This window comes from Streptomyces sp. BE20 (assembly GCF_036322525.1).
Lineage (GTDB): Bacteria > Actinomycetota > Actinomycetes > Streptomycetales > Streptomycetaceae > Kitasatospora.
On the sequence record NZ_JAQYWW010001218.1, the window covers coordinates 1 to 57,671 of the forward strand.

The 57,671-nt window shown below is 72.5% G+C and carries 48 protein-coding genes and 4 tRNA genes (1 of these 52 running past the window's edge); 41 read left to right on the plus strand and 11 right to left on the minus strand.

Annotated features, from left to right (window positions below; translation table 11 throughout):
• Positions 1 to 198: 198 nt before the first annotated feature.
• Positions 199 to 1,605: an amino acid permease gene (locus tag PUR61_RS41350; protein ID WP_443034600.1), complete on the minus strand. Its 1,407-nt coding sequence runs from the start codon at positions 1,603 to 1,605 to the stop codon at positions 199 to 201.
• Between the two features lie 277 nt (positions 1,606 to 1,882).
• Between PUR61_RS41350 and PUR61_RS41355 the strand changes: the two genes are divergently transcribed.
• The 4 genes from PUR61_RS41355 to PUR61_RS41370 all read left to right on the plus strand — a co-directional run bounded on the left by PUR61_RS41355 (position 1,883) and on the right by PUR61_RS41370 (position 5,387).
• Positions 1,883 to 2,497, plus strand: coding sequence for a biotin transporter BioY (locus tag PUR61_RS41355; RefSeq protein WP_329885114.1), 615 nt, complete (start codon positions 1,883 to 1,885; stop codon positions 2,495 to 2,497).
• Between the two features lie 135 nt (positions 2,498 to 2,632).
• Positions 2,633 to 3,124 (plus strand): ribose-5-phosphate isomerase, encoded by a 492-nt coding sequence (locus PUR61_RS41360; RefSeq protein ID WP_329885115.1) that lies wholly within the window; start codon positions 2,633 to 2,635, stop codon positions 3,122 to 3,124.
• 323 nt (positions 3,125 to 3,447) lie between these two features.
• On the plus strand, positions 3,448 to 4,677 hold the full coding sequence (locus PUR61_RS41365; protein WP_329885116.1) for a PP2C family protein-serine/threonine phosphatase: 1,230 nt from the start codon (positions 3,448 to 3,450) through the stop codon (positions 4,675 to 4,677).
• 515 nt (positions 4,678 to 5,192) lie between these two features.
• Entirely contained in the window at positions 5,193 to 5,387 is a 195-nt protein-coding gene (locus PUR61_RS41370; protein ID WP_329885117.1) for a hypothetical protein, read from the plus strand.
• Positions 5,388 to 5,492: 105 nt separating this feature from the next.
• Here the strand turns inward: PUR61_RS41370 and PUR61_RS41375 are convergent, their stop codons facing one another.
• On the minus strand, positions 5,493 to 6,302 hold the full coding sequence (locus PUR61_RS41375) for a DUF6348 family protein (protein ID WP_329885118.1): 810 nt from the start codon (positions 6,300 to 6,302) through the stop codon (positions 5,493 to 5,495).
• Between the two features lie 218 nt (positions 6,303 to 6,520).
• On the opposite strand from PUR61_RS41375, the gene PUR61_RS41380 reads away from it, so the two are divergent.
• Positions 6,521 to 7,072, plus strand: coding sequence for a DUF6197 family protein (locus PUR61_RS41380; protein WP_329885119.1), 552 nt, complete (start codon positions 6,521 to 6,523; stop codon positions 7,070 to 7,072).
• A 99-nt stretch (positions 7,073 to 7,171) separates the two neighbouring features.
• Here the strand turns inward: PUR61_RS41380 and PUR61_RS41385 are convergent.
• Positions 7,172 to 7,242 (minus strand) — tRNA-Gly (locus tag PUR61_RS41385).
• A 144-nt stretch (positions 7,243 to 7,386) separates the two neighbouring features.
• On the opposite strand from PUR61_RS41385, the gene PUR61_RS41390 reads away from it, so the two are divergent.
• From PUR61_RS41390 to PUR61_RS41425, 8 genes are all read left to right on the plus strand, one after another.
• Positions 7,387 to 7,460 (plus strand) — tRNA-Pro (locus PUR61_RS41390).
• A gap of 99 nt (positions 7,461 to 7,559) precedes the next feature.
• Positions 7,560 to 9,047 (plus strand): MDR family MFS transporter, encoded by a 1,488-nt coding sequence (locus PUR61_RS41395; RefSeq protein ID WP_329885120.1) that lies wholly within the window; start codon positions 7,560 to 7,562, stop codon positions 9,045 to 9,047.
• A 258-nt stretch (positions 9,048 to 9,305) separates the two neighbouring features.
• Entirely contained in the window at positions 9,306 to 10,703 is a 1,398-nt protein-coding gene (gene tig, locus PUR61_RS41400; RefSeq protein WP_329885121.1) for a trigger factor, read from the plus strand.
• Positions 10,704 to 11,011: 308 nt separating this feature from the next.
• Positions 11,012 to 11,629, plus strand: coding sequence for an ATP-dependent Clp protease proteolytic subunit (locus PUR61_RS41405; protein WP_380360698.1), 618 nt, complete (start codon positions 11,012 to 11,014; stop codon positions 11,627 to 11,629).
• A gap of 50 nt (positions 11,630 to 11,679) precedes the next feature.
• Complete coding sequence (locus PUR61_RS41410) at positions 11,680 to 12,342, plus strand: ATP-dependent Clp protease proteolytic subunit (RefSeq protein WP_329885122.1); 663 nt, start codon at positions 11,680 to 11,682, stop codon at positions 12,340 to 12,342.
• Between the two features lie 296 nt (positions 12,343 to 12,638).
• Positions 12,639 to 13,928 (plus strand): ATP-dependent Clp protease ATP-binding subunit ClpX, encoded by a 1,290-nt coding sequence (gene clpX, locus PUR61_RS41415; RefSeq protein WP_329885123.1) that lies wholly within the window; start codon positions 12,639 to 12,641, stop codon positions 13,926 to 13,928.
• Between the two features lie 150 nt (positions 13,929 to 14,078).
• The gene (locus PUR61_RS41420) at positions 14,079 to 16,718 is read left to right on the plus strand and encodes a valine--tRNA ligase (protein WP_329885124.1); all 2,640 of its coding nucleotides are present in this window, start codon (positions 14,079 to 14,081) and stop codon (positions 16,716 to 16,718) included.
• A gap of 262 nt (positions 16,719 to 16,980) precedes the next feature.
• Positions 16,981 to 17,502 (plus strand): hypothetical protein, encoded by a 522-nt coding sequence (locus PUR61_RS41425; RefSeq protein ID WP_329885125.1) that lies wholly within the window; start codon positions 16,981 to 16,983, stop codon positions 17,500 to 17,502.
• A gap of 30 nt (positions 17,503 to 17,532) precedes the next feature.
• On the opposite strand, the gene PUR61_RS41430 is transcribed toward PUR61_RS41425, so the two are convergent.
• From PUR61_RS41430 to PUR61_RS41440, 3 genes are all read right to left on the minus strand, one after another.
• Positions 17,533 to 19,065: a chitinase gene (locus PUR61_RS41430; protein WP_329885126.1), complete on the minus strand. Its 1,533-nt coding sequence runs from the start codon at positions 19,063 to 19,065 to the stop codon at positions 17,533 to 17,535.
• A gap of 160 nt (positions 19,066 to 19,225) precedes the next feature.
• Entirely contained in the window at positions 19,226 to 20,386 is a 1,161-nt protein-coding gene (gene wecB, locus PUR61_RS41435; protein ID WP_329885127.1) for a non-hydrolyzing UDP-N-acetylglucosamine 2-epimerase, read from the minus strand.
• Between the two features lie 90 nt (positions 20,387 to 20,476).
• On the minus strand, positions 20,477 to 21,910 hold the full coding sequence (locus PUR61_RS41440; protein WP_329885128.1) for a glycosyltransferase: 1,434 nt from the start codon (positions 21,908 to 21,910) through the stop codon (positions 20,477 to 20,479).
• Between the two features lie 174 nt (positions 21,911 to 22,084).
• Here PUR61_RS41440 and folC point away from each other — a divergent pair, with 174 nt between their 5' ends.
• The 8 genes from folC to rodA all read left to right on the plus strand — a co-directional run bounded on the left by folC (position 22,085) and on the right by rodA (position 30,913).
• Positions 22,085 to 23,476, plus strand: coding sequence for a bifunctional tetrahydrofolate synthase/dihydrofolate synthase (gene folC, locus PUR61_RS41445; RefSeq protein WP_329885129.1), 1,392 nt, complete (start codon positions 22,085 to 22,087; stop codon positions 23,474 to 23,476).
• A 2-nt stretch (positions 23,477 to 23,478) separates the two neighbouring features.
• On the plus strand, positions 23,479 to 23,829 hold the full coding sequence (locus PUR61_RS41450; RefSeq protein WP_329885130.1) for a DUF4233 domain-containing protein: 351 nt from the start codon (positions 23,479 to 23,481) through the stop codon (positions 23,827 to 23,829).
• Between the two features lie 115 nt (positions 23,830 to 23,944).
• The gene (gene ndk / locus PUR61_RS41455; RefSeq protein WP_329885131.1) at positions 23,945 to 24,358 is read left to right on the plus strand and encodes a nucleoside-diphosphate kinase; all 414 of its coding nucleotides are present in this window, start codon (positions 23,945 to 23,947) and stop codon (positions 24,356 to 24,358) included.
• 311 nt (positions 24,359 to 24,669) lie between these two features.
• On the plus strand, positions 24,670 to 25,695 hold the full coding sequence (locus tag PUR61_RS41460) for a rod shape-determining protein (protein ID WP_327683829.1): 1,026 nt from the start codon (positions 24,670 to 24,672) through the stop codon (positions 25,693 to 25,695).
• 89 nt (positions 25,696 to 25,784) lie between these two features.
• Entirely contained in the window at positions 25,785 to 26,738 is a 954-nt protein-coding gene (gene mreC, locus PUR61_RS41465; RefSeq protein ID WP_329885132.1) for a rod shape-determining protein MreC, read from the plus strand.
• Between the two features lie 3 nt (positions 26,739 to 26,741).
• Entirely contained in the window at positions 26,742 to 27,386 is a 645-nt protein-coding gene (gene mreD, locus PUR61_RS41470) for a rod shape-determining protein MreD (RefSeq protein ID WP_329885133.1), read from the plus strand.
• Positions 27,387 to 27,446: 60 nt separating this feature from the next.
• Positions 27,447 to 29,717 (plus strand): penicillin-binding protein 2, encoded by a 2,271-nt coding sequence (gene mrdA, locus PUR61_RS41475; protein WP_329885134.1) that lies wholly within the window; start codon positions 27,447 to 27,449, stop codon positions 29,715 to 29,717.
• Positions 29,714 to 30,913: a rod shape-determining protein RodA gene (gene rodA, locus PUR61_RS41480; RefSeq protein ID WP_329885135.1), complete on the plus strand. Its 1,200-nt coding sequence runs from the start codon at positions 29,714 to 29,716 to the stop codon at positions 30,911 to 30,913. Before mrdA ends, rodA begins: the two co-directional genes overlap by 4 nt.
• A gap of 94 nt (positions 30,914 to 31,007) precedes the next feature.
• Here the strand turns inward: rodA and PUR61_RS41485 are convergent, their stop codons facing one another.
• Both PUR61_RS41485 and PUR61_RS41490 read right to left on the minus strand, forming a co-directional pair.
• Positions 31,008 to 31,661, minus strand: a complete 654-nt coding sequence (locus PUR61_RS41485) for a nitroreductase family protein (RefSeq protein WP_329885136.1) — start codon at positions 31,659 to 31,661, stop codon at positions 31,008 to 31,010.
• A gap of 50 nt (positions 31,662 to 31,711) precedes the next feature.
• Positions 31,712 to 32,218, minus strand: coding sequence for a MarR family winged helix-turn-helix transcriptional regulator (locus PUR61_RS41490; protein ID WP_329885137.1), 507 nt, complete (start codon positions 32,216 to 32,218; stop codon positions 31,712 to 31,714).
• A gap of 138 nt (positions 32,219 to 32,356) precedes the next feature.
• On the opposite strand from PUR61_RS41490, the gene PUR61_RS41495 reads away from it, so the two are divergent.
• A complete protein-coding gene (locus PUR61_RS41495) occupies positions 32,357 to 33,493 on the plus strand; it encodes an SGNH/GDSL hydrolase family protein (protein ID WP_329885138.1) in 1,137 nt (378 codons plus the stop codon).
• 132 nt (positions 33,494 to 33,625) lie between these two features.
• On the opposite strand, the gene PUR61_RS41500 is transcribed toward PUR61_RS41495, so the two are convergent.
• On the minus strand, positions 33,626 to 34,915 hold the full coding sequence (locus PUR61_RS41500; protein ID WP_329885139.1) for a M14 family zinc carboxypeptidase: 1,290 nt from the start codon (positions 34,913 to 34,915) through the stop codon (positions 33,626 to 33,628).
• Between the two features lie 659 nt (positions 34,916 to 35,574).
• Here PUR61_RS41500 and PUR61_RS41505 point away from each other — a divergent pair.
• The 11 genes from PUR61_RS41505 (at position 35,575) to PUR61_RS41555 (ending at position 50,445) form a co-directional block, all read left to right on the plus strand.
• Complete coding sequence (locus PUR61_RS41505) at positions 35,575 to 37,503, plus strand: TIGR03960 family B12-binding radical SAM protein (protein WP_329885140.1); 1,929 nt, start codon at positions 35,575 to 35,577, stop codon at positions 37,501 to 37,503.
• 238 nt (positions 37,504 to 37,741) lie between these two features.
• On the plus strand, positions 37,742 to 38,542 hold the full coding sequence (locus PUR61_RS41510; RefSeq protein ID WP_329885141.1) for a TIGR03936 family radical SAM-associated protein: 801 nt from the start codon (positions 37,742 to 37,744) through the stop codon (positions 38,540 to 38,542).
• Between the two features lie 396 nt (positions 38,543 to 38,938).
• Positions 38,939 to 42,628, plus strand: coding sequence for an Rne/Rng family ribonuclease (locus PUR61_RS41515; RefSeq protein ID WP_329885142.1), 3,690 nt, complete (start codon positions 38,939 to 38,941; stop codon positions 42,626 to 42,628).
• 219 nt (positions 42,629 to 42,847) lie between these two features.
• The gene (rplU, locus tag PUR61_RS41520) at positions 42,848 to 43,165 is read left to right on the plus strand and encodes a 50S ribosomal protein L21 (protein ID WP_329885143.1); all 318 of its coding nucleotides are present in this window, start codon (positions 42,848 to 42,850) and stop codon (positions 43,163 to 43,165) included.
• Positions 43,166 to 43,177: 12 nt separating this feature from the next.
• Entirely contained in the window at positions 43,178 to 43,435 is a 258-nt protein-coding gene (gene rpmA, locus PUR61_RS41525) for a 50S ribosomal protein L27 (protein ID WP_209416555.1), read from the plus strand.
• 112 nt (positions 43,436 to 43,547) lie between these two features.
• A complete protein-coding gene (gene obgE, locus PUR61_RS41530) occupies positions 43,548 to 45,026 on the plus strand; it encodes a GTPase ObgE (RefSeq protein ID WP_329885145.1) in 1,479 nt (492 codons plus the stop codon).
• Positions 45,027 to 45,268: 242 nt separating this feature from the next.
• Positions 45,269 to 46,405: a glutamate 5-kinase gene (proB, locus tag PUR61_RS41535; RefSeq protein WP_329885146.1), complete on the plus strand. Its 1,137-nt coding sequence runs from the start codon at positions 45,269 to 45,271 to the stop codon at positions 46,403 to 46,405.
• Positions 46,406 to 46,547: 142 nt separating this feature from the next.
• A complete protein-coding gene (locus tag PUR61_RS41540) occupies positions 46,548 to 47,072 on the plus strand; it encodes a hypothetical protein (RefSeq protein WP_329885147.1) in 525 nt (174 codons plus the stop codon).
• Between the two features lie 101 nt (positions 47,073 to 47,173).
• Positions 47,174 to 48,496, plus strand: coding sequence for a glutamate-5-semialdehyde dehydrogenase (locus PUR61_RS41545; protein WP_329885148.1), 1,323 nt, complete (start codon positions 47,174 to 47,176; stop codon positions 48,494 to 48,496).
• Positions 48,497 to 48,644: 148 nt separating this feature from the next.
• Complete coding sequence (locus PUR61_RS41550; RefSeq protein ID WP_329885149.1) at positions 48,645 to 49,232, plus strand: SCO2584 family spore wall biosynthesis protein; 588 nt, start codon at positions 48,645 to 48,647, stop codon at positions 49,230 to 49,232.
• 124 nt (positions 49,233 to 49,356) lie between these two features.
• Complete coding sequence (locus PUR61_RS41555) at positions 49,357 to 50,445, plus strand: SCO2583 family membrane protein (RefSeq protein ID WP_329885150.1); 1,089 nt, start codon at positions 49,357 to 49,359, stop codon at positions 50,443 to 50,445.
• 78 nt (positions 50,446 to 50,523) lie between these two features.
• On the opposite strand, the gene PUR61_RS41560 is transcribed toward PUR61_RS41555, so the two are convergent.
• Positions 50,524 to 51,624: a M48 family metallopeptidase gene (locus PUR61_RS41560; protein ID WP_329885151.1), complete on the minus strand. Its 1,101-nt coding sequence runs from the start codon at positions 51,622 to 51,624 to the stop codon at positions 50,524 to 50,526.
• Between the two features lie 298 nt (positions 51,625 to 51,922).
• On the opposite strand from PUR61_RS41560, the gene PUR61_RS41565 reads away from it, so the two are divergent.
• The 8 genes from PUR61_RS41565 (at position 51,923) to PUR61_RS41600 (ending at position 56,673) form a co-directional block, all read left to right on the plus strand.
• Positions 51,923 to 52,069: a hypothetical protein gene (locus PUR61_RS41565; protein ID WP_329885152.1), complete on the plus strand. Its 147-nt coding sequence runs from the start codon at positions 51,923 to 51,925 to the stop codon at positions 52,067 to 52,069.
• A 185-nt stretch (positions 52,070 to 52,254) separates the two neighbouring features.
• The gene (locus PUR61_RS41570; RefSeq protein WP_327676842.1) at positions 52,255 to 52,413 is read left to right on the plus strand and encodes a hypothetical protein; all 159 of its coding nucleotides are present in this window, start codon (positions 52,255 to 52,257) and stop codon (positions 52,411 to 52,413) included.
• Between the two features lie 153 nt (positions 52,414 to 52,566).
• Positions 52,567 to 53,199 (plus strand): nicotinate-nucleotide adenylyltransferase, encoded by a 633-nt coding sequence (gene nadD, locus PUR61_RS41575; RefSeq protein ID WP_329885153.1) that lies wholly within the window; start codon positions 52,567 to 52,569, stop codon positions 53,197 to 53,199.
• A gap of 18 nt (positions 53,200 to 53,217) precedes the next feature.
• Complete coding sequence (locus tag PUR61_RS41580) at positions 53,218 to 55,113, plus strand: LytR C-terminal domain-containing protein (RefSeq protein ID WP_329885154.1); 1,896 nt, start codon at positions 53,218 to 53,220, stop codon at positions 55,111 to 55,113.
• 128 nt (positions 55,114 to 55,241) lie between these two features.
• A complete protein-coding gene (gene rsfS, locus PUR61_RS41585; RefSeq protein WP_329885155.1) occupies positions 55,242 to 55,712 on the plus strand; it encodes a ribosome silencing factor in 471 nt (156 codons plus the stop codon).
• Entirely contained in the window at positions 55,709 to 56,356 is a 648-nt protein-coding gene (locus tag PUR61_RS41590; protein ID WP_329885199.1) for a histidine phosphatase family protein, read from the plus strand. Before rsfS ends, PUR61_RS41590 begins: the two co-directional genes overlap by 4 nt.
• Before the next feature lie 134 nt (positions 56,357 to 56,490).
• Positions 56,491 to 56,563: transfer RNA gene (locus PUR61_RS41595), tRNA-Ala, on the plus strand.
• Positions 56,564 to 56,600: 37 nt separating this feature from the next.
• A tRNA-Ala gene (locus tag PUR61_RS41600) sits at positions 56,601 to 56,673 on the plus strand.
• Between the two features lie 119 nt (positions 56,674 to 56,792).
• Here PUR61_RS41600 and PUR61_RS41605 read toward each other — a convergent pair.
• A protein-coding gene (locus tag PUR61_RS41605) for a helix-turn-helix transcriptional regulator (protein ID WP_329885156.1) crosses the window boundary here: on the minus strand, positions 56,793 to 57,671 show its 3' portion. 111 nt of this gene lie beyond the right edge of the window; only the last 879 of its 990 coding nucleotides appear in the window; the start codon falls outside the window, past its right edge — the gene reads right to left on this strand; it ends in the stop codon at positions 56,793 to 56,795.

The window sequence follows — 57,671 nt, forward strand, 5'->3', positions numbered from 1 at the left end:
GCCACCACCGTCACGTTCCCCACCACATCCACCCGCGCAAGGAAACGCTCCCTCAACCCCGAAAGATCATCGCGTCCAACGGCCACGGTCCTCGCAACTCCCACCGATCGCGGGTGTTGCGAGGACCGCTAGAACCCAAGCCGCGTTCGCGGCGGTTCCGGGCCCTCTTCGTGTCCTGCGGCCGGGTCGGCCCCGCGGTCAGCCGCGGGCGGCGTCCCGGCGCTGCTTGAGCAGGCCCGCCCCGCTGAGCAGCGCGACCAGCACGCCGGCCGCGTACAACTGCTGGCGGTTGCCCTCGGTGGTGGTCATCAGGGCGAGGATGCCGACCACGGCGGCCATCGCCACCCAGGTCAGGTACGGGAAGCCCCACATCTTCACGGTGAGCAGCTCGGGCGACTCGCGCTCCAGCCGGCGGCGCATCCGCAGCTGCACGAGGCAGATGAAGAGCCAGACCACCAGGATGGCGACGCCGGTGGTGTTCATCAGCCAGGTGAAGACGGTGTCCGGCCAGAACTTGGAGGCCAGTACGGCGCCGAAGCCGAACAGGCAGGAGGCGATCACGGCCAGGCGCGGCACTCCGCCGCTGACCTTGGCCAGCGCCTTCGGGCCCTGACCGCGGGCGACCAGCGAGTAGGCCATCCGGGAGGAGCCGTAGATGTTGGCGTTCATCGCGGAGAGCAGGGCGATCAGCACCACGATCTCCATGATCGTCCCGGCGCCGGGCACGCTCAGGTGTTGCAGCACGGTGACGTAGGGGCCGTTCTCGACGACCGAAGGGTCCTTCCACGAGACCAGGGTCACGACCAGCGCCATCGAGCCGATGTAGAAGATCGCGATCCGCCAGACCGCGGTGCGCACCGCGTTGGCGACGTTCTTCCGGGGGTCCTCGGACTCGGCCGCCGCGATGGTGACGGTCTCCAGACCGCCGTAGGCGAAGACGGAGGCGAGCAGGCCGACGATCAGGCCGTCGATCCCGTTGGGCAGGAAGCCGCCCTGGCCGGTGAGGTTGGCGGTGCCGGGGGCGCCGGGGCCGAGCACGCCGGCGATGCCGAGCCCGCCGAGCACCAGGAAGGCGAGGATCGCGGCGACCTTGACGGCGGCGAACCAGAACTCGAACTCGCCGAAGTTCTTCACCGCGGTGAGGTTGCTGGCGCAGAAGAAGACCATGAACAGGGCGACCCAGACCCAGGCGGAGACACCGGGGATCCAGCCGTTGACGATGCGCCCGGCGGCGGTGGCCTCGGCGGCGACGCCGCAGCAGAGCATCACCCAGTACATCCAGCCGGCGGTGATCCCGGCCCAGGGGCCGATCTCCTTCTCGGCGTGCACCGAGAAGGAGCCGGAGGCCGGGCGGGCGGCCGACATCTCGCCGAGCATCCGCATGATCAGCATGACCAGCAGGCCGGAGAGGACGAAGGCCAGGATGATCGCCGGACCGGCCGCCGCGATTCCCGCGCCGGAGCCGACGAAGAGGCCGGCGCCGATGACCCCGCCGAGCGCGATCATCGAGAGGTGGCGCTGCTTGAGCCCGTGGGAGAGCTGCTGGCCGCCGGCCGGGGGAGCGGGCGTGGTCCCGGGCGCCGGGGGCGCGGAGGTACGGGCCATGGGGAAGGGATCCAGACTGTTCGACATGCGGTGCGAGTTGCCCAATATCCGGCGACAAGGCTGTCCATGCCAAGGATGCCCCGATCCGGACCAGTATGCGGACCGGATCGTGACGCAGACCTTCGCCGTCCGTCACGTTCCGTCGCTCCCGGAGGCCGGACCCGACAAGGCGGGTGGCCGGGGCTTTGTCCGGATCCCTGACGGTGCCGGGCGTGATCGACGCGTAGGTTCACAGGTGTTCACTCACCTGAACGGACGAACCGAGGAGACAAGCCCGATGGCCACCGCCAGCACCCCGACCGCCGGTACCCCGACCCTGAACCGTGCCGTCCTCGCCGATCTGCTGCCCGCCGCGGGCACCCGGCTCGGCACCCAGGCGCGCGACCTGGCCCTGGTGGCCGGCGGCGCCGCGCTCACCGGACTGGCCGCCCAGCTGTCGGTGAACGTCGCAGGCTCCCCCGTGCCGGTCACCGGCCAGACCTTCGCCGCCCTGCTGGTCGGCACCGCGCTCGGGGCCCGGCGCGGCATCGCCTCGCTCGCCCTCTACCTGCTCGCCGGCATGGCGGGCCTGCCGTGGTTCGCGCAGACCGCCTCCGGCTGGTCGATCCCCTCGCTCGGCTACCCGATCGGCTTCGTGCTGGCCGCCGGCCTCGTCGGCGCGCTGGCCCGCCGCGGCGCCGACCGCTCCCCGCTGCGCACCGCGGCGGCGATGGTCCTCGGCAGCCTCGCGATCTACGCCGTCGGCGTCCCGTACCTGGCCTTCGCGCTGGACGTGCCGCTGGGCCGCGCCGCCGAGCTCGGCCTCTACCCCTACCTGGTCGGGGACGCCCTGAAGGCCGCGCTGGCGGCCGGCGCCCTCCCGCTGGCCTGGAAGCTGCTCGGCCGCCGGTAGGGGAACCGGGACGCCGGTCGGCGACCGCGTCGCCGGTGGGGATCCGACCGCCACCGGGAACCGACCTGCCGGTTCCGTCCGGCTCGTCCGGCCCCCTGCGGAGCCCGGGTCCACCCGCATGCCACACTCATGGGCATGCGCGTGTACCTGGGCTCCGACCATGCCGGATACGAACTCAAGAACCACCTCGTGGAGTGGCTGAAGGAGGCCGGCCACGAGCCGGTCGACTGCGGGCCGCACATCTACGACGCCCTTGACGACTACCCGCCGTTCTGCCTGCGCGCCGCCGAGCGCACGGCCTCCGACAAGGAGGCGCTGGGCATCGTGATCGGCGGCTCGGGCAACGGTGAGGCGATCGCCGCCAACAAGGTCAAGGGCGTCCGTGCGGCGCTGGCCTGGAGCGAGCAGACCGCCGCTCTCGGCCGCGAGCACAACAACGCCAACGTGATCTCCATCGGTGGCCGTATGCACACCCAGGAGGAGGCCACCCGGTTCGTCGAGGTCTTCCTCGGCACCCCGTACAGCGGCGACGAGCGGCACACCCGCCGGATCGACATGCTGAGCGTCTACGAGATCACCGGGGAGCTCCCGCCGATCCCGGCCCACCACCCGCAGCAGGAGGGCTGACCCCTCCCGCCCGTCCCCCCGCAACCCTCCCGGCGACCGGCCGCGCCCCGCAGGCGCGGCCGGTCGCCGTACGTTCGGGACCCGCGAGCCCCTGTGTGATCGGCCACAGCACCCGCCCCGGTGCGCAGCGCGCCACAGTGCCCGCGCGCGGGGCGCGTGCGCCGCGCGGGCGGTTCGTACGCCCAACCGGCGCACGCCTCCTGACGCACCGGTCGCCGCCCGCCGCAATCGGCCGAAACCCGCTGACGGGCCCGCGCCACGGCGAATCCGCCCGTGTCCTGGCCGTCGACGCCGACCGCGACCGCTGGATATGGTCGGTCCCCATGGCTGGCAGACCGCCGGGCTCACCGCCCCAGACGACTGCGACGAGGCCCGGCGCCGCCACGGCGTCCGACCCCGTGACGGCCCGGTTGCGCAAGAGGCTCCGCCGGGTCCGCCGAAGGCTGCGCACAGCCGGGGTCGACTACTTCCGCGGCGGCGCCGCCGACTGGCCGGTGCTCTGCGCGCTCGCCCTGCTGGTGCCGCTGCTGATCCTGCTCAACATCTGGTGGCCCGCCTGGGCCCCGCCCACCGCCCTGGTGCTGCCGATCCTGGCCGCCGCCCTGCTGCTGCGCCCCGGCTCCCTGGTGGTGCTCTACGCGCTGGCCGCCCTGGGCCTCTCCGCCGAGTCGGTGATCCACACCGGGCAGCGGGTGGCCAGTGACAACCCCGAGGCCTACACCTACGGGGTCACCCCCGGCGCCGCCCTGGTGGTCGGCGCGGCCGGGGTCGGCGGTCTGCTGCTGGCCCAGTTCCGCAGCCGGGTCGGCGTGCCCTGGTGGGGCGGCTCGACCATGCTCTTCGACCTGCGCGAGCGGCTTCGGGTGCAGAGCCGGGTGCCCCGGCTTCCGGACGGCTGGCACGCCGACATGGCGCTGCGCCCGGCCGGCGGGCAGTCCTTCTCGGGCGACTTCGTGGTCGCCGACCGGACCGGCCCGGGCCGGCGGGTGCTGGAGGTCGTCCTCGCGGACGTCTCCGGCAAGGGCATGGACGCCGGCTCCCGGGCGCTGCTGCTCTCCGGCGCCTTCGGCGGGCTGCTCGGCTCCCTGCCCGCGCACGACTTCCTGCCCGCCGCCAACGGCTACCTGCTCCGGCAGTCCTGGGAGGAGGGCTTCGCCACCGCCGTCCACCTGGTGCTGGACCTGGACACCGGGGAGTACGAGCTGCTCTCGGCCGGACACCTGCCGGGGATGCAGCGGCTGGCCGGCGCCGGCCGCTGGGACCTCAAGGAGGCCGCGGACGGCCCGGCGCTCGGCATCTACGACGGCGCGAAGTTCGAGGGCGTGCGCGGGCGGCTGAACCGCGGCGACGTCCTGATGCTCTGCACCGACGGCATGGTCGAGGCGCCCGGCCGGGACCTCTCCGAGGGCATGGACCGGCTGATGGGCGAGGCGGACCGGCTGGTGCCGGGCAGCGGTCCGGGCACGGGCGGCGGAGCGGCCGCCCGGCTGATCGAGACGGTCGCCCGGGACATCAACGACGACCGTGCGGTGCTGCTGCTCTGGCGCGACTGACGGCCCGTCGCCCGGCCCCGGGCGAGGTCGCGGGCACCGTCGCGCGGAGGCACATGCCAACGGCAGCTGCTGTCAAGCCTGGGAGCTGATCTTCGGCCAATTCCGGTGCCCCGGCGGCAGAGCGGACCAGCGGGTTCCGGTCCGGCCCCCCGGACGTTTCCCGGCCGCTCAGCGGTGCCCCGCCGATGATTCGTCAGAACGTCTCGACTATCGTCTCGGTCGGCGGAAACTCGTCTCGCATCGCAGGATATCGGCGTTCGGCTGACAGTCAGACCTTTACGCAATCGGCACGGTCGACCACACTGAGTCCGGGCGGGACTGTTCAGGATTCGGGGGATGGGGGGCGTCACATGCGGCACGACGGGCACCGTGCGGCCGTACCGGGCTCCTCCTCCGGCCTCGACGTGCCGGGCGATCTGCCGTTCCGCCTCGGGACCGTCGGACAGGCCGGGGTCCGGCTTCGCAGGGGCTGTCAGCCGGTGGCACCCCGATACGAATCGAGGAAGTGAGTCCGGGTGGCACTCTCCGTCTCCGCTCTGGTCCTGTTCGGCATCGTCTGCTTCATCTTCATCCGCAACAAGCAGCTGAAGACTGGGCACTTCATCCTGGCCGCGCTGTTCGGGTTCATGCTCAACCAGAGCACGGCCGCCAAGCCGATCCAGGACTTCCTGGCGCAGGTCGCCAAGTCCATCTCCAACATCGCCAGCTGACCCGGGTCGGCCGACACAGGCCGATCCGACGCGGCCGGTCCGACGCATGCCCCTGGCCGCGTCCGGGCCCGGACGCGAGCCGGTGGGCCGAGGAGCGGCCGTCCGTCAGCGGCCGGCGCGTCTCGCCTGCCGCCATCGGGCGAACAGGCCCTGCGGGCGCGCCGCCGCCACGGCCGCCGGCCGGGCCGCCGCGACCTCGCCGGCACCGGCCGGCGCGGCCGTCGGCACCGCCGTGCCCTGAGCCGTCAGCACCGCGAACAGTCGCGCCCAGCACAGCCGTTCGCCGCGCGGCCAGTCCAGCGCGCGCAGCGCCGCCGATGCCGCCTCGGAGACCTCTCCGTCGACCCGGACCTCGGCGACGTCGTCCCCCGCCTTGCCGCCCAGGAACAGCTTGACCCCGTGCGGCCTCCGTCCGCCCCGCCCGTCCGGCCCGCCCAGCGCGGGCAGCAGGGCGGGCGCCAGCGCCGGCAGGACCCGGTGCTCGGCCAGCCAGCCGGCCAGCCGCTCGTTGCCGAACCCGAACACCGCCGCCGGTCCCTGGACGGCGTGCCAGCCGGGCAGCTCGGGATGGTCGGCGTGGTCGCCGTGCCTGCCGCCGCCCTCCCGCAGCTCGACCAGGGCCGAGGCGGTCGTGGTCGCCCACATCCGCACCGCGCTGTCGAGCTTCTCCTCCTCGGTCTTGCCGAGACCGGCCGTGCAGTCCCAGACCACCGGCGCGTCGGCCCGGCCGAGTTCCAGCACGTAGCCGAGGTCGACATGGCCGGCGCCCTCGCCGCCCGGGTGCTCGCGGACGGCGACCGCGGTCGTCCCCGGGCCGCGCACCACCTCGCCGTCGACGGTGAACTGCTGCCCGAGGCGCCCCATCTCCCGGACCACGGATCGCTGTATGACGGCCAGTCGGTCCTGAGGGCGCACGGGGACTCCTCCACTCTCGGGCTCCGAACGTCGCGAACCTCCGTCGAACTGCTTTCGAACGCCGCCGAGGCTATCGGCCCGGAGGCTCCCCGGGAAACCGCACCGCGGCCGCCGCGGGCCCGGGGCCGAGCCCCCACGAGGCGCGCTCCGGTCGCAGAAATGCCCCCTATGCGCCATTTTGGGTAGCGGAAACCATCGGCCCCGCCGGGAGAACCCGCATGCCCCGCACCGAACTGACGCCGCCTCCTGTCCTGTTCGCCCCGGACCGGCCGACCCCGGGCGGCTCCGGCCTGGTCGCCGAGATCGAGGCGTACCTGGCCACGCTGCCCGCCCCCGCGCGCACACCGGTCCCGTACGTCTGCCCGCTCGGCTCCGCGCTCCGCCCCTGGTACGCGGGGCACCGGGTGCCCCGGTCCACCCTGCTGGACCGGGCGCTCCGCCGCCCGCCCCGCCCCGCGCCGGTGACCGCCGCCGAGCACCTCGGCCTCGCCTCCCGGTACATCGCCGCCCACGGCTGGCTCCAGGGCGCGATGTGGGACGCGGACGGCCGGGTCTGCCTGCTCGGCGCGCAGGCCGCCGTCCTGGCCCACGGCTTCGGCACCCCGGCGACGGTCCGCACCGCCCGGGTCCAGTTGATGGAGGTCCTGCACGCCACCGGTCGTCCGGTGAACTCCCCGGACGAGTACAACGACCGGCCCGCCACCCGGCAGTCCGACATCCACCGGCTGCTCGACCGGGCCGCCGCCCGGGCGGCCCGGCTGGGCCTCTGACCCGCGGTCGGGAGGGGGGTAGGGCCCGTGCGCGGGGCCGCCGGGGTACGCGAACGGCCCCGGAGCGATGCGGGGCATCACTCCGGGGCCGGACTTCTGAGCGGGCGACGAGAATCGAACTCGCGTGACTAGTTTGGAAGACTAGGGCTCTACCATTGAGCTACGCCCGCGCGATCCCCCGGCCGTTGCCGGACGGAAGGTCGGGAACAGCGTACCTGGTTCGGTCGGCTGCGTGCACACCACATTCGTTTCGGGGGCTCGGAATATCTCGCCGAACCGGCAGGGCACGGCGTGTACGCTTCCTCTCGGCACCACGGGGTGTGGCGCAGTTTGGTAGCGCGTCCGCTTTGGGAGCGGAAGGCCGTCGGTTCGAATCCGGTCACCCCGACAGTGCGCAGGGTCTCGTCGTCGACGAGGCCCTGTTGTCGTTTCCGGGTCCCGTCCGGCATCGTGGGTGGTTGATTTTTCATTTATCCAGGAGCTCTCGATGCGCAGCCCGACACGGACGAACCCGGCGCGGATGAATCCCAAGATCGCGGTCGGCGTCGTCTTCGTCGCCGCGCTGTTCATGTCGATCATGGACACCACGATCGTCAACGTGGCCCTGCCCGCGATCGGCCGCGAGTTCGGCACCGATCCGGCCGGAGTCGGCGTGATCAACGTCGGCTACCTGGTCAGCCTGGCCGTCTTCGTCCCGCTCTCCGGCTGGCTCGGCGACCGGTACGGCACCCGCCGGGTCTTCCTCCTCTCGCTGGCCCTGTTCACCGTCGCCTCGCTGCTCTGCGGTGCGGCCGGCTCGATGACCTCGCTCACCCTGTACCGGGTCCTCCAGGGCGCGGCCGGCGGCCTGCTCACCCCGGTCGGGATGACCATGCTCTTCCGGGCCTTCCCCCAGGAGGAGCGGATGCGCGCCACCCGGGTGCTGATGCTGCCGACCGCCGTCGCCCCCGCCGCCGGGCCGGTGCTCGGCGGCTGGCTGGTGGACGGCTGGTCCTGGCACTGGGTCTTCATCGTCAACGTGCCGGTCGGCCTCGCCGCCCTCGTCTTCGGCGTGCTCTTCCTGCCCGACTACCGCGCCGAGCGGGTCGGCCGGTTCGACGCGGCCGGCTTCCTGCTCTCCGCCGTCGGCTTCGGCGCCACGATGTACGCGCTCTCCGAGGGCGCGTCGGAGGGCTGGGGGAGCGCACGGATCCTCGTCTCGGCGCTCGGCGGGCTGTTCGCGCTCGTCGCCCTGGTCGTGGTCGAGCTGCGCCGCCCCGAGCCCATGCTCGACCTGCGGCTCTTCCGGGACCGGATCTTCCGCACCACCAACCTGCTCTCGCTCTTCTCCGGCGCGGCCTTCCTCGGCATGCTCTACCTCTTCCCGCTGCTCATGCAGGACGCGCTCGGCATGGACGCCCTGCACAGCGGTCTGATGGTGTTCCCGGAAGCGCTCGGTGTGATGCTCGCCTCCCAGGTGGCGGGCCGGCTCTACCCGCGGTTCGGCCCGCGCCGACTCCTCGTCGCGGGCGCCGCCGTGGTGTCCGGCTGCCTCGCCCTGATGGCCGCGATCGGGCCGGAGAGCAACCTCTGGGCCGTCCGCGTGCTGCTCTTCGTCACCGGTTTCGCGATGGCGCACGTCTTCATGCCCTCGCAGACCGCCGCGTTCTCCACCGTCGCCCCGGCCGACACCGGCGCCGCCTCCACCCTCTACAACGCCCAGCGGCAGCTGGGATCGGCGCTCGGTGTCGCCGTCCTCGGCACCGTCCTCACCGCCGTCGGACCGTTCGCCGTGAACGCCTCGGGTACGCCCGTGGCGAACCTCGTCGCCTACCGCGCGGCCTTCCTCACCGCCGCCGGGCTGGCCCTGCTGGCAGCCCTGATCGCCTTGCTGGTGCGGGACTCCGACGCTGCGGCGACCATGCGTCCGGCCCCCGACCGGGAGGGTGCGGGTCCCGCCCGGGAACCCGCCCCGGAGCCCGTCGGCAGGGCCTGAGCGGCCCCCGACGGCGTCGCCCTGGCGTCCGCCTTTCGTGGTACCGGTAGGATGGGGCGCTGGCGGTAGTCCCTGCGGCGTCCACCCAGGTCAACCGCATGAGGGCGAGGAGTCACGCTCACCGTCCACCCCCCCCACGGGAGATGCAGCTCCAACCGCCCATCGCCCGTCTCGCCCGATCCGTCCGCTTACCGGCCCCAGGCCGGTGGCCGGGGAGGGCGGAGACAACCTGACCGCAAGCCCATAGGAGACCCAACCGTGAAGAGCGCCGTCGAGACTCTGAACCCGACCCGGGTTCGACTCACCGTCGAGGTGCCCTTCGAGGAGCTCAAGCCCAGCCTCGACGCGGCGTACAAGAAGATCAACCAGCAGGTCTCGGTCCCGGGCTTCCGCAAGGGCAAGATCCCGAACCGTGTCATCGACCAGCGCTTCGGCCGTGGTGCCGTGCTGGAAGAGGCCGTCAACGACGCCCTGCCGCGCTTCTACACGCAGGCCGTCGACGAGGGCAAGATCGAGGTCCTCGGCCAGCCCGACATCACCAACATCGAGGGTGTCGAGAAGATCGCCGACGGCGGTGACCTGAAGTTCACCGCAGAGGTGGACATCCGCCCGGAGATCACCCTTCCGGACTTCTCGACCATCGAGGTCACCGTCGACCCGATCGCGGTCACCGACGAGGACATCGACAAGTCCCTGGAGCAGCTGCGCGAGCGCTTCTCCTCGGTCAAGGACGTCGAGCGCGCCGCGGCCGACGGCGACACCGTGGTCGTCGACCTGGAGGCCAAGGTCGACGGCGAGGTGCCCGATGACGGCACCGCCGCCGGCGTGAGCTACGAGATCGGCTCGGGCCGTCTGATCGACGGCATCGACGAGGCCGTCATCGGCCTGGAGGCCGGTGGCACCGCCACCTTCTCCACCGAGCTCAAGGGTGGCACCCAGGCGGGCAAGACCTCCGAGGTCACCGTCACCGTGACCGCCGTCCAGGAGAAGGAGCTGCCGGAGCTGGACGACGAGTTCGCCCAGCTGGCCAGCGAGTTCGACACCCTGGAGGACCTGCGTGGCGACTCCCGCAAGCGCCTGGAGCGCATGAAGGAGTACGACCAGGCCACCCAGGCCCAGGAGAAGGTGCTGGACGCGCTGCTCGGCCTGGTCGAGATCGAGTTCCCGGAGAAGCTCCTCAAGGACGAGATCGAGACCCGCAAGCACAACCTGGAGCACCACCAGCTGGAGCCGATGGGCCTCGACCTCAAGACCTACCTGGAGACCCAGGGCAAGTCGGAGGAGGAGTACCTCGGTGAGCTGGAGGAGCAGGCGAAGAAGGGCATCAAGACCCAGTTCGTCCTGGACCAGATCGTCGCCGACGAGGAGCTCAACGTCTCCCAGGAGGAGCTGACCGAGCACCTCATCCGCCGTGCCGCCGGTTCGGGCCTGACCCCGGACCAGTTCGCGCAGCAGGTCGTCCAGGGTGGCCAGGTGCCGCTGCTGGTCGGCGAGGTCGCCCGCGGCAAGGCGCTGGCCACGGTGGTCGAGGCCGCCAAGGTCGTCGACACCGAGGGCAACGAGATCAACTTCGACGACGACGAGACCGACGAGTCGGCTCAGACCGTCGAGGCCCCGGCCGCCGAGGCCGAGGCCGAGGAGAAGACCGAGGCCTGACCTCCCCGGTCGCCCTGAGGCGCGACAGCGGGCCCGGACGCCGTACGGCGTCCGGGCCCGCTGTGTTCCCGGCCGCGCCCGCGGCGTTCCGTGCCGTTCCCGGTGCCGCCGGGCCCGTCGGGCGTGAACCCTGCGCTCACAGCGAACAGTTCTGCGTGAGGGATTCAGTGGCCCGGCCTGCGCGTTAGGGTCCATGGACAGCAACAATCACGACGTGATACCCGGAAGCTGTGCGACACCGTGACGGTCGCGGAGCGACCGTCCAAATCGACTGAGCAGGTGGCTAAGTGACGTACCCGCAGATGCAGATGCCCGGCCCGATGGCGCCGCACGCCGCCTCTGGTGACGTGCTGGGCGGCCTCGGCGACCAGGTCTACAACCGGCTGCTCAACGAGCGGATCATCTTCCTCGGCCAGCAGGTCGACGACGACATCGCCAACAAGATCACCGCCCAGCTCCTGCTGCTGGCCGCGGACCCGGACAAGGACATCTTCCTCTACATCAACTCCCCGGGCGGCTCGATCTCGGCCGGCATGGCGATCTACGACACCATGCAGTACATCAAGAACGACGTCGTCACCATCGCGATGGGCATGGCCGCCTCGATGGGCCAGTTCCTGCTGACCGCGGGTGCCAAGGGCAAGCGCTTCTCGCTGCCCAACGCCAACATCCTGATGCACCAGCCCTCCGCCGGCCTCGGCGGTTCGGCCACCGACATCCGCATCCAGGCCGAGCAGCTGCTCCGCACCAAGAAGCGGATGTCCGAGCTGATCGCCTTCCACAGCGGCCAGTCCTTCGAGCAGATCACCTCGGACTCCGACCGTGACCGCTGGTTCACCCCGGAGGAGGCCCTGGAGTACGGGCTGATCGACGCGATCATGCACAGCGCCGCGGACGTCCCCGGCGGCGGCGGCACGGGCGCCTGAGCCTGGCCCACGAGACCACAGCCACAACGCTCCGGAGGACAAGAACCCCCATGAACATCCCCAGCCTCTCCAGTGCCAAGGCGCGCGTCGAGGACATGCGAGCCGAGGGTCGCTACATCGTCCCGCGGTTCGTCGAGCGCACCTCGCAGGGCATCCGCGAGTACGACCCGTACGCCAAGCTGTTCGAGGAGCGCATCATCTTCCTCGGCTCGCAGGTGGACGACGTGTCGGCCAACGACATCATGGCGCAGCTGCTCTGCCTGGAGTCGATGGACCCGGACCGCGAGATCCAGATGTACATCAACTCGCCCGGCGGCTCGTTCACGGCCCTGACGGCCATCTACGACACCATGCAGTACGTCAAGCCGGACATCACCACCGTCTGCATGGGCCAGGCGGCCTCGGCGGCGGCCGTCCTGCTGGCGGCCGGCACCCCCGGCAAGCGCATGGCGCTGCCGAACGCCCGCATCCTGATCCACCAGCCGTACACGGAGACCGGCCGCGGCCAGGTGTCCGACCTGGAGATCCAGGCCCGGGAGATCTTCCGGATGCGCGAGCAGCTGGAGGAGATGCTGTCGAAGCACTCCAACAAGTCGGTGGAGCAGGTCCGCGACGACATCGAGCGCGACAAGATCCTGACCGCCGAGGAGGCCGTCGAGTACGGTCTGATCGACCTGGTCATCTCCACCCGCAAGGCCTCGCTGACCTCCTGAGGCCGGCAAGGGTCCCGCTCACCCGGCACCGGGCGGGCGGGAACGCGAGGACGGAGCTCCTGGGCGGGGCGTGCGGCAGGTCCGCGCGCCCCGCCCCGGCACACCGGCGGCTCCCGCAACGGCATCTGTTCGGTATCAATTCGCCCAGGGCGTAGGGCAGACCCGGCGAAGAGGACGGAATCAGCGGCTCGGCAGAGTACCGTCGGATAGCGAGACCGATTCGCCGTCGGCGTCGACGGTCCACAGCACCAGGCCCCGGAACCCCCGCGGGGCCCCTGGCGAAGGGGAAGCACCTCGTGGCACGCATCGGAGACGGTGGCGACCTGCTCAAGTGCTCGTTCTGCGGCAAGTCGCAGAAGCAGGTGAAGAAGCTGATCGCCGGCCCAGGCGTGTACATCTGCGACGAGTGCATCGACTTGTGCAACGAGATCATCGAGGAGGAGCTCGCCGAGACCTCCGAGGTGCGCTTCGAGGAACTGCCGAAGCCACGCGAGATCTACGAGTTCCTGGACCAGTACGTGGTCGGCCAGGACCTCGCCAAGAAGGCGCTGTCGGTGGCCGTCTACAACCACTACAAGCGGGTCCAGGCGGGTGAGGCCGGCCGCAGCGGCGGCAACGGCCGCGAGGACGCCATCGAGCTGGCCAAGTCCAACATCCTGCTGCTCGGGCCGACCGGCTCCGGCAAGACGCTGCTGGCGCAGACCCTGGCCCGGATGCTGAACGTGCCGTTCGCGATCGCCGACGCCACCGCGCTGACCGAGGCCGGGTACGTCGGCGAGGACGTCGAGAACATCCTGCTGAAGCTGATCCAGGCGGCGGACTACGACGTCAAGAAGGCCGAGACCGGGATCATCTACATCGACGAGATCGACAAGGTCGCCCGAAAGAGCGAGAACCCGTCGATCACCCGTGACGTCTCCGGCGAGGGCGTGCAGCAGGCGCTGCTGAAGATCCTGGAGGGCACCACCGCCTCGGTGCCGCCGCAGGGGGGCCGCAAGCACCCGCACCAGGAGTTCATCCAGATCGACACCACCAACGTGCTGTTCATCGTGGGTGGCGCGTTCGCCGGCCTGGAGCGGATCATCGAGGGCCGGGCGGGTGCCAAGGGCATCGGCTTCGGCGCCACCATCCGCTCCAAGCGCGAGGTGGACTCGAGCGACCACTTCCGTCAGGTGATGCCGGAGGACCTGGTCAAGTTCGGCATGATCCCCGAGTTCATCGGCCGCCTCCCGGTGATCACCAGCGTGCACAACCTGGACCGCGAGGCGCTCCTGCAGATCCTCACCGAGCCGAAGAACGCGCTGGTCAAGCAGTACCGGAAGCTCTTCGAACTGGACGGCGTGGAGCTGGAGTTCTCCCGGGACGCGCTGGAGGCGATCGCCGACCAGGCGATCCTGCGCGGCACCGGCGCGCGCGGTCTGCGGGCCATCATGGAGGAGGTGCTGATGTCCGTGATGTACGAGGTCCCCTCGCGTCAGGACGTCGCCCGCGTGGTGGTGACCGGGGACGTCGTCTCCAAGCACGCCATCCCCACCCTGGTGCCGCGCGACATGATCAAGCGGGAGCGGCGCGACAAGAGCGCCTGACCTGCCGCACGTCGTCGGCCGGGGGCCCCGGAACCGTTCCCGGTTCCGGGGCCCCCGCCGTGCGGTCCGGGCCGCTCCGGGGGCCCGTCCCGGCGCCCCCGGGGGAAAGCGGTTCGTAACCCGGTTCCCGGATTACGTAAACTGTCCGTCGTGACCGACACCACGAACCAGCGCCCCGCGAGTACGCCCGCCGGGGACGAAGCAGCCACCCTCCCGACGACCTACGCTCCGGCGGACGTAGAGGGCGAGCTGTACGAGCGCTGGGTAGAGCGCGGTTACTTCACCGCCGACGCCAAGAGCGACAAGCCCCCGTACACGATCGTCATCCCCCCGCCGAACGTCACCGGTGCGCTGCACCTGGGCCACGCGTTCCAGCACACGCTGATGGACACGCTGACCCGGCGCAAGCGCATGCAGGGTTTCGAGGTCCTCTGGCTGCCCGGCATGGACCACGCCGGCATCGCCACCCAGAACAAGGTGGAGCAGCAGCTCGCCGAGTCCGGCCTCTCCCGGCACGACCTGGGCCGCGAGGCCTTCGTCGAGAAGGTCTGGGAGTGGAAGGAGAACTACGGCGGCCGGATCCTCGGCCAGATGCGCCGTCTCGGTGACGGCGTGGACTGGTCGCGCGAGCGGTTCACCATGGACGAGGGTCTGTCGCAGGCCGTCCAGACCATCTTCAAGCGGCTGTTCGACGACGGCCTGATCTACCGCGCCGAGCGCATCATCAACTGGTGCCCGCGCTGTCTCACCGCGCTCTCCGACATCGAGGTCGAGCACGAGGAGGTCCCCGGCGAGCTGGTCTCGATCCGCTACGGGGACGGCGCGGACTCGATCGTCGTCGCCACCACGCGGGCCGAGACCATGCTGGGTGACACCGCCGTCGCGGTCCACCCGGAGGACGAGCGGTACAGGCACCTGGTGGGCCGCACCATCAAGCTGCCGCTCACCGACCGGGAGATCCCGGTCGTCGCCGACGAGCACGTCGACCCGGAGTTCGGCACCGGTGCGGTCAAGGTGACCCCGGCGCACGACCCGAACGACTTCGCCATCGGCCAGCGCCACGACCTGCCGAACCTGAGCATCATGGACGAGCGCGGCGCGATCACCGTGCACGGTCCCTTCCTCGGTCTGGACCGTCTGGAGGCCCGCTCGGCCGTCGTCGGCGCGCTGCGCGAGCAGGGCCGGATCGTCGCCGAGAAGCGCCCGTACATGCACGCCGTCGGCCACTGCTCGCGCTGCCACACCGTGGTCGAGCCGCGGCTATCGCTGCAGTGGTGGGTCAAGGTCGCCCCGCTGGCCCAGGCCGCCGGCGACGCGGTCCGTGACGGCAAGGTGGAGATCCACCCGAAGGAGCTGGAGCGCCGCTACTTCGACTGGGTCGACAACATGTACGACTGGTGCATCTCGCGCCAGCTCTGGTGGGGCCACCGGATCCCGGTCTGGTACGGCCCGGACGGCGAGGTCGTCTGCGTCGGACCGGACGAGGAGCCGCCGACCGGCGAGGGCTGGCACCAGGACCCGGACGTCCTGGACACCTGGTTCTCCTCCGGTCTCTGGCCGTTCTCGACGCTCGGCTGGCCGGAGCAGACCCCGGACCTGGAGAAGTTCTACTCCACCGACGTCCTGGTCACCGGCCACGACATCATCTTCTTCTGGGTCGCCCGGATGATGATGTTCGGCCTGTACGCGATGGACGGCCAGGCGCCGTTCAAGACGGTCGCCCTGACCGGCCTGGTCCGTGACGAGTTCGGCAAGAAGATGTCGAAGTCCTCCGGCACCGCCGTCGACCCGCTGGACTGGATGGACGCCTACGGCGCCGATGCCGTCCGCTTCACCCTCGCGCGCGGCGCCAACCCGGGCGCCGACGTGCCGATCGGCGAGGACTGGGTCAAGGGCTCGCGGAACTTCTGCAACAAGATCTGGAACGCGACCCGCTTCGCGCTGATGAACGGCGCCACCGTCGAGGGCCCGCTGCCCGCGCCGGAGGAGCTGACCTCGGTCGACCGCTGGATCCTCTCGCGGCTCAACGCGACCGTGGCCGAGGTCGACGCGCTCTACGACGACTACGAGTTCGCGAAGGCCTCGGACGCGCTCTACCACTTCGCCTGGGACGAGGTCTTCGACTGGTACGTCGAGCTCTCGAAGACCACCCTGGCCAAGGGCGGCGCGCAGGCCGACGCCTCGCGCCGGGTGCTCGGCGAGGTCCTGGACGTCACGCTGCGGCTGCTCCACCCGATCGTCCCGTTCGTCACCGAGGCGCTCTGGACGACGCTCACCGGGGCCGAGTCGCTGGTCGTCACCGAGTGGCCGAAGGACGCCGGTTTCCGTGACGCCGGGGCCGAGGCCGAGGTCGCCACGCTCCAGCAGGTGGTCACCGAGGTCCGTCGCTTCCGTTCGGACCAGGGCCTCCAGCCGGCGCAGCGGGTCCCGGCCCGGCTGGACCTGGAGGGCACCGTGCTCGCCGTCCACGAGGACGCGATCCGGGCGCTGCTGCGGCTGACCGTCCCGGAGGAGGGCTTCGCGGCCACCGCCTCGCTCCCGGTCGCCGGCGCCACCGTGGCGCTCGACCTGTCCGGCACCATCGACGTCGCGGCGGAGCGCAAGCGCCTCGCCAAGGACCTCGCGGCCGCCGAGAAGGAGAAGGCCCAGACGGCCGCCAAGCTCGGCAACGAGGCGTTCCTCGCCAAGGCGCCGGACGACGTCGTCGCCAAGATCCGGGTCCGGCAGGAGGCCGCCGGGGCCGACATCGCCCGGATCACCGCCCAGCTCGCGGCGCTGCCGCAGGGCTGATCCGGACGCGGATCCCGAGGAGCCGTGCCCCGCCGACGCGGGGTGCGGCTCCTCCGTTTTTCCGGACGTCGGGTAATCGTGCGTCCCAATAGCCCAATCCCCTTGCTCCCTTCCGGCGAATATTCATCCTGGACCGGGTGAGGTCCCTTTCCGCCCGAATTCATTCCGCTCTTGCCCGCGCGCGTTCGCGGAAGTTGGCAGGTGGGATGTGTACGGTGTGCTTCGAGTTCCGCAGAGCCGAGGAGCGACGGGAGGGTGTGGCGTGGTGGTGACCGAGGAGTTGGTCGACGAACTGCCTGCCGAGGTGGTCGAGGAGGCCAAGGCGAGGGCCGCGGTGCTGCTGCTCGCGTTCCGGCACGGGAACCAGCTCGCGTTCGACCACGCGCTGGACCGGCTGTTCGAGGAGCAGGCCGAGCGCGAGGTGACCACCTTGCTCGCCTGGATCGCCGCCGAGGCCGTCCGCAAGGCCTACGCGCCCGAGGTCGGTGACCGGGTGCTGCGCGCGATGGCCCGGCGGGCGCCGCGGGACACCGGCGCGGTGGAGGTCGACGAGGAGAGCGTGGACGCGGCCCGGCTGATCGAGGCGGTCGCGGCCGGTGAGGTGGCCGAGGTCCGCGGCCTGGTCGCGGCGACCCCGGACACCACGTTCCTGCTCGGCGGCCTGCTCCAGGGCGTCGCGATGATGCTGCCGCTGCTGCCGGAGGGCGAGCTGGCCGAGATCACCGCCGAGCTGCGGCGCCGGCACGGCGGCGCCGAGATCCCGGAGGCCCGGGCCGGGGGCTGAACCCCGGCCCGGGCCTCCGGACGGGGCGGGTTACGGCATCGCGTGCAGGTGCGAGCCGACGGTGGAGGCGATTCCGCCGCCCGCCTTGGCGTCCCAGTTGGTCGACCAGGTCATGGCCCCGCCGATCCCGGGCCACTTGGTGTCGGGCTTGAAGGTGCCGCAGCCGGTGCCGGCGGCCAGGCAGTCCAGCGCGTTGTTGACCACGCTCGGGCTGACGTACCCGCCGCCGGCCGCGCTGGTGGACGCGGGGACGCCGAGCCCCACCTGGTCGGGCCGGAGCCCGCCCTTGAGCTGGATGCAGGCCAGTGCGGTGAGGAAGTTGACGCTCCCCTGCGAGTAGACCTGGCCGTCGCAGCCGAGCATGGCGCCGGAGTTGTAGTACTGCATGTTGACGATGGTGAGGATGTCCTTCACGTTCAGCGCCAGCTTGAAGTACTCCATCCCGGTCGACTGCATGTCGATGGTCTGCGGCGCCATGGTGAGCACGAAGCCCTTGCCCGCCTTCGCCGCCAGGCTGTGCAGGGCCTGGCCCATGTAGGTGGCGCTGACGCCGTTCTCCAGGTCGATGTCGACGCCGTCGAAGCCGTAGGTCTGCATCAGCGACCAGGCGGTGTTGGAGAAGTTGGTCGCGGACGCGGCGCTGTTGACCGAGACCGTGCCCTTCTCGCCGCCGACCGAGAGGATCACCTTCTTGCCGGCCGCCTTCTTGGCCGCGATGTCGGCCTTGAACTGGGCCTCGGTGTAGCCCCCGAGCCTGGAGGAGAGGACCGGGTCCAGGGTGAAGCTGAGCCCGCCGGGCGTGCTGGTGGCGTCGGCGAAGGAGACCGCGATGATGTCGTACGCGGCCGGGACGTCACTGATCCGCTGCACGGTGGCGTTGTTGTCGAAGTTCTGCCAGTAGCCGGTCAGCAGGTGCTTGGGCCCGGGCCGGGTGGGTGTGACGGTGGGCGTCGGAGTCTCGGTCGGTGTCGGCGAGTCGGTCGGCGTCGGGGTCGGGCTCGCCGTGGTGGGGGTGGGAGTGGGCTTGGGGTCGCCCGGGCCGAGCAGTGAGACGTCGTCGGCCAGGAACGCCGGCTGCCCGTACCAGCCGTGCAGGTAGACGGTGACGCTGGTGGTGCCGGCCCCGGTGGTGAAGGTGGTGCTGAGCTTGGACCAGCCGGTGCCGCCGGGGGTCCAGGTGCTCGGGTCGGTGCCGCCGGTGCCGCGGGCGCCCAGGTAGATGTACGAGCCCTGGACCCAGCTGCTCAGGGTGTACGTCGAGGAGGGCTTCACGGTGACGGTCTGGCTGCACTCGCCGGTGGCGCTGTTGCCCGGGGTGGAGCGCAGTGCCGCCGAGCCGGAGTGCACGGTGGCGGTCTCCGTCGCGCCGGAGGAACAGGTCCAGCCACCGAGGTGGTTGGCGTCCTCGAAGCCGCCGTTGGTGATCAGTTCGGCGGCGTCGGCGGCGGCGTGCGCACCGGTGCCGCCGGCGAGGACCAGTCCGCTCAGGCCCACCGCGATCGCGCTGGCGCCGGCGAGCAGGGAATACACGGCGCGTGGGCGCCGGTGTCGGGCAAGTGGCATGACTCCATCTCCTGTGGGGGAGGCCGTCGGCTCCTGTGGGGGAGAGCCGTCCGGGTGTCGATGGTGCGCGTGTGGGAGCTACCGACAACTCAAGTCCCTGTCGGGGAAGGAGACTTGCCTCACAAGGTGGAGTAGACCAATCCGCCTGTCAAGAGGACGGTCAGGCGGCGGCCGCGACCTGCGGCGATGCCAGCCGCGCGGTCAGCCCGGCGATCCGGGCCGAGGCGAGTCCGTCGCCGTAGGGGCTGGGAGTGGCCGCCAGCCGGGCGAGCCGCTCGGGGGTGTCGGCCAGCCAGGCGCGGGCCGCGCCGCCGAGCTCCTCGCCCGGCCGCACCAGCGCGGCGAAGCCGGCGTCGACCGCCTCCGGCCGTTCGGTGGAGCGGCGGACGACCAGCAGCGGGCGGCCGAGCACGGTGCACTCCTCCTGCACCCCGCCGGAATCGGAGACCAGCAGCGCGGCGTGCCGGGCCAGCCCCAGGAAGTCGCCGTAGCCGACCGGTCCGGTGACGGCCAGTCGCTCCAGCAGGGCGTCCAGCCCGAACCGCTCGACGGCGGCGCGGGTGCGCGGGTGCATCGGGAACAGCACCGGGGTCCCGGCCCGGGCGATCCGGTCCAGCTCCCCGAGGACGGCGCCGAGCGCCCCGGCGGTGTCGGTGTTCTCCGGCCGGTGCACGGTGGCCAGCACGTAGCCGTCCTCCTCGACCCCGTGCCTGGCGAGCAGCGCGGCCCGGGTCCCGGCGTCGGGCAGCTGACGGCGGACCACCTCGACGACGGTGTTGCCGGTGAGGGCGATCCGCTCCTCGGCCAGTGACTCGGCGCGCAGGTTGGCGGCGTTGTCGGTGGTGGCGGCGCAGAGCAGGTCGGAGACGTGGTCGACCATCACCCGGTTGTGCTCCTCGGGCATCGCCCGGTCGAAGCTGCGCAGCCCGGCCTCGACGTGGACCAGCGGGATCTCCCGGGCGTTGGCGGCGAGCGCGCCGGCCAGGGTGGCGTTGGTGTCGCCCTGGACGACGACGGCGGCCGGACGGTCCTCGGCGAAGGCGGCGTCGAGCTGGCCGAGGGACTGGGCGATCTGCCCGGCGCGCGGACGGCCGCCGACCCCGGTGAGCAGTTCGGGGCGGGGCAGGCCGAGGTCGCGCAGGAAGCGGCCGGACATCGCCTCGTCCCAGTGCTGGCCGGTGTGGACCAGTCGGGTCGCCGGCCCGAGCTCGTGGATCAGCGGGGCGAGCTTGACCAGCTCGGGGCGGGTGCCGAGGACGACGGCGACGCTGCCGGGGGCGAGCGGGCGGGCGGCGGGATTCGGCGGGAGGCACGAGGACATGACGGGAACTCCGGGGTCGGGCCGGGCGGGCGGTCGGGCCGGGCGGGCGGTCGGGGCGGCGAGCCGGAAAGGCCGGGTCGGCGGCCGGGGTCAGGATTCGAGGGCGGTGGGCGCGCCGAGCGCGACCTTCTCGGCGTTGCGCCTGGTCTTGGCCCAGCCGTTGCGGCCGAGCAGCACCCGGACGGCGGCCCGGGCCGCGACCGCGAACAGGTGGTAGGCGTAGAGCCAGACCAGGACGCCCCAGAGCAGACCGGTGAGCCGGCTGCGGCCGGGGTGGACGAGCCGGCGGTAGGCGAAGCCCCAGAAGAGCATCGGCAGGGTGGCCAGTACGAAGGCGAGCACCATCCAGGGGCCGAAGCGGAGCTGGAACTCGGCGGTCTCCTCGGGGAAGAGCACGAGGCCCGCCGTGGTGATCGCGATCGACACCGGGGTGAGCACGACCAGCAGCACGCAGACCACGGGCTGGAGGAAGGTGTAGAGCACCTCGGCCTTGCCGGCGGGCCGGTAGTGCGGGGAGCGCAGGACCCGGCCGGTGTAGCGCAGGCACTGCATGTTGCCCTGGGCCCAGCGAGTGCGCTGGGTGAGGAAGCGCCGGTAGGAGACCAGGGCCTCCTGGGAGACGGCGGCCTCGGTGACGTGGGTGAGCCGCCAGCCGGCAAGCCGCAGGTCCAGGCCGGACTCGTAGTCCTCCAGCAGGGCGCGCTCCGGCCACGGCCGGCCCGCGCGGCCCTCCTCGGCGGTCAGCGTGTCGAGGGCGGTGAGCCGGACGAACTGGCCGTTGCCGCCGAGGCCGACGCTTCCGGTGCGGCGGCGCAGCATCTGCATACCGGCGTTGTTGGCCTGGAACTCGACGTCCTGCATCCGGACCAGGGCGCGGGCGAACGCGTTGGCGAGCCGGCCGCGGCCGGGCAGCGGCAGCTCGTCGTCGGCGTTGCGCATCCGGACGCCGATCTGCACGGCGCCGGTGTCGGGGCGGCCGAGCGCCCGGTCGTTGCAGACCTGTTCGAGGGTGCCGTGGTCGAGCTGCCCGTCGGCGTCGACCACACCGAGCACGACCCGGGAGCGGTCGGTGCCGGCCGGCAGGCGGTCGGAGATCTCCCGGTAGGCGGCGTTGAGGGCGGCGCCCTTGCCGATCCGGGCGTGCGGGCGGCGGCGCTGGACGAGGTGGATCCGGTCGTCGTGCGCGGCGGCGGCCAGCACCAGCTCGCGGGTGGCGTCCTCGCTGTCGTCGTCGATCACCCAGAGGTGGGCGGCCGGGGCGACGGCCCGCAGGCCGGCGAGGGTCTGGGCGATCACGGCCTCCTCGTCGCGGCACGGGACCATCAGGTGCCACTGGAAGGCGGAGGGGTCACCGGGCTCGGCGGCGGAGTTGTGCCGGAAGGCGTGCCGGGAGCCGGCCCAGTAGAGGAGGAAGCGCCCGAAGACGAGGGCCATGTAGACCAGCAGGGCCAGCGAGATCAGTCCGGCGATCCAGACGATGCTGTCCCGGCGGAGCTCGACAAAACTGCGCAGGGCGTCGGGCAAGGCGCTGTGCTCCTCGTGATCAAAGGCGATATGTCTCCTTGACGCGCGAATCGCTGCTCCGTTGCGGCCTGATGTCGCTAAATCGATAGTAAACGCGGGAAACGGCCAACCCGGGGCAAAGTGGTCGTTCTCACCCCGTCGGGAGCGCCCGGCGCAGCTCCGTAGACTGTGGACGTGAGCGACAAGGCCGACCCGAACCCGTACACCCTCCGTCCCGCCGACGGCGCCGCCGGCGACGCCCTGCACGACGTCGAGGTGGAACTCTCCGAGCGCTGGCCGGAGAACAAGCTGGAGCCATCGCTCGACCGGATCGAGGCGCTGATGGACATCCTGGGCCAGCCCCAGCGGTCCTTCCCCTCCATCCACATCACCGGCACCAACGGCAAGACCTCCACCGCCCGGATGGTCGAGCAGCTGCTCAACGCCTTCGAGCTGCGCACCGGCCGCTACACCAGCCCGCACGTGGAGAGCGTCACCGAGCGGATCACCCTGGACGGCGCCCCGATCACCCCCGAGCGGTTCGTCGAGGTCTACCGCGACATCGAGCCCTACGTGCGGATGGTCGACGAGCGCCAGCCGGTCGCGATGTCCTTCTTCGAGGTGCTGACCGGCATGGCCTACGCCGCCTTCGCCGACGCGCCGGTGGACGTCGGCATCGTCGAGGTCGGCATGGGCGGCTCCTGGGACGCCACCAACGTCATCGACGCCGCCGTCGCGGTGATCACCCCGATCGGCCTGGACCACACCGACAAGCTGGGCGGGACCACCGGCGAGATCGCGGTGGAGAAGTCCGGGATCATCAAGCCCGACGCCGTCGCGATCGTCGCCCACCAGCAGCTCGACGCCGCCGAGACCATCCTGCGGCGCGCCGTCGAGGTCGACGCCACGGTGGCCCGCGAGGGCATGGAGTTCGGCGTGATCCGGCGTGAGGTCGCGGTCGGCGGCCAGCTCGTCACCCTGCGCGGCCTCGGCGGCGAGGAGTACGAGGACGTCTTCCTCCCGCTGCACGGCGGCCACCAGGCGCAGAACGCGGCGCTGGCCCTGGCGACGGTCGAGGCCTTCTTCGGCGTCGGCGGTGCCCGCGGCGGGAAGCTGGACGTGGACAAGGTGCGGCAGGCGTTCTCCGGCGTCGACTCGCCGGGCCGCCTGGAGATCGTCCGCCGCAGCCCGACGATCCTCCTGGACGCCGCGCACAACCCGCACGGCGCCCAGGCGGCGGTCACCGCGATCGGCGAGTCCTTCGGATTCACCCGGCTGGTCGGCGTGATCGGCACCAGCGGCGACAAGGACGTGGCCGGTCTGCTGGAGGTCTTCGAGCCGCTCCTGGCCGAGGTCGTCATCACCCGGAACTCCACCCACCGCGCGATGGACGTGGACGCGCTGGCCGCGCTCGCGGTCGACATCTTCGGCGAGGACCGCGTCCAGGTCGAGCCCCGGCTCGACGACGCCATCGCCGCCGCCGTCACCCTCGCCGAGGAGGAGGGCGACCTCGGCGGTGCCGGGGTGCTGGTCACCGGTTCGGTCATCACGGTGGGCGAGGCCCGCCTGCTGCTCGGGAGGAAGTGACGATGAGGACGCTCTGTTCCTCGACGCTGATCGGCGAGGCACTGCTGATCATGTTCGCCGGTCTGGTGGCGATGCAGCTCTCGGACCTCCCCGCGGGCACCGTCTGGACCGTCAGCGGCATCGCGATGGCCCTCTGCGTGCTGCTCTGCGGCATGATCAACAGGCCCGGCGCGGTCGCCGTCGGCTGGGCGCTCCAGGTCGGGCTCATCGCGAGCGGCTTCGTCCTGCCGACCATGTTCGGCCTCGGCCTCGTCTTCGCCGGCCTCTGGTGGTGCTCGGTGCACTACGGCCGGAAGATCGACGAGATCAAGGCCGCGCGGACCGCCGCCGCCGAACCGGCGCCGGCGGCCTAGACCGGACCTCCGACGGGCGGCCGGGCATTCGCTTACGCAAGGTAACCTCTGCGGTAGTCGCACTCCGCACGTCGAACGGCGTGCGATCCGTACCGATTTCCCCAGGAGACGCACCGTGTCCCAGCGCACTCTCGTCCTGCTCAAGCCCGACGCCGTCAAGCGAGGCCTGACCGGCGAGATCATCAGCCGCATCGAGCGCAAGGCCGGCTGGCGCCTCGCCGCCGTCGAGCTGCGCACGTTCGACCGGGCGACGCTGGAGCAGCACTACGCGGAGCACGTCGGCCGCCCGTTCTACGAGCCGCTCCTGGAGTTCATGACCTCCGGCCCGTCCCTCGCCCTGATCGTCGAGGGCGAGGAGGTCGTCGCCGGCATCCGCATGCTGGCCGGCGCCACCAACCCGCTGGAGGCCGGGGCCGGCACCATCCGGGGCGACTACGCGACCATCACCCGCGAGAACCTGATCCACGCCTCCGACTCGTCCGAGTCCGCGGAGCGCGAGATCAAGATCTTCTTCCCGGCCCACGCCTGATCCGGACGGGCTCCAGGGACCTTCGGGTGCCCCGGTCGGGACCATTGGCCCGGCCGGGGCATTCTTATCGGGAAATAGGGAACCAGGGGGGCCGACACGGCGTCCCAATGCCCGGAGAAGCGATCACGCTCCGGACAATGGACGGTACGCCCCACGTCGACGTCCGTGCCGGCCGGCGTGACTACGATGGACGCGACTCAAGGGCCCGGTAAGGCAGCTCAGCTGGTCTCCGCCCAAGCGTGGGCGCGCGCATTCCGTCCACCTCCATGACACCGAGCCCGGGAAGGCACCCACACCCCATGGCGAGCAACCTGTCGTTCATCGGCCGCGACTTGGCGATCGACCTCGGAACTGCCAACACGCTGGTGTACGTCAGGGGCAAGGGGATCGTCCTCAACGAGCCGTCGGTGGTAGCGGTCAACACCAACACCGGGGGAATCCTGGCCGTCGGTTCCGAGGCCAAGAAGATGATCGGACGCACCCCGGGCAACATCGTGGCCATCCGCCCGCTCAAGGACGGCGTGATCGCCGACTTCGAGATCACCGAGCGGATGCTCCGCTACTTCATCCTCAAGATCCACCGCCGCCGCTTCCTCGCCCGCCCCCGCGTCGTCGTGTGCGTGCCCTCCGGCATCACCGGGGTCGAGCGCCGCGCCGTCATCGAGGCCTCCCTGCAGGCCGGCTGCCGCCAGGTGCACATCATCGAGGAACCGATGGCCGCCGCGATCGGCGCCGGTCTCCCGGTCCACGAGCCCACCGGCAACATGGTCGTCGACATCGGCGGCGGCACGACCGAGGTCGCCGTCATCTCGCTCGGCGGCATCGTCACCGCGCAGTCCATCCGGGTGGCCGGCGACGAGCTGGACAACGCCATCGTCCAGCACATCAAGAAGGAGTACTCGCTGCTCCTGGGCGAGCGCAGCGCCGAGCAGATCAAGATGAGCATCGGCTCCGCCTTCGGCCTGGAGGGCGAGAAGGACGAGCACGCCGAGATCCGGGGCCGCGACCTGGTCAGCGGCCTGCCCAAGACCGTCGTCATCTCCGCCGCCGAGGTCCGCGAGGCCATCGACGAGCCGGTCAACTCGATCATCGACGCGGTGAAGACGACCCTCGACCAGTGCCCGCCCGAGCTGGCCGGCGACGTCATGGACCGGGGCATCGTGCTCACCGGCGGCGGCGCCCTGCTCCGCGGCCTGGACGAGCGGCTGCGCCGGGAGACCGGCATGCCGATCCACATCGCCGAGAACCCGCTGGACTCCGTCGCGCTCGGATCCGGCAAGTGCGTCGAGGAGTTCGAGGCACTCCAGCAGGTGCTCGACGCCGCACCGCGCCGCTAACAGAACCGAAACGTCCGAACTGAGCGGGTCCCCGCCCGGGTCCACAGCCCGGGCGGAGGGGCCAGGTACGAAGGGGCAGCACCAGCACCGTGAGGGACACACGAGAGAGCCGGCTGCTGCTCATCCTGCTGGTGGCCGTCGCCTTCGCGTTGATCACCGTCGACATCAAGGGCGGTGAGAGCTCCCCGCTCGGCGGCGCCCGGCGAGCCGCGGCCTCCGTCCTCGGACCCGTCGAACGGGGCGCCGCCACCGCCGTCGACCCGGTCGCCGACACCGTCCGGGCCTTCCGCGACGCCGCGGCCCACAGCGGCCGCACCGACCAGCTCGCCCGCGAGAACACCGAACTGCGGCAGAAACTGGCCTCCTCCGACATGGCCGGCGGGCGTACCCAGCAGCTCGACGACCTGCTGCGCACGGCCGGCGCCGGCGGATACACCGTCAAGGCCGCCCAGACCATCGCGATCGGCCCGGCCCAGGGCTTCTCCTGGACCATCACCATCGACGCCGGCAGCGACGACGGGCTCACCCGGGACATGACCGTGGTCAACGGACAGGGCCTGGTCGGCCGGATCACCACCGTCGCCCCGACCACCGCCACCGTGCTGCTCGCCTCCGACCCCGGCTTCTCCGCCGGCACCCGGCTGGAGGGCACCGGCGAGATCGGCTTCGCCTCCGGCGGCGGCAGCAGCGCCATGAAGGTCTCGCTGCTCAACGGCAAGGCCCAGGTGAAGGAGGGCGACCGCCTGGTCACCTTCGGCTCGCAGAGCGGCCGCCCGTTCGTGCCCGGCGTCCCGGTCGGCAAGGTGGTCCAGGTCGAGGCCAACCCCGGTCAGCTCACCAAGACCGTCCTGGTCGAGCCGTTCGTCCAGTTCACCCGGCTCGACCTGGTCGGCGTCGTCGTCGTCCCGCCGCGCACCGACCCGCGGGACGCCGTCCTGCCGCCCGCCCCCGCGGCGGCCGGTCAGGGCCAGGCCCCGGCGGCGCCCGCCGCCCCCGCGGCCCAGGCCGCCGTCCCGCCCGCCAAGCCCAATGGGGGGAACTGAGCCATGCGTCTCGCCCGCATCCCCGTCTCCGCCGCCCTGATCCTGCTCGGCCTGATCCTCCAGGTCAGCGTCTTCGGCCGGCTGCAACTCCCGGGGGCCACCCCGGACATACTGCTGCTCGTCGTGGTCGGCCTGGCCATGGTCTACGGGCCGACCGGCGGCTGCCTGGTCGGTTTCGCGGCCGGCCTGCTCGCCGACGTCGCACCGCCCTCCGACCACGCCATCGGCCGGTACGCGCTGGTGCTCTGCCTGATGGGCTACGCCGCCGGGCTGCTCCGCCCCGAGCACGGCCGCCAGCGTTCGGTCTCCAGCGCGCTGCTCGTGGTCTCCGTCGCCGCGATCGCCTCCACCCTGCTGTACGCGATGGTCGGCGCCCTGGTCGGCGACACGGCCGCCCGGCACGTCGGGCTCGGCTCGCTGGTGCTGACCGCGATGCTCTACGACCTGCTGCTGGCCCCGTTCGTGGTGCCCGTCGTGATGGTGCTCGGCCGTCGCTTCGGCAAGGACCCGGTGGCCGCCGCAGGCCCCGGCGACGACGAGGGCGGCCCGGGTCTGGGCACCCTGGCCCGCTACCGCACCACCCGCGACGCCGCGTCCCGCCCGATGTACAAGAAGAAGCGCCTGCTCGGCGCGGGCAAGCGCCCGTAGTCCGGCCCCGGCCCCCGATCCGACCAGACCGCCCTCGCGATTTCCTGGAGCGCACGAGACGTGAGCAACATCCCCGAGACCGGCCGAACCCGGCGGGTGACGATCCGTCTGGTGGTGCTGCAGATCCTGGTGCTGTCGCTGCTCGCCACCCTCGGCGGACGGCTCTGGTACCTCCAGATCCGCAACGCCAAGGAGTACACGGCCAAGGCGACCGGCAACCACATCCGCGAGGTCGTCGAACCGGCCGTCCGCGGTGAGATCCTGGACGCCTCCGGCCGCATCCTCGCGGGCAACGAGACCAAGCTGGTGGTCTCCGTCAGCCGCACCTCGCTGCTCCAGCAGAAGGACGGCGGCAAGGCGGTGCTGACCCGGCTCGCCGAGGTGCTCGGGATGCCGGCCAAGGACGTCCAGGAGAAGGCCCGGCTCTGTGACGCCAAGACCCCGCAGCCCTGCTGGAACGGATCGCCCTACCAGCCGATCCCGGTCACCAAGGAGGCGACCACCCAGCAGGCGATGCAGATAATGGAACGCCGCGAGGACTTCCCGGGGGTCACCGCGCAGCCCACCGCCGTACGCCACTACACCGGCGTCGAGGGCGCCAACATGGCCCAGGTGCTCGGGTACCTCTCGCCGGTCACCGACGAGGAGGTCTCCAAGACCGCCGACAAGACCGGGCTGGACCGCTACCTCCCGGCCGACCAGATCGGCCGGGCCGGGCTGGAGTCGGTGTACGACCGCGACCTGCGCGGCACCGCCGGCATCACCAAGCTGGAGGTCGACAACCTCGGCCGGGTGATCGGCACCGCGGACAAGGCGCCGCCGCGCACCGGCGACAACCTGGTGACCAGCATCGACGCCAGGGTGCAGAAGGTCGTCGAGGACAACCTGGCGCAGGCGATGGCGGACGCCCGCAAGACCTGGGACAAGAACACCAAGCGCAACTACGACGCGGACTCCGGCGCCGCGGTCGTGATGGACGTCAAGACCGGCCGGATCGTCGCGATGGCCAGTGCCCCGAGCTACGACCCGAACATCTGGCAGGGCGGCATCTCCGGCAAGGACTACCAGGGGCTGACCAACAAGGACTCCAACTACCCGCTGCTGAACCGGGCCATACAGGGTCAGTCCGCCCCCGGCTCCACCTTCAAGGTGGTCTCCACGGCCGCCGCCGCCCAGGCCGGCTACGCGCTCAACGGCAACTACGCCTGCCCGAGCAGCATGACCATCGGCGGCCGCGAGTTCAAGAACTTCGAGAGTCAGGGCCACGGCTCGATCACGCTGGCCCAGGCGCTGGAGGTCTCCTGCGACACCGTCTTCTACGGCCTCGCCTACGACCAGTGGCTGGCCGACGGCGGCATCAAGCCGAAGAAGGAGACCGGGGACTGGTTCTACAAGACCGCCCACCAGTTCGGCCTCGGCGCCAAGACCGGCATCGACCTGCCCTCCGAGGCGACCGGCCGGGTGCCGGACCGGCAGTGGAAGCAGTCCTTCTACGACAACAACAAGGACGCCTGGTGCAAGCAGGCCGAGAAGGGCGGCAAGGAGTACTCCGACCTGATCGCCAAGGAGAACTGCGCCGACGGCTACGTGCTGCGTGCCGGTGACGCCGTCAACTACGCGATCGGGCAGGGCGACACCCTCGTCACCCCGCTGCAGATGGCGCGGATCTACTCGGCGCTGGCCAACGGCGGCACGCTGTGGCGGCCGACCGTCGCCAAGGCCGTGATAAGCCCGAGCGGCGAGCTGGTCCGCGAGATCGCCCCGCACGAGGACGGCAAGCTGCCGACCGACGCGAAGACGCTGCAGTACATCGACGACGCCACCAAGGGCGTCGTCTCGACCGGTACCGCCGCGTGGAAGTTCACCGGCGCAGGCTGGCCGCAGGGGAAGATCGAGCTGCACGCCAAGACCGGCACCGCCGAGGTCGAGGGCAAGCAGACCACCTCGTACCTGACCACCTACAGTCGCGACTACGCGGTCGTGATGACGATAAGCCAGGGTGGCACCGGCTCCGGCGGTTCCGGTGACGCGGTCCGCCGCATCTACCAGGCGCTCTACGGCGTCGACGACAAGGGCGGCGTCGACAACGGCAAGGCCCTGCTGTCCACGCCGCAGGCCGAGCTGCCGAAGTTCAACGCGGACGGCACCGCGATCATCAAGCCGGCCTCGTTCGGCGGGGACCCCGCCGGCGCGTTCGGCGACCCGGGCGTCACCGGCGGCTCGCCGCGGGTCTTCCTGGACCCGGCGCAGCCCTCCGGGACGGTCGTCGTACCGGTCGCGGCGGTCGCGGCCGTCGAACCCACCCGCTCCAACGGAAGGGGCCGGGCATGAGCTCCTACGGCTCGTACCGTCAGCTGCGGCTCGCCCCGCAGCGACGCGGGGTCCCCAGGACACTCGCCAAGGACTCCCCGATCTGGCGGATCGACTGGATACTGCTGCTGGCCGCGGTCGTCCTCTCGCTCGGCAGCTCGCTGCTGGTCTGGTCGGCCACCCGCGGGCGGGACTCGCTCACCCACGGGGACCCGCAGTACTTCCTGTACCGGCACCTGACCAACGTCATGATCGGCGCCGTGCTGTGCGCGGTGGTGATAGCGATAGGGAGCCGGCGGTTCCGGACGGTGGTGCCGTTCCTGTACGTCGGCGTCATCGTGCTGCTGCTGGCCACGCTGAGCCCGCTCGGCTCGACCATCAACGGCCAGCACTCCTGGATCCAGCTGGGCGGCGGCTTCTCGGTGCAGCCGGCCGAGTTCGCCAAACTGGCGATCGTGCTGGTGATGGCGGTCGTGCTGTCCGAGCAGGTGGACGCGGGGGAGCGGGAGTTCCCGGCGAACCGGGCGGTCTTCCGCGGCCTGGTCTGGGCGACGCTGCCGATGGCGATAGTGATGCTGATGCCGGACGCCGGCTCGGTGATGGTGATGGCCGTCATCGTGCTCGGCATCCTGCTCGCCTCGGGCGCGGCCAACCGCTGGGTGTTCGGGCTGATCCTGACCGGGGTCGGCGGCTGTGTGGCGATCTGGAAGCTCGGCGTGCTGAGCAAGTACCAGATCGACCGGTTCGCGGCCTTCGCCAACCCGGCGCTCGACCCCTCCGGCGTCGGGTACAACACGGCCCAGGCCCGGATCGCGATCGGCTCGGGCGGGCTGACCGGCAAGGGGCTGTTCCACGGGACGCAGACCACCGGGCAGTTCGTGCCGGAGCAGCAGACCGACTTCGTCTTCACGGTGGCCGGCGAGGAGCTGGGCTTCCTCGGGGCGATGGCGATCATCGTGCTGCTCGGCGTGGTGCTCTGGCGGGCCTGCCGGATCGCCCGGCACGCCACCGACCTGTACGGCACCATCGTGGCGGCCGGGGTGGTCGCCTGGTTCGCCTTCCAGGGGTTCGAGAACATAGGGATGTGCCTGGGCATCATGCCGGTGGCCGGCATCCCGCTGCCGTTCGTGTCCTACGGAGGGTCGTCGATGTTCTCGACCTGGGTGGCGATCGGACTGTTGCAGGCGGTGCAGAGCCAGCGGCCGATAGCGGCCTGACCGGCGCGTCGCCGGAGGGTGGGCGGCGTGCCGACGGCGGGGCCGGTCCGGGGTGATCCCGGGCCGGCCCCGCCGTCGTCGTCGGGGGCGGTGGTCACCAGGCGTCCCAGTGCGTGATCCGGTCGGTGGGCACGCGCGGGCCGGGGCGGAAGTCGGTGCCGACGGTGTGGGCGAGCGGGACGAGCGCGACCTGGGCCACCGTCTCGTAGGGGATGCCGAGCAGGTCGGCGGCCTCGCGCTCGTAGTGCAGGTGCGGGGTGGTCCAGGCGGTGCCGAGGCCGCGGGAGCGGGCGGCCAGCATGAACTGCCAGGTGGCGGGGAGGATCGAGCCCCAGGCGTTCGCCTGGCCGACGTGGGAGTCGAACTCGTGCCGGCCCTCGATCCGGACGCAGGGCACCACCAGGACCGGCACCTCGTGCAGACGGTCGAAGAGGTGCTGGGCGCTCTCGGCGAGGCGCAGCCGCCGGGCGGTGTCCTCGGTGGTGCGGTCCAGGCCGGTGCGGACGACGGGTCGGCGGGGGTTGACCAGGCCGAGCCGGTAGAGGTCGGCGAGGGCGGCCCGCCGGGCCGGATCGGTGACGATCACGAAGTCCCAGCGCTGGCGGTTGCGGCCGGTGGGGGCCTGGGTGGCGAGCGCGAGGCACTCCTCGACCAGTTCCCGGGCGACCGGGCGGGTGAGGTCGAGCCGCTTGCGGACGGCGCGGGTGGTGGTGAGGAGCTGTTCAGCGGTCAGGTCGGGATACGGCACGGCCGTGGCCTCCGGTCAAGATGGGCCGACCGGCCGCGCGGGGCGGGGTCTCAGTCGGCCGGCGGGACGTCGAGGAGCTTGCGGGTGAGGCGGACCAGGGTCGCCCGCTCGTCCGGGGTGAGGGCGGCGAAGGCGTGGTCCAGGACGGGGGCCATGGCGCGCTCGGCGTCGGCCAGGGCGGCGGCCCCGTCGGGGGTCGGGGTGACGGCGTAGGCACGGCGGTCCCGGGGGTGGCGCTCGCGGCGGACCAGGCCGGCGTCCTCCAGGGCGTCCACGCAGCCGACCATCACGCTGCGGTCGATCCGCAGCTGCTCGCTGAGCTCCTGCTGGGAGCAGCTGCCGACGGCGTCGAGCATCTTGAGCACCAGGTGCTGGGCCACCGTCAGCGGGTTTCCGGAGAGCTGCTCGTCGATGGTCCGGGCGACCGCGGTGGTGGCGCGGCAGAGGGCGACGTCGGGGCGGTCCTGGGTGAGCGCGGCGAAGTACCGCCGGCGCTCGCCGCCGTCGTCCGCCCGGCTCGGGGACGCGAGGCGGGCGGTCCGGGGGGCGCTGGCCATCGGGACTCCTTCGGTGGTGGACGGCCAGCATAACGCTCCTGAGAGATTGTTTGACGGTAGATGATTTCCGCTGCTACTTTCCGATCGTACGTGATTGAACATCAGATTGTTGTCCGCAAGACTAATTTGGGGGTCGGGATGGCCGGGGGCGAAGACGCGGGCACGGTGGCGGGCGGCGGCGACGGGGGAGGCGCGGCAGCCGGCCGCGACGGGGCGACGGCCCTGGTGACCGGCGCGAGGCGGAGGGCGGAGTGGCTCGACCCCGAGGACGCACGGCTCGGCTGGGACGGTGTCTGCGGCTTCGAACGGGTCGGCGGCACCGTCCTGCCGCTGCGGATCCCGCAGGAGCGGATCGCCACCGCCCTCTCGGACAACTTCGCGCGGCTCGCCCGGATCCCGGCCGGCGTCCGGTTCGCCGTCCGCACCGACGCCACCGAACTGCTGCTGGACCTCGACGCCGAGCCCGGCGCCGCGCCGGTGGACGTCCTGGCCGACGGCGTACTCCTCCACCGGCGCCACCTCGACCCCGGGCGGCGCCGCCTCGACCTGGCGCTGCCGGGCGGCCCGACGGAGGTGGAGGTCTGGCTGCCGCACCTGTCCCGCACCCGGCTCGCCGCGGTCGGCCTCCGCGGCCACCGGCTGCTGGCCCCCGTCGGGCGCACCGGCCCGCGCTGGATCGCCTACGGCAGCTCCCTCACCCACGCCATGTTCCCCGAGGGGCCGTCCGCGAGCTGGACCGCGCTGCTCGCCCGCCGCCACGGCTGGCGGCTGCGCAACCTCGGGTTCGCCGGCGAGGCCTACCTGGACCCGCTGGTCGCCCGGGTGATCCGCGACACCCCCGCCGACCTGGTCACCCTGGAGATCGGCACCAACGCCTACATCCGCTCCGTCTTCACCGCCCGCAGCTGGGGCCCCGCCGTCTGCGGCTTCGTCGAGACGATCCGGGACGGGCACCCGGACACGCCGATCGCCGTGATCGCCGCGCTCCCCTCGGTGGAGCGCGAGCGGGTGGTCAACGCGGCCGGGCTGACCCTGGCCGACGTCCGCGACCTGACCGGTACGGCCGTCCGGGTGCTCCAGCGGCTGGGCGACCGCCGGCTGCACCTGGTGGACGGCCGGGACGTGCTGCCGGTCGCCGAGGCGGACGGCCTGTACGCGGACGGCCTGCACCCGACACCGCAGGGGGAGCACCGGCTGGCCGGCCTGGTCGACCCTCACCTGCGGCCGCTGGTCGACGGGTTCCGACCGGCCCCGACCGGACCTGGCCGACTCTGACCGGCATCGACGGGTCAGTGATCGGCCGGGCCCGCGATCGGACCGGTACGGGCCGGCCCGACGCGCGATCGGACCAGCCCGCGATCAGACCGGTTCGCGATCAGACCAGCCCGCGATCGGACCAGCCCGCGATCAGACCGGCAGCAGCAGGTCCGCGGCGGCCAGCGCCGCCCGGGCCTGGTGGGAGACCTGGGCGTCGACCGGCACCCAGCGGGTGCCCAGCCGGTGCAGGCCGTCCAGGCTCGCCGCCACGATCGCCCGGGCCCGCGCCCTGGCCGCGTCGGCCGCCGGGCCCCCGGAGTCCGCGAGCAGCCGCAGCAGCATCGAGGCGACCCGCAGCGGCAGCCGCGCCGCGACGATCCGGGCGGTCGTCACCCGGGACACCGACAGCGGCGCCACCGACCACTCGGTGCGCCACTCCTCCAGCAGCAGCGGGCAGACCTCCAGGTTGAACTCGATCGAGCGCAGCAGCGGCCCGTACGCCACCCCGGCATGCGGCGGCACCTGCGGCAGCATCCCGACCAGCTCCTCGACCCGGTCGCCCAGCGTCCGGGCGGCGGCCCCCACGGCGGCGCGCGCGTCCGGGTACGGACGGGAGTCGCCGACCGCGTCGATCGCCCACATCGGCACCTCCAGCACGGCCGTCACCCCGCCGTACCGGCCCGCGTACGACCAGGTCGACAGCTCCGGACGGTCCGGCAGCGCCTGCGAACCGCCGCCCGGCGCCGGCATCACGTACGCCCCCGGGGCCGGGCTGTCCCAGCCGACCGCGTCGTAGGAGTCGACGTCCAGCGGGATGCCGGCCCGCGCCACCGACCGTGCGAACCCCTCCGCCAGACCCGGCAGCGGCCGGGTGAGCTGCACGAACGCGCCACCGAAGTCCACACCGTGCAGCGAACACTGCAGCACCGGGCGCAGCTCGTCGATCAGGCCGGTCAGCGCCCGGCTCTCCGGCATCGGCGGCCGGTCGCCGTCCGGGGCCGGCGGCAGCTCGGGCTGCTCGTCGAACGCCGGCCGGAAGAAGTGCTCGTAGTGCCGGGCCGGGGTGAGCGGGCCGTGCAGCCAGCCCTCGTTGAGCGCGGCGCCGTCCGGGTCCAGGCAGAGCAGCACGTGCCAGCCGACCCCCGGGCGGGGCGGCAGCTCCAGCACCCGCTCGGCCAGCCGGACCGCGGCGGCCATGCCCACCGGCTCGTTCGGGTGCGGGCCGCCGACCGCCAGGACGGTGTGCTCCCCGTCGTCGACGGAGAGCAGCACCAGCGGCCGGCCGGCCCGGGAGCGGCCCACCTCGCGGACGCGACAGCGGTCGGGGTGGCGGCGGGCCAGCCGCTGGGCGGCCGCGACCGCGCGGGCGACCGTCGGGTAACTCTCGATGTCCTGGCGCGGCGGTCCGATCCGGCGTACCCGTGGGCCCGTGTCGGTCATGGCTCTCCTGTCCTCGGGCACGCCCGTGTGCGGGCGGCGCTGTGGCCTGTCCTCGGGGGCTGTCCTCGGGGTCGTCTCGACGGGGGAATGCGGTGGGAAATACGGTGGGGGCCTGTGGTGGGGGAATGCGAGGGCACTGCGGGGGGTCGACCGGTGAAGGCCGATCCGTGGGGGCTGTTCGGCGAAGGCTGTACGACGGAGACCGGTCGGTGAGGGCCGGTCGGTGAGACCCGTCTGCGGGACATACCCCGGTGGGGCGTCCGGATACCGCGCGTGGACGGGGCACCTGCGCCGGGGCCTGCGCCGGGCCGCCCGCGGGGTCAGCCGCCCGCGGCTCCGGGCGGGAGGACCACGGTCCCGGGCAGGAGGCCGGGGCCGGTTGCCTTGTGCATGGTCAACTCCCTTGCCTCGACGGCGTGCAGGACCCTCCGGCAGAGCCTTGCCAGTAGCGCACGCGTCCTTCGAACGTGTCAACCACCGTCGACGCCGCGCCGTAGGGCGCCGTTCACCCGCCGGAGCGGCCCCGGCCGCCCGCGAGCGCGGCACGGGCCGACCGGGATGAGCCTGCCGCGATTCGGCTACCCTTGAGGGTCACCCCTCCCAGCCGTCGCCCATCGGTGAGCACGGCGGCCATCAAACGTCGTAAGGGTTCCTAGTACATGACTGTCGAATCGGTCTTCCCACGCCTGGAGGCCCTCCTCCCGCACGTCCAGAAGCCGATCCAGTACGTCGGCGGCGAGCTCAACTCGACCGTCAAGGACTGGGACGCCTGCGACGTCCACTGGGCGCTGATGTACCCCGACGCCTACGAGGTCGGCCTGCCCAACCAGGGCGTCATGATCCTCTACGAGGTGCTCAACGAGCAGGAGGGTGTGCTGGCCGAGCGCACCTACAGCGTCTGGCCGGACCTGGAGGCGTTGATGCGCGAGCACCGCGTCCCCCAGTTCACCGTCGACGCCCACCGGCCGGTGCGCGCCTTCGACGTGTTCGGGCTCTCCTTCTCCACCGAGCTCGGCTACACCAACATGCTCACGGCCCTCGACCTGGCCGGCATCCCGCTGAACGCCCGGGACCGGACCGACGAGGACCCGATCGTGCTGGCCGGAGGCCACGCCGCGTTCAACCCCGAGCCGATCGCGGACTTCATCGACTGCGCCGTGATCGGCGACGGCGAGCAGGCCGTGCTCGACATCACCCGGATCGTCCGGGCCTGGAAGGAGGAGGGCCGCCCCGGCGGTCGCGAGGAGCTGCTGCTGCGCCTCGCGCGCACCGGCGGGGTGTACGTGCCCGCCTTCTACGACGTCGAATACCTGCCCGACGGCCGGATCGGCCGCGTCGTGCCGAACGCCCCCGGCGTTCCGTGGCGGGTCTCCAAGCACACCGTCATGGACCTCGACGAGTGGCCCTACCCCAAGCAGCCGCTCGTCCCGCTCGCCGAGACCGTGCACGAGCGGATGTCCGTCGAGATCTTCCGCGGCTGTACCCGCGGCTGCCGTTTCTGTCAGGCCGGCATGATCACGCGCCCCGTGCGGGAGCGAAGCATCACCGGCATCGGCGAGATGGTGGAACGCGGGCTCAAGGCCACCGGCTTCGAGGAGGTCGGCCTCCTGTCGCTCTCCTCCGCCGACCACACCGAGATCGGCGACATCGCCAGGGGCCTCGCGGACCGCTACACCGAGGACAAGATCGGCCTGTCGCTGCCGTCCACCCGCGTCGACGCCTTCAACATCGACCTCGCCAACGAGCTGAGCCGCAACGGCCGCCGCTCCGGGCTCACCTTCGCCCCCGAGGGCGGCAGTGAGCGCATGCGCAAGGTGATCAACAAGATGGTGTCGGAGGAGGACCTCATCCGCACCGTCGCCACCGCCTACGGCAACGGCTGGCGCCAGGTGAAGCTGTACTTCATGTGCGGCCTGCCCACCGAGACCGACGACGACGTGCTCCAGATCGGTGAGATGGCGAAGAACGTCATCCAGAAGGGCCGCGAGGTCACCGGCCAGAACGACATCCGCTGCACCGTCTCCATCGGCGGGTTCGTGCCCAAGCCGCACACCCCGTTCCAGTGGGCCCCGCAGCTCTCCGCCGAGGCCACCGACGCCCGCCTGGCCAAGCTGCGCGACTCCATCCGCGGCGACCGCAAGTACGGCAAGAACATCGGCTACCGCTACCACGACGGCAAGCCCGGCATCGTCGAGGGCCTGCTCTCGCGCGGCGACCGCCGGATCGGCGCCGTCATCCGGGCGGTCTACGAGGACGGCGGCCGTTTCGACGGCTGGCGCGAGCACTTCTCGTACGACCGCTGGATGGCCTCCGCCGAGAAGGGCCTGGCCGGCACGGGCGTGGACGTCGACTGGTACACCACCCGTGAGCGCACCTACGAGGAGGTGCTGCCCTGGGACCACCTGGACAGCGGTCTCGACAAGGACTGGCTCTGGGAGGACTGGCAGGACGCCCTGGAGGAGGTCGAGGTGGACGACTGCCGCTGGACCCCCTGCTTCGACTGCGGCGTCTGCCCCCAGATGGACACGAGCATCCAGATCGGCCCCACCGGGAAGAAGCTCCTCCCGCTGAGCGTGGTCGGCAAGTAGCGGCACCCGGGACGCCCCCGCCGGACCTGTCCGGCGGGGGCGTCCCGTCGTCTCCGGACGCCGGACCGGACGGCCCTGAGCAGGAACGGAGCGAGGGGGTGGCGGGGACGCGTACCCTTTGGGGTGACAGAGTCCGGACAGTGGCGGGAAACCGCCGCCGCGACGGACGGGGACAACTGACTAAGGACTGAGCGACCTGGCACGCCGCACGCCCGACGGTCCGCCGCCCGCACCGACCGTGCAGCGGATCCGTCTCCGCTACACCAAGCGCGGCCGGCTCCGCTTCACCAGCCACCGCGACTTCCAACGCGCCTTCGAGCGCGCCCTGCGCCGGTCGGCCGTGCCGATGGCCTACTCGGCCGGCTTCACTCCGCACCCGAAGGTGTCGTACGCCAACGCCGCACCGACCGGTGTGGCCAGCGAGGCGGAGTACCTGGAGATCGGCCTCGCCGCCCTGCGCGACCCCGAGGAACTGCGCGCCCAACTGGACGAATCGCTCCCCGCGGGCCTGGACGTCATCGACGCCGTCGAAGTGCGGACGCCGAACTTCGTGGAGCGCCTGGAAGCCTCCGAGTGGCTGGTCCGTCTGGACGGTGTCACCCCGCAGGAGGCGGCCCGCGCGATCGCGGCGTTCCTGGCCGAGGAGCGGGTCGAGGTCGAACGCCTCACCAAGAACGGCGTGCGTGTCTTCGACGCGCGCGGCGCGGTGGCGGCGCTCGAAATCGCCTCGCCGCAGGTCGACGGCGGTGCGGACACGGACGGCGAAGGGGGCCGCGATGTTCGGACCGGCCGTCCCTGTGCGATACTGCGCCTGGTAGTACGACAGGCCACACCCGCCGTACGACCCGACGACGTGTTGTCCGGTCTCCGTGTGACGGCCGACCTGGCGCCGCCGGTCCCCGCAGAGGTGACCAGGCTGGCGCAGGGGCCGCTTGACGAGGAGACCGGCACGGTGACCGACCCGTTGGCGCTCGACCGCGCCGCGGCCACGGCCGGCCCTCTGACGGCCGGCGAGCCGCGCGCAACCGCGTCCGCCTAGCGGGCGGAGGCCGGGTCCAGTCCACACTGGGCCCGCTGGTCCTCCAGGCCCCCGCTGCTCCCCAGGGGAGCGAGCGTCGTCGAAGCACAGGCCGGCCTCTTGTGGCCCGCCGACCCCGATGGTCGGTGGGCCCGAGGACCCCGTCCGGGAGCCACCCGGGGTTGGGGAACGGCGCAGCTTGGGAAAACCTCAGAAGACTGGTCAGACCAGAAGACTTTCGACACCCCGCGAGTGCGGGGCGCCGAGCGAGACTACGAGCCCCTGTGCGGCCTCGCGTCCGCGCGGCGGCACCGTGAAAGGGTCCGGCCCGAGCATCGTCATGATGCCGGCCGGCGCCACCGGTGCCCCGCCGTGCCAGGATGCGGAGCCCGGGGGCCTGACGGGAGATCCACCCGCATGCTCGATAACACCGATCCGCAGCAGTCCGCGGCGACGGAACAGAACGACACCACCGCGACCGGTGGCGACGGCGCGTCCGCCGCGCCGCCGCGTCGGCGCCGCCGCGCGGTGTCCCGCCCGGCCGGAACGCCGCAGGGCGCGGCCTCGGCGGTCGCCGAGACGGTCATCCCGGCCGATGCCGAGGTGAAGCCGGTCGAGACGCCGGCCGCCGCCGAGACGCCCGCCGCCGAACCGGCGGCCGAGAAGCCCGTGCGCGCCCGTCGGACCCGCAAGCGGGCCGAGGCGCCCGCCGGTGCCCCCGAGGCCACCTCGATCGTCGTCACCGCGCCGGACGCCGGTGCGACCGCCGTCCCGGCCGAGACCGAGGCCCCGGCGGCCGAGAAGCCCGCCGGAAGGGCCGCGAAGGCCGAGAAGCCGGCCGAGAAGGCCGCCGACCAGGCGCCCGCGGCCGAGAAGCCCGTGCGGGCCCGCAGGACCCGCAAGAAGGCCGAGGCCGCTCCGGTCGAGGCACCGGCGGTCGAGGAGCAGCCCGCCGCCGAGCAGCCGGCCGTCGCCGAGGTGGCGCCGGTCGAGGCCGCTCCGGTGGAGGAGGCGTCCGCCGCGCCGGCCCGCCGTCCCCGCCGCCGCCGTGTGGTCGAGGCGGCCCCGGTCGTCGAGACCCCGGTCGAGCCGGCTGTCGAGGAGCCGGTGGCCGAGGAGGAGCCGGCCGAGGAGCCGGCCGCCGAGGTGAAGCCCGCCGTCGCGGAGCCCGTCGCCGCGGCGCCCGCACCGGTCGCCGAGCCCGAGCCGGTCACCGGCCGGGTGCGCCGCCGCGCGGTCCGCCCGTCCACCGCGATCTTCCAGGCCCCGGTCTTCCAGGAGCCGGCCCCCTACGTCGCCCCGCCCGCGGCACCCGCGGCGCAGCCCGCGGCGGCGGCTGCCCCGGTCGAGGCCCCAGCCGTGCCGGAGGAGCGTGGCGAGGAGGACGAGTTCGAGTACAGCGGCGTCGGCCGCCGTCGCCGCACCCGCACCCAGGTCCGCGTGCAGTCCTCGGGCCGGCAGCGCAGGGCCGCCGCGGAGAAGCCGCCCGTCGAGCGTCCGGCCGCCGTCGAGCGGCCCGCACCCGTCGTCGAGCGTCCGGCCGCCGTCGAGCGTCCCGCGCCCGTCGTCGTCGCCGAGCCGGTCGAGACGCCGGTGGTCGAGGCCCCCGCCACCGGCCCCGAGACCGAGGCCGAGGACGAGTGGGAGGACGGTCGCCCGTCGCGCCGCCGCCGCCGGGGCGGCCGTCGCCGCCGCCGCGGTGAGGCCGAGGAGACCGAGGCCGAGGCCCCGGAGACCGTGCACCCCGCCGACGCGGCGCTCGCCGCCGCCGAGGACGAGGAGGACGACGAGGACGACCTGGCCTCCGGCCTGTCCTCCTCCCGCCGTCGCCGTCGCCGTCGCCGCCGCAGCGGTGAGTCCGGCGCCGTCGAGGCCGCCGAGACCACCGAGGACGGCGTCCGCACGGTGGTGAAGGTGCGCGAGCCGCGCCGCCGCTCCACCGAGCCGTCGTTCGACCCGGACGAGGTGCAGTCCATCAAGGGCTCCACCCGTCTGGAGGCCAAGAAGCAGCGCCGCCGCGAGGGCCGCGAGCTGGGCCGCCGTCGGGTGCCGATCATCACCGAGGCCGAGTTCCTGGCCCGCCGCGAGTCGGTCGAGCGCGTCATGGTGGTGCGCCAGAACGGCCAGCGGACCCAGATCGGCGTCCTTGAGGACGGCGTGCTGGTCGAGCACTACGTCAACAAGGAGCAGGCCACCTCGTACGTCGGCAACGTCTACCTGGGCAAGGTCCAGAACGTGCTGCCGTCGATGGAGGCCGCCTTCGTCGACATCGGCAAGGGCCGCAACGCGGTCCTGTACGCCGGTGAGGTCAACTTCGGCGCGCTGGGCGGCCACGGCGGCCCGCGCCGGATCGAGTCGGTGCTGAAGTCCGGCCAGTCCGTGCTGGTCCAGGTCTCCAAGGACCCGATCGGCCACAAGGGCGCCCGCCTGACCAGCCAGATCTCGCTCCCCGGCCGCTACCTGGTGTACGTGCCCGAGGGCTCGATGACCGGCATCTCCCGCAAGCTGCCGGAGAACGAGCGCGCCCGTCTGAAGCAGATCCTCAAGAAGATCGTCCCGGACGACGCGGGCGTCATCGTGCGCACCGCCGCCGAGGGCGCCTCCGAGGAGGAGCTGACCCGCGACGTCCAGCGGCTGCAGCAGCAGTGGGAGGACATCCAGAAGCGGGCCACCAGTGGGAACGCCCCGGCGCTGCTGTACGGCGAGCCGGACATGACCGTCCGGGTCGTCCGCGACATCTTCAACGAGGACTTCACCAAGGTCATCGTCTCCGGCACCGAGGCGTGGAACACCATCCACGACTACGTCTCCAACGTGGCGCCGGACCTCGCCGGGCGGCTCCAGCGGTGGACCTCCGAGGTGGACGTCTTCGCCACCTACCGGATCGACGAGCAGCTGATGAAGGCGCTGGACCGCAAGGTCTGGCTGCCCAGCGGCGGTTCGCTGGTGATCGACCGCACCGAAGCGATGATCGTCATCGACGTCAACACCGGGAAGTTCGTCGGCCAGGGCGGCAACCTGGAGGAGACGGTCACCCGGAACAACATCGAGGCGGCCGAGGAGATCGTGCGCCAGCTGCGGCTGCGCGACCTCGGCGGCATCATCGTGATCGACTTCATCGACATGGTCCTGGAGTCCAACCGGGACCTCGTGCTGCGCCGCCTGCTGGAGTGCCTGGGCCGGGACCGGACCAAGCACCAGGTGGCCGAGGTCACCTCGCTGGGCCTGGTGCAGATGACCCGCAAGCGGGTCGGCCAGGGCCTGCTGGAGTCCTTCTCCGAGCCGTGCGTCCACTGCAACGGCCGCGGCGTGATCGTCCACATGGAGCAGCCGAGCTCCCACGTCCACGGCAACGGCGGCGGCGCGCTCGCCGTCGAGGCCGGCGCGGGTGGCGGCAAGCGTCGGCGCCGGGGCAAGGGCGGTGCGGCCCACGAGGAGCCGCAGGCCGTCGAGGCCCTGGAGATCGAGGAGACCGAGGAGACCCTGGAGGCGGCCGAGGACTTCGACGCGCCGGTGCACGAGGAGATCGAGGGACAGCTGGCGATCGAGGTGCCGGGGACCGAGCTCCCCGCCGCCGAGCCGGTGGCCGTCGAGACCGTCGAGACCGTCGTCGAGGCCCCGCAGGCCGTCGAGACGGCTCCCGCCGCTGCGCCGGCCGGTCGTACCCGCCGCCGTGCCGTGCGCAAGGCCACGGCCCCCGCCGGGGCCCCGGGCGGTGCGGAGATCGTCGTCCTGCAGGCCAAGGCCGAGGCGGCGCTGCAGTCGGCCTTCGCGGCCGCCGAGAAGCCCGCCGAGGAGGCCCCGGCCGAGCCGGTCACCGAACCGGCCGAGCCTGCCGCCGTCGAGCCGGCCGCCACGGAGGAGGCCGCCGAGGCGGTCGCCGACGGGACGGACGCGGACACGGAGGCCGTGACCGAGGAGCCCGCCGAGGAGGCGCCGGCACCGAAGAAGCGGGCCGCCCGCAAGACCGCCGCCAAGAAGACCGCCGTCGCCAAGAAGACGACGACGGCGGCCAAGAAGACCACCGCCCGCAAGACCGCCACCAAGCGGACCAGCGCGGCGGCCAAGAAGGCGGCGGCCGCCGAGGGTGATACGGCGGCCGAGTAGTGCCCGGCCCGGGGCGGACCCAGTCCGCCCCGGGCCCGTACGTGCCGGTTTGCTCCCGAGGCGGCCGGTCCGTATTCTTGACCATCGGCGTGTCTACGCCTTGCTCCCGAGCACATCACCTTCCGGGCCCTCGTCAGAGGTGTCGGGGAGAGGCCCCTGTGTCCGTACCCAGGCGGCTGGCATCAGGAGCTCCGACCGAGTTAGGAAAGTAGGTACCGCATGTACGCGATCGTTCGCGCAGGCGGCCGCCAGCACAAGGTCGCCGTCGGCGACGTGCTGGAGATCGACCGTATCGAGGCCAAGTCGGGTGACTCGGTGGAGCTCTCCACCATCCTGATCGTCGACGGTGACGCTGTCACCTCCGACCCGTGGGTGCTGGCCGGTGTGAAGGCTCACGCCGAGGTGGTCGACCAGACCAAGGGCGACAAGATCGTCATCCTGCGCTACAAGAACAAGACCGGTTACCGTCGCCGCCAGGGTCACCGCCAGCAGCACACCGCTGTGCGGATCACGAGCATCGACTCCGTCAGCAAGTAAGGGGATAGCGAGATGGCACACAAGAAGGGCGCAAGCTCTACCCGTAACGGCCGTGACTCGAACGCCCAGCGCCTCGGCGTCAAGCGCTTCGGCGGCCAGGTCGTCTCGGCCGGCGAGATCCTCGTCCGCCAGCGCGGCACCCACTTCCACCCGGGTGCCGGTGTCGGCCGCGGTGGCGACGACACCCTGTTCGCGCTGACCGCCGGTGCTGTGCAGTTCGGCACCCGCCGCGGCCGCAAGGTCGTCAACATCGTGGCCACCGAGGCCTGAGTCACACCAGACTCACAATGAGGGGTGGGCCGGAATGATCCGGTCCACCCTTCGTGCTTTACCGCAGGTAGCGACATCGCACCGCACACTCTTCGTACTGGAGGCACACCCCATGACCACCTTCGTGGACCGCGTCGAGCTCCACGTCGCCGCGGGTAACGGGGGCCACGGCTGCGCCTCCGTACACCGGGAGAAGTTCAAGCCGCTCGGCGGCCCGGACGGCGGAAACGGCGGCGAGGGCGGCAGCGTCATCCTCACCGTCGACGCGCAGGTGACCACCCTGCTGGAGTACCACCACTCGCCCAAGCGCAAGGCGACCAACGGCAAGCCCGGCGCCGGCGGCCACCGCACCGGCGCCGACGGCCACGACCTCGTGCTGTCGGTCCCGGACGGCACCGTCGTGCTCGACCGGCAGGGCAACGTGCTCGCCGACCTGGTCGGCCACGGCACCAGCTTCGTCGCCGCCCAGGGCGGCCGCGGCGGCCTCGGCAACGCGGCGCTCGCGTCGTCCCGCCGCAAGGCGCCCGGCTTCGCGCTGCTCGGCGAGCCCGGTGACGCCCGTGACATCGTCATGGAGCTCAAGTCCGTCGCCGACGTGGCCCTGGTCGGCTACCCGAGCGCCGGCAAGTCCTCGCTGATCTCGGTGCTCTCCGCCGCCAAGCCGAAGATCGCGGACTACCCGTTCACCACCCTGATCCCCAACCTCGGCGTGGTCACCGCCGGCGACACGGTCTACACCATCGCCGACGTGCCCGGCCTGATCCCCGGCGCCAGCCAGGGCAGGGGCCTCGGCCTGGAGTTCCTGCGGCACGTCGAGCGCTGTTCGGTGCTCGTGCACGTGCTCGACTGCGCCACCCTGGAGCCCGGCCGCGACCCGGTGAGCGACCTGGAGACCATCGAGGCCGAGCTCGCCGAGTACGGCGGGCTGGAGGACCGGCCGCGCCTGGTCGCGCTCAACAAGGTCGACGTGCCGGACGGCCAGGACATCGCCGACCTCACCCGCACCTCGCTGGAGGAGCTCGGCTACCGCGTCTTCGAGGTCTCCGCGGCCTCCCGCAAGGGCCTGCGCGAGCTGAGCTTCGCCGTGGCGCAGATCGTCACCGAGGCCCGCGCCGCCAAGCCGCTGGAGGAGTCCACCCGTATCGTGCTCCGGCCGACCGCCGTCGACGACGCCGGCTTCACGATCACCGAGGAGGACGGCGCCTTCCGCATCCGCGGCGTCAAGCCTGAGCGCTGGGTCCGCCAGACGGACTTCTCCAACGACGAGGCCGTCGGCTACCTGGCCGACCGGCTGGCCCGCCTCGGCGTCGAGGAGAAGCTCTGGAAGGTCGGCGCCCACGAGGGCGACACCGTCATCATCGGCGCGGAGGACAACGCCGTCGTCTTCGACTGGGAGCCGACCATGGCCGCCGGCGCCGAGATGCTCGGCCGCCGCGGTGAGGACCACCGCATGGACAGCCCGCGTCCCGCGGTCGACCGCCGTCGTGACAAGCAGAAGAACCGGGACGCCGCCGAGGCGGAGTTCCTGGCCTTCGAGGCGCTCTCCAGCGGCCGTCCGGCCGCCCTGGAAGGCGACGACGAGGAAGAGTAGCCGGTACCGGCCCGTACGGCCCCTGTCTCCCGAACGGGAGGCGGGGGCCTGCTCGTTGACGGGGGGTCGGCGGAAGGCGCGGTCTCCGGGTCGCCGTCCGGCCGCCTCCGGGCCGCCGTCCGGGTCGCTGTCCGGCGGCTGGAACGCGCGGCGGACGGTCCGTACCGATCGCGTAGATTGCGGGGGTGGCGGCCGGGCCCGGCCCCGCCGTAGCGCACCACACCGGAAGGGCGAACAGCGAGATGAGCGAGGACTCCCTGCGGACGGAGGTGCTGACCGCACGCCGGATCGTCGTCAAGGTCGGCTCCTCCTCACTCACCACGGCGGCCGGGGGCCTGGACGCCGACCGCGTCGACGCGCTCGTCGACGCCCTCGCCAAGGTGCGCGCCCGCGCCGACGCCCCCGAGGTGGTCCTCGTCTCCTCCGGCGCGATCGCCGCCGGCCTCGCCCCGCTCGGACTGGAGCGGCGCCCCAAGGACCTCGCCCGCCAGCAGGCCGCCGCCAGCGTCGGCCAGGGCCTGCTGGTCGCCCGCTACACCGCCTCCTTCGCCCGCTACGGCCTCCGGGTCGGCCAGGTGCTGCTCACCGCCGAGGACGCGAGCCGCCGCGTCCACTACCGCAACGCCTACCGGACCCTCGACCAGCTGTTGGCGATGGGCGCGATGCCGATCGTCAACGAGAACGACACCGTCGCCACCGCCGAAATCAAGTTCGGTGACAACGACCGGCTGGCCGCGCTGGTCGCCCACCTGGTCCGGGCCGACCTGCTCGTCCTCCTCTCCGACGTGGACGGCCTCTACGACGGCGATCCCAGCCGCCCCGGCACCAGCCGGATCGCCGAGGTGTCCGGCCCGCACGATCTGGACGGCATCGAGATCGGCAGCGCGGGCAAGGCGGGCGTCGGCACCGGCGGCATGGTCACCAAGGTCGAGGCGGCCCGGATCGCCACCGGTGCCGGCATCCCCGTGGTGCTCACCGCGGCCAGCCACGCCGCCGACGCCTTGTCCGGCCGGCCCACCGGCACCCTCTTCCGGCGCACCGGCAGCCGCTCCTCCGACCGGATGCTCTGGCTGGCCCACGCCAGCAGCCCGCGCGGCGCCCTGCACCTCGACGCCGGAGCCGTCCGCGCCGTCGTCTCCGGCGGCGCCTCGCTGCTGCCCGCCGGGGTGGTCGGGGTGGACGGCGAGTTCGCCGCGGGCGATCCGGTGGACCTTCTTGCCGAAAACGGCCACATCGTGGCGCGCGGACTGGTCAACTTTGATGCGAGGGAGTTGCCCCGCCTGCTCGGCCGGTCCACCCGAGACCTGGCCCAGGAGTTCGGCGCCGCCTACGAGCGGGAGGTCGTCCACCGCGACGACCTGGTCGTCCTGCGCGGCTGACCGGCCGTGGGCCGGCCGGCGGAAGGCGGGCGGCTCCGCACGGGGAGCACGTCCGGCCGCGGGCGAGGAGGGGCGCAGCCGTACGCGTCGGGCCGGGGCCGGCGGGCACGACGACACGACATCGCCGAACAGGAGGCCGCCGGTGGAAAGCAGGCGCGAGGCAGCGCTGACCGGAGGGACGGCAGGCCGGCGGCTGACCAGCATCGACGGCGGCGGGGGCGACGCTCCCGCGGGTTCGTCCGGTCCGCCGTCCCAGGGGCCGGGCACGGTGCGCCCGCTCCGGCCGGACCGGCGTGACGAGACCGAGCCGCCCGTCGTGCCCGAGCAGGCCCGGCTCTGGCACGTGGTGCTGAGCGTCGCCGGGCAGGTCACCCCGCTCACCGCGCTGCGGGCCGGGCTGGAGCGGCTGGCGCACGACCACTCGTTCTTCCTGACCGCCCGCTACGCCGCCGACCATGCGGAGATCCGGTACTGGGAGCAGGCCCGGGACCTGCACGACGCGGCCGCGATCGCGCTGCGGCTCTGGGGCGAGCACAAGGTGACCGCCGGCCTGCCGCCGTGGGAGATCGTCGGCCTGGAGGTGGTGGACCGGGCGACCTACCACAAGCGGGTCGCCGAGGGGTTCGGCGGCGCGCAGCCGCACCTGGGCGGAGTCCACCCCTACTGACCGCCCCCGGCGGGACACCCCCGGGGGCCGGGTCGGGCCGGGGTGTCTCACCGGGCGAAATACCCGGCGGGCGGGGTCGGGGCAGTCGCTACCCTTGGCGCATGACCAGCGATCTCGCCACCGCCGACAGCCCCGTCCTCGCCGTAGCGCGCCGTGCCCGGGAGGCGGCCGCCGCGCTCGCCCCGCTGCCGCGCGGGGCGAAGGACTCCGCGCTGCAGGCGGTCGCGGACGCCCTGGTGGCCCGCGCGGCCGAGATCACCGCCGCCAACGCCGAGGACGTCGCCCGCGCCCGCGCGGCCGGCACCCCCGAGTCGGTGATCGACCGGCTGACCCTCACCGAGGAGCGGATCGCCGCGATCGCCTCCGACGTCCGCGACGTGGCCGGTCTGCCCGACCCGGTCGGCGAGGTGATCCGCGGCTACACCCTGCCCAACGGTCTGGACGTGCGCCAGGTCCGGGTGCCGCTCGGCGTGGTCGGCATCATCTACGAGGCCCGGCCGAACGTCACCGTGGACGCCGCCGCGCTCTGCCTGAAGTCCGGCAACGCGGTGCTGCTGCGGGGCTCGGCCTCCGCCTACCGTTCCAACAGCGCACTGGTCGCTGTTCTGCGCGACGCCGTCGCCGGGGCGGGGCTGCCCGCCGACGCCGTCCAGTTGGTGCCGGGCGAGAGCCGGGACTCCGTCCAGGAGCTGATGCGGGCCCGCGGCCTGGTCGACGTGCTGATCCCGCGCGGCGGTGCCTCGCTGATCCGCGCCGTCGTCGAGGGTTCGACCGTTCCGGTGATCGAGACCGGGACCGGCAACTGCCACGTCTACGTGGACGCGCAGACGGACCTCGCCATGGCCGTCGGCATCCTGCTCAACTCCAAGGCACAGCGCGTCAGCGTCTGCAACTCGGCGGAGACCCTGCTGGTCCACCAGGACGTCGCCGACGCCTTCCTGCCGCTCGCCCTCGCCGCGCTCGCCGAGGCCGGGGTCACCGTGCACGGTGACGACGCGGTCCTCAAGGCCGCCGAGGGCACGGCCGCCACGGTGCTGCCCGCCACCGACGAGGACTGGGAGACCGAGTACCTCTCCTACGACCTGGCCGCGGCCGTGGTGCCCTCGCTGGACGCCGCCGTCGCGCACATCCGCCGCTGGTCCTCCGGCCACACCGAGGCGATCGTCACCACCTCGCAGGCCGCCGCCCGCCGTTTCACCCAGCTGGTCGACTCGACCACGGTGGCCGTCAACGCCTCCACCCGGTTCACCGACGGCGGCGAGTTCGGCTTCGGGGCCGAGATCGGGATCTCCACCCAGAAGCTGCACGCCCGCGGCCCGATGGGGCTGCCCGAGCTGACCAGCACCAAGTACATCGTCACTGGTGACGGGCATGTGCGGGGCGAGGCGACGCAGACCGTGGGGGGCACGGCCGACGCCGTCTGACCGGCGTCCGGAGCGGTCTCCGGCCCGGGCCCCGGGCCGGAGACCGGCAGCGCCCGGGGGCCGGTCCGGGCAGGCCCGCGTCACACGGGTGATGGACCAACTGCGAGGAGCCACAGACAAATCGCCCTCCCGGTAATACGCTGAATCCGTGGCTGAGGATGTGGGGGGCTTGCCGTACCCCGACGGCGCCGACCACGGTGGTGCGGACGACGAGTTCGCCACCGTGGTCTTCGATGAGGCCTTCGTGCGGTCCGCCGCCGTGCACGAGCCGACAGCCAAGGAGCGGCAGCTCGCCGCTGCCGAGGCCCGGTTCGAGCCGGACGCGGCCGGTCCGGCCTGGGGCTACGAAGCCCCGGCCGGTGACGGGGTGCCGCTGGAGCTCCGCCCGTACCCGGGCGGACTCGACGACGATCACCGCTATCCCGATCCGTGGACCGGCCCGGGCCGGTCCACCCAGCGGCGTGCGCGCCGCTGGGGCCGGGTCGGCTTCGACCCGCTCGGCGCTCGGCGCGGCCGTTACGTCGCGCAGCAGCGCTGGCACCGGCCGGTGGCCTGGGTGCTCGCCGTGATCATGGGCGTGGGCCTGATCGCCATGGCGGTCGCCGCCGTCTACCAGGGTGTGGGCGGCCCCGGGGGCGCGCCCAGGCGGCCCGAGTCCGGGAACAGCAGCCCGGGGAACGACCCGGCGCCGCCCCCGGCCGAGCCGTCGCTGGTGGTCACGGCCCCGGCGGGCTGAGCCGCCGACCGGCGGGACGGCGGTCCGTTGCGCCCCGGGGCGGCTGCCGCCGGTCACGGAGAGCTTCCGGTGTTCTGTGTCAGAGGCCTCGTGGCGGGGCGAGGGTGCGCCTTACCCTGGTGTCATGGGTGACCCGCGTGAGCCTCCGGAGGGTGCGCCCGACGGTGGTTCCGGAAACGACGACGAATACCGGTCCGTGGTCTTCGACGAGTCGTTCGTCCGCGCTGCCCGGATCCAGGAGCTGTCGGCGCGGGAACGGCTGGCCGGCGCGTACGGCAGGGCCACCCGGCCCAAGGTCCGCCTCGGGCCGCTGGGCACCGTGCCCCGCCAGGCGCTCGCCCTGCTGCTGGTGATCCTGCTGGCCTTCGGCGCCGCCGTCTACTTCGGAGTGAGCTCGCCGACGCGCCCCGCGGCCCGGCCCGAGGGAAGTCAACTGACCGTCAGCCTGGTGGCGTTGAGTCCGGCCTCGGCGGTCCGGGCGGTCGCCGACCCGGCCGACCCGTTCGCCGGACTGCCGCCCGGCTACGGCGACGGCGCGGTCGGGCTCGGGACGCCGGCCGGGGCCGCGACCGGGCACTTCTCCCGGATCGAGGTGACCAAGGCGCTCGACACCGTCCAGCGCTACCTGGTCGCCTCCTCGCTCGCGCCCGCCACGCTGGTGCAGGGCGCGACCGCCGACGTCCGGGCCTTCGTGACGCCGGGCGAGCAGGCGCAGTTCGACGCCAGCGTGGTCCAGCCGACCGACGACCGGCACCACGCGCTGACCGGCTGGCTGGTCCGGTTCGACCCGGCGCAGGTCGCGCTGGCCGCCGACACGGTGAAGGTCGCGGGTGCGATGCGGATCGACGAGGCGGACAACGGGACCCTGGAGATCGCCACCGACCACACCTTCGTCTACGCGCTGAAGGCGGCCGGTGCGCCGAGCGGCGCGCCGGTCACCCTGGAGACCGTGCGGCGACAGCTGAGCTTCGAGTTCGACCGGACCGACCTGGCGTCGGCGCGGCTGCGGCTGGTGGACTCGGTGCTGCAGGCCGGGCCCGCGCCGTGCGACGGCTCGCTGGCCGGCGCCGTCCAGCCGGTGCTGGCGACCGCGGACGCCGCCGCGCCGCCCACGCCGCCACCGGCCGCGCCGTCCACGGTGCCGCCGCCCGTCGATCCGGGCAACCACGCCCGGCCGGCGTGGCAGATGTGCGGGGTGCTCGCCGGGAGCTGAGGCGGGAGCCGTCGGGCCGGGGCAGCGGGACGGCCCCCGGCGGGTGCCGAGGGCCGTCCTGGTGTGCGGGGGAGCGGGTCAGCTGCCGTCGCGGGAACCGTCGCCGTTGCTGCCGTTCCCGCTTCCGTTGGTGCCGTTGCCGTTGCCGCCGCCGTTGCGGGTGGCGCCGGTGAAGGTGTCGCGCAGCTTGCCGCCGACGGTGGCCGCACCGCCCGCCACGTCGCGGATCAGGCCCATCAGCGGGTCCTTGCTCTCCTTCACCGTGGTCGTGTAATGGTCGGCGGCGGCCTTCCACTGGTCGCCGACCGAGGTCTCGGAGTCGTCGGTGCGGCGCGGGTAGGCGCCGGCCAGGATCGAGCGGTACTCGTCGCCCTCCGCCCACTTCTTCAGCTGCGCGACCCGGACCACCGCGAACGGGTGGCTCTGCGGCAGCACCTGGAGCAGCTTCAGCACGCCGTCGCGCAGGTCCCCGGCCTTCTCGTACTCCTCGGCCTGCTCCAGGAAGGCGTCGACGTTCATCTCGGCCAGGTTGTGGCCGCCGGCCAGCTTCATCAGGGCCCGCATGGACGCCTGGAGGTCCTGTCCGGCCAGCAGGCCGGCCCGGTCGCTGGAGAGCTCGGCCTTGCGGAACCACTCCTTGAGCGCGGTGATGATCGCCATGATCGCCAGGTTGCCCAGCGGCACCCAGGCGATCCGGGCGGCGATGTTGGTGAGGATCAGCAGCATCGTCCGGTACACCGCGTGGCCGGACATCGCGTGACCGACCTCGTGGCCGATCACCGAGCGCAGCTCCTCCTCGTCCAGCAGCTCCACCAGGCCGCTGGTGACCACGATGATCGGCGTGTCGATGCCGATGCAGAACGCGTTGACCGCCGGGTCCTGGGTGACGTACAGGTCCGGGACCTTGTCCAGGTCGAGCACGTAGGCGGCGTCGCGGACCATGGCGTGCAACTCGGGGAACTGGCGCTCCGAGGTCTTCACCGCGGTGGCCAGGAACATCAGGCGGATCGAGCGCTCGGAGACCAGACCGGCGAGCTTCCTCAGCACGTCGTCGAAGCCGGTCAGCTTGCGCAGCGCGACCAGCGCCGAGCGGTCCGCCGGATGCTCCCAGGCCCGGGTGGAGATCTCCGGGAACCGCTGGCGGCGACGGCTCGGGGTCTTCGCGGTCGTGTCGGTCATGTGTGAGTACCTCCTGGTCGACGGCGGCCCCGGCCGCTGGCCGGCCCCCGCTGCTCTTCGCCTACAACGACTGTCTCTGCAACGTCCGCGGTTGCGTACTCGTCCCCGCCGTCACCCTACGTGCGCCCGGGCGGGCGCCCGTGGCGGGCCCTGGGCGGGGCCCGGGGGCGTGCCCGGCGACGCGTTTCCGGGCCGAGGGGGCGGTGGGCGGCGCCGGTGTGAGGCCGGTTTACCCTGAATGCCCGGGAGAGCCGAGCCAGACCTGGCCGCGGCACCGAGCAGTCCGAGGAGCCCGCAGATGTCCACCGAAGCCCTTGTCAGCCTGGCCGCCCCGATCTCCTCGGAGAACGGTCCCGGGATCTTCCTGCGGATCATCGTGGTGGCCTCGTTCGTCGGGGTCGGCCTGCTCGCCTGGCTCCTGCTCCGGGCCGGCCGCAACAACTGACCTGCCGCGGACCGGCGGTCGGCCGTGCATCGGCGCGGGGACGTCCGCGGGCGCGGGCTCACGGCGGTTCAGACGCGGTGGGCCGCCGAGCGGTTGCCGTGTAACCCCCCGTACGATGACGGACGGGCCCTCACCGGCCCGACGACACCTCCTGCCCGTCACCGAGCCGAGAAGGTCCGCCGACCATGAGCACTGCCGCCGCACTCCCCGTCCTGAACCTTCTCGCGAACGAGGGCGAGGGGGGCAACCACGACAGCCTCAACCCGTACCTGACGGGTGGCGCCGCCCTGTTCGTCCTCCTGCTGCTGCTCTTCGTGACCACCCGCTTCAACAAGGACCGCTAGGCCCGCAGGCAGGACCGCCGGGCGCTCGACCCGGCGGCCGACGGCCCGGGGGAGCGTCCGGCGGAGTAGCCGGCCGCTCCCGTACGTGTGCCCGGAGGGCCTGGCCCCCGGGCGTTCCCGCACCGTAACGGGCGTCGCGTAAGGTGTGGCGCCATGGGAGAGCAGACCGGGAATTCCGGCGGATCGGCGCCGGTGAAGCGGCGCCTCGGTGTGATGGGCGGCACCTTCGACCCGATCCACCACGGACACCTCGTCGCCGCCAGTGAGGTCGCCAGCGCGTTCCACCTGGACGAGGTGATCTTCGTCCCGACCGGACAGCCCTGGCAGAAGAGCGACCGCCACGTCACGCCCGCCGAGGACCGCTACCTGATGACGGTCATCGCCACCGCGGAGAACCCGCAGTTCTCGGTCAGCCGGATCGACATCGACCGCAAGGGACCGACCTACACCGTCGACACCCTGCGCGACCTGCGGGCGCTGCACCCCGACGCCGACCTGTTCTTCATCACCGGCGCCGACGCGCTGGCCCAGATCCTCTCCTGGCGGGACTCCGACGAGCTCTTCTCGCTCGCCCACTTCATCGGTTGCACCCGGCCGGGGCACACTCTGACGGACGCCGGGCTGCCGGTGGGCGGGGTCTCCCTGGTGGAGGTCCCGGCGCTGGCCATCTCTTCCACAGACTGCCGCAACCGGGTCGCCAAGGGCGAACCGGTCTGGTACCTCGTCCCGGACGGCGTGGTCCGCTACATCGACAAGCGTGCGCTCTACGCGCCGCACCGGACCTGATCCCGGAGGGGCCGACGGATGAGCGATCGCAGGGGACCGCAGGGGCAGCAGGGGCAGCCGGACGACTGGCCCGCCGGGCAGTACCAGCAGCAGTACCAGCAGGACTACCAACAGCAGGAGCCGCTGTACGAGCCGTACGAGCAGCCCGAGCAGCAGTACGACCAGTACGGCCGGCCGGTGCAGCCCGCGCAGCAGGCGTACCCGCAGCAGGACGACTGGTCCACCGGGCAGTACCAGCAGCAGTACCAGCAGGGCTACCCGCAGCAGGGCGGCTACGGCGGGCAGCAGCAGGAGCCGGCGTACGAGCCGTACGAGCAGCGTGAGCAGCAGCAGTACGACCAGTACGGGCAGCCGGTGCAGCCCGCGCCGCAGGCGTTCCCGCAGCAGGGCGGCTACGGCTACCAGGACCCGTACCAGCAGCAGCAGGTCTACGACCCGTACCAGCAGCAGGCCCAGCAGCCGTACGCGACCGCGCAGATGCCGTTGGTGGCCGAGCCGGAGCAGCCCGCGCCCGAGGCGCCCGCCGCCGTGCCCGCGCCCGCCCCGGTGACGCCGCGCCCCCGGCTGCCCCGGCCGACCGCCGCCGAGCCGGCCCCGGCCCGGCCCGAACCGCCGTCCGAGCAGGTCGGCGGCAGCCGCGCCGCCAAGGGCAAGGCCCCCAAGGGCGACTACCCGACCGGCGAGTTCACCTTCGTCGACGACGAGGAGGGGGAGGACTCCGAGGACGTCATCGACTGGCTGAAGTTCGCCGAGTCCCGCAGCGAGGTTCGCGCGGAACGCCGCCGCAAGCTGCGCAACCGGCTGATCGGCGCCGGCGCGGCGCTGGCGCTCGTCGGCGCGGGCGTCGGCGGCTACCTCTGGTTCACCGGTGACAAGGAGAGCGCGGCCGTCGCCGCCGGACCGCGCCAGGTCAACGTGGTCCACCTGCGCGACCTGCAGGGCAAGGTGTCGAGCGCGCTGCTCGTCAACGACGCCGCGGGCAAGAAGGGCACCGTCCTGCTGCTCCCGGACACCCTGCGGCTGCCCGGCCCGGGCGACCCGCCGATCACCACCGTCGGCCAGGCCATGGACAGCCTCGGCGCCTCCGGAACCCGCGACGGCCTGGCCACCGTGCTCGGCGCCCCCGTCGCCGGCACCTGGCGGCTGGACACCCCGTACCTGGAACTGCTGGTCGCCCAGCTCGGCGGTGTCCGGGTGGACACCGACGCGGAGACCCGCGAGGGCGGCAGGCCGGACGGCAAGGTGCTCTCCGCCGCCGGGAAGAACACCCTGCTGAACGGGAAGGCGGCCGTCGCCTACGCCACCCTGCAGAACCAGGGCGAGAGCCGTGACGCCCAGCTGGCCCGGTTCGGCCAGGTGATGGACGCGGTGGTGCGCACCATGCCCGTCGAGTTCAAGGACGCCAAGGACGACGTCCACCGGATGAACGCGGTGCTCGACCCCTCGCTGCCCGAGGACGCCCTGGCCGGTGTGCTCACGCAGCTCGCCCAGCTGGCCAGGAACGGTCAGTTCGGTGCCACCGCACTGACCGTGAAGCCGGACGGCACGCTGGACGAGGCCACCGCCGGCAAGCAGGTCAAGGACGTGCTGGGCGGCACCGTCAAGGCGGCCACCTCCGCCGACGCGCCGGCCCGCGTCTCCGTCCAGGACGCCACCGGGAACGACCAGGCGGCCGCCGCCGCACAGGTCCAGGTGGTCACCGCCGGCCTCACCTTCGTCCCCGGCGGGGCCAAGACCGCGCCGCAGCCGGCCAGTGAGATCCGCTACACCGACGACGCCCGGCAGGCCGCCGCGAAGTCGCTGGCGACCAGCCTCGGCCTGCCGGAGACGGCCGTGAAGAAGGTCGCCGAGGCGCAGAACGCGGACCTGCTGGTCGTTCTCGGCAAGGACTACGCCCCGCCGAAGACGCAGTAGGCACCCGGCTCGCGTCGGGCGGCTCCGGAAAACGGTTCCGGGGCCGCCGGGGCGGCGTGAGATCCTGGAAGGCGATCCCGGCGCCCCGCGCTCCGGGGCGCCCCAAGCCTCCGAGCCGGAAGAACACCGTGACCGTCACTGACCACAGCCAGGAACTCATCAACGTCGCCGCCCAGGCGGCGGCCGACAAGCTGGCCCACAACATCATCGCGTTCGACGTCAGCGAGGTGCTGTCGATCACCGACGCCTTCCTGATCGCCTCGGCCAACAACGACCGCCAGGTCCGTTCCATCGCCGAGGAGATCGAGGACCAGCTGCGCGAGAAGCTGGACATCAAGCCGGTCCGCCGGGAGGGCGAGCGCGACGGCCGCTGGATCCTGCTCGACTACCTGGACATCGTGGTGCACGTCCAGCACTCCGAGGAGCGTTCCTTCTACTCGCTCGACCGGCTCTGGAAGGACTGCCCCGAGCTGCCCCTGCCGGAGGACGCCCTGGCCTCCCGCAACCGTCCCGACGCCCACACCGACGCGGTCGGCAACGCCGTCACCCCGGCCGAGCAGGCGCCCGCGGACGACTTCGGCGCCGAGGACTACAGCTGAGCCGGGACGCGCGGGGCCCGCGCATCGTCTTCTGGCGGCACGGCCAGACGTCCTGGAACCTCGAGTCGCGGTTCCAGGGCACCACGGACATCGAGCTGACCGGGCAGGGCGTGCTGCAGGCGCAGCGGGCCGCCCGGCTGCTCGCCGGCCTCCGCCCCGACCTGCTGATCTCCTCCGACCTCAAGCGGGCCCGGCGCACCGCCGAGGAGCTGGCCAAGGTCACCGGCCTCGACGTGCAGCACCACGAGGGGCTGCAGGAGACCTACGCGGGCTCCTGGCAGGGCCTCACCAACGCCGAGATCCGCGCCCGGTTCCCGGAGGAGTACGCGGCCTGGGCACAGGGCGAGCCGGTCCGGCGCGGCGGCGGTGAACTCTCCACGGAGGTCGCCGACCGCTCGGTGCCGGTGGTGCTCGACGCGGCCGACAAGCTGCCCGAGAACGGCACCCTGGTCGTCGTCAGTCACGGCGGCACCATCCGCACCATGCTGGGGCGGATGCTCGGCCTGGAGCCGGAACTCTGGGAGTGCTTCGGCGGGCTGTCCAACTGCTGCTGGTCCGTGCTGGGCCGGGGCGCACGCGGATGGCGACTGCTGGAGCACAACGCCGGCACGCTGCCGGAGCCGGTGATCGGCGACGACACCTGAGCGGTGCGCGGAGGGGGCGTGGAGTGGTCTACGGGGAGCGGATTTCGCAGTTCCGGGCCTGACCGGTTAGAGTCTTCCTCGTTCGCACGGAGGAAACGCAACCCGGTGAGGGAAGCGGGAAATCCGGTGAGTGCGGGGCTGTAGCTCAGTTGGTAGAGCGCTTGCATGGCATGCAAGAGGTCCGGGGTTCAATTCCCCGTAGCTCCACTCCGCACCTGCGGTCCGCGAGGGCCGTGCGTGTCGCGGGGCTGTAGCTCAGTTGGTAGAGCGCTTGCATGGCATGCAAGAGGTCCGGGGTTCAATTCCCCGTAGCTCCACAGACGACGAGAAGGCCGCCACCCACCGGGTGGCGGCCTTCTTGCCGTGCGCTGCGGCCGGGCGGCGCTCGCCGCGTGTGCCCTGTCCGGCCGCCGGTCGGGTCGGTCGGGCCGGTCGCTCAGCTCGTTCCGCCGGAGCGGTCGGGACAGGTGTCGGAGTGGTCGCACGGGTTGGCCCAGCCGCCGGGCGGCAGGGTGGCCAGCCGCTCGATCCGTTCGCGGTCCGCCGGCCCGTCCGGCGTGTAGACCACCACGAACGTCTCGGGCACCCCCGGGATCGTCAGGTAGGTCGCGTTCAGCCGCAGCACCCCCACGTCCGGGTGCCGGAAGACCTTCAACGACGTCCGCTGCGGCGCCACCTCCTGCCGGGCCCACAGCTCCCGGAAGTCCTCGCTCACCGCGGCCAGCGCCCGCACGTGGTTCTCCCAGACAGGCTCGCCGAGATGCTTGCCGTACGCGTTGCGCAGCACCGCGACCATCTGCGGCAGCGCCTCCTCCCGGTTCAGGAAGGGGTTGCAGCACGTGGGGCTGGTCACCGTGCACCAGAGGCTGTTGAACCAGCCCTCGTCCGTCCGTGCCCGGCTCGCCGCGAACAGGGCCTCGTACGGTCCGTTCCAGGCCAGCACGTCGAACCGGGTGTTGGAGACGGCGGCGGGGAGCGGCACCAGCGCGTCCAGGATCACCTGGGTCGACGGGTCCAGGACGGGCGGCTCCGGTTGCACCGGCGGACGCACCGCTACCTCGGCCAGCCGGAGCAGGTGCTCGCGCTCGGTCGCGTCCAGCCGCAGTGCCCGCGCCACCGCGGTCACCACCTGCTCGCTGGCGTTGATCGGACGCCCCTGCTCCAGCCACGTGTACCAGGTCACCCCGACGCCGGCGAGCTGTGCGACCTCCTCCCGGCGCAGCCCCGGCGTGCGGCGGCGCAGCCCCGGCGGCAGGCCGACCTCCTCGGGGGCCACCCGGGCCCGGCAGGCCCGCAGGTACCGGGCGAGCTCGGA

Bases quoted from the DNA above. Each gene is read 5' to 3' on its own strand.
- PUR61_RS41545 (WP_329885148.1), top strand. From the start codon at position 47,174: ATGACCAGCGATCTCGCCACCGCCGACAGCCCCGTCCTCGCCGTAGCG.
- PUR61_RS41580 (WP_329885154.1), top strand. From the start codon at position 53,218: ATGAGCGATCGCAGGGGACCGCAGGGGCAGCAGGGGCAGCCGGACGAC.
- PUR61_RS41395 (WP_329885120.1), top strand. From the start codon at position 7,560: ATGCGCAGCCCGACACGGACGAACCCGGCGCGGATGAATCCCAAGATC.
- mreD (WP_329885133.1), top strand. From the start codon at position 26,742: ATGCGTCTCGCCCGCATCCCCGTCTCCGCCGCCCTGATCCTGCTCGGC.
- rplU (WP_329885143.1), top strand. From the start codon at position 42,848: ATGTACGCGATCGTTCGCGCAGGCGGCCGCCAGCACAAGGTCGCCGTC.
- rodA (WP_329885135.1), top strand. From the start codon at position 29,714: ATGAGCTCCTACGGCTCGTACCGTCAGCTGCGGCTCGCCCCGCAGCGA.
- PUR61_RS41410 (WP_329885122.1), top strand. From the start codon at position 11,680: ATGAACATCCCCAGCCTCTCCAGTGCCAAGGCGCGCGTCGAGGACATG.
- PUR61_RS41505 (WP_329885140.1), top strand. From the start codon at position 35,575: ATGACTGTCGAATCGGTCTTCCCACGCCTGGAGGCCCTCCTCCCGCAC.
- wecB (WP_329885127.1), bottom strand. From the start codon at position 20,386: ATGTCCTCGTGCCTCCCGCCGAATCCCGCCGCCCGCCCGCTCGCCCCC.
- PUR61_RS41560 (WP_329885151.1), bottom strand. From the start codon at position 51,624: ATGACCGACACGACCGCGAAGACCCCGAGCCGTCGCCGCCAGCGGTTC.
- PUR61_RS41565 (WP_329885152.1), top strand. From the start codon at position 51,923: ATGTCCACCGAAGCCCTTGTCAGCCTGGCCGCCCCGATCTCCTCGGAG.
- PUR61_RS41430 (WP_329885126.1), bottom strand. From the start codon at position 19,065: ATGCCACTTGCCCGACACCGGCGCCCACGCGCCGTGTATTCCCTGCTC.
- PUR61_RS41500 (WP_329885139.1), bottom strand. From the start codon at position 34,915: ATGACCGACACGGGCCCACGGGTACGCCGGATCGGACCGCCGCGCCAG.
- PUR61_RS41360 (WP_329885115.1), top strand. From the start codon at position 2,633: ATGCGCGTGTACCTGGGCTCCGACCATGCCGGATACGAACTCAAGAAC.
- nadD (WP_329885153.1), top strand. From the start codon at position 52,567: ATGGGAGAGCAGACCGGGAATTCCGGCGGATCGGCGCCGGTGAAGCGG.
- PUR61_RS41365 (WP_329885116.1), top strand. From the start codon at position 3,448: ATGGCTGGCAGACCGCCGGGCTCACCGCCCCAGACGACTGCGACGAGG.
- proB (WP_329885146.1), top strand. From the start codon at position 45,269: ATGAGCGAGGACTCCCTGCGGACGGAGGTGCTGACCGCACGCCGGATC.
- obgE (WP_329885145.1), top strand. From the start codon at position 43,548: ATGACCACCTTCGTGGACCGCGTCGAGCTCCACGTCGCCGCGGGTAAC.
- PUR61_RS41355 (WP_329885114.1), top strand. From the start codon at position 1,883: ATGGCCACCGCCAGCACCCCGACCGCCGGTACCCCGACCCTGAACCGT.
- rpmA (WP_209416555.1), top strand. From the start codon at position 43,178: ATGGCACACAAGAAGGGCGCAAGCTCTACCCGTAACGGCCGTGACTCG.
- PUR61_RS41570 (WP_327676842.1), top strand. From the start codon at position 52,255: ATGAGCACTGCCGCCGCACTCCCCGTCCTGAACCTTCTCGCGAACGAG.
- PUR61_RS41490 (WP_329885137.1), bottom strand. From the start codon at position 32,218: ATGGCCAGCGCCCCCCGGACCGCCCGCCTCGCGTCCCCGAGCCGGGCG.
- PUR61_RS41380 (WP_329885119.1), top strand. From the start codon at position 6,521: ATGCCCCGCACCGAACTGACGCCGCCTCCTGTCCTGTTCGCCCCGGAC.
- PUR61_RS41405 (WP_380360698.1), top strand. From the start codon at position 11,012: ATGCCCGGCCCGATGGCGCCGCACGCCGCCTCTGGTGACGTGCTGGGC.
- PUR61_RS41450 (WP_329885130.1), top strand. From the start codon at position 23,479: ATGAGGACGCTCTGTTCCTCGACGCTGATCGGCGAGGCACTGCTGATC.
- PUR61_RS41350 (WP_443034600.1), bottom strand. From the start codon at position 1,605: ATGGCCCGTACCTCCGCGCCCCCGGCGCCCGGGACCACGCCCGCTCCC.
- PUR61_RS41515 (WP_329885142.1), top strand. From the start codon at position 38,939: ATGCTCGATAACACCGATCCGCAGCAGTCCGCGGCGACGGAACAGAAC.
- PUR61_RS41555 (WP_329885150.1), top strand. From the start codon at position 49,357: ATGGGTGACCCGCGTGAGCCTCCGGAGGGTGCGCCCGACGGTGGTTCC.
- PUR61_RS41495 (WP_329885138.1), top strand. From the start codon at position 32,357: ATGGCCGGGGGCGAAGACGCGGGCACGGTGGCGGGCGGCGGCGACGGG.